At 58.1% G+C, this 57,671-nt stretch carries 45 protein-coding genes and 1 tRNA gene (2 of these 46 running past the window's edge); 11 read left to right on the forward strand and 35 right to left on the reverse strand.

Annotated features, from left to right (window positions below):
• A protein-coding gene (locus F4X57_08395; protein MYC07175.1) for a hypothetical protein crosses the window boundary here: on the forward strand, positions 1–160 show its 3' end. The gene continues 227 nt to the left of window position 1, outside the view; the window shows 160 of its 387 coding nt (coding positions 228–387); its start codon lies beyond the left edge, outside the window; the stop codon is at positions 158–160.
• 8 nt (positions 161–168) lie between these two features.
• Entirely contained in the window at positions 169–891 is a 723-nt protein-coding gene (locus tag F4X57_08400) for a ribonuclease PH (GenBank protein MYC07176.1), read from the forward strand.
• Positions 892–1,179: 288 nt separating this feature from the next.
• Here the strand turns inward: F4X57_08400 and F4X57_08405 are convergent, their stop codons facing one another.
• From F4X57_08405 to F4X57_08495, 19 genes are all read right to left on the reverse strand, one after another.
• Positions 1,180–2,046 (reverse strand): tetratricopeptide repeat protein, encoded by an 867-nt coding sequence (locus F4X57_08405; GenBank protein ID MYC07177.1) that lies wholly within the window; start codon positions 2,044–2,046, stop codon positions 1,180–1,182.
• Between the two features lie 132 nt (positions 2,047–2,178).
• The gene (locus tag F4X57_08410; protein MYC07178.1) at positions 2,179–3,786 is read right to left on the reverse strand and encodes a glycosyltransferase; all 1,608 of its coding nucleotides are present in this window, start codon (positions 3,784–3,786) and stop codon (positions 2,179–2,181) included.
• Positions 3,787–3,854: 68 nt separating this feature from the next.
• Positions 3,855–5,099, reverse strand: a complete 1,245-nt coding sequence (locus tag F4X57_08415) for an aspartate kinase (GenBank protein MYC07179.1) — start codon at positions 5,097–5,099, stop codon at positions 3,855–3,857.
• A 24-nt stretch (positions 5,100–5,123) separates the two neighbouring features.
• Positions 5,124–5,834, reverse strand: coding sequence for a hypothetical protein (locus F4X57_08420; GenBank protein MYC07180.1), 711 nt, complete (start codon positions 5,832–5,834; stop codon positions 5,124–5,126).
• 60 nt (positions 5,835–5,894) lie between these two features.
• On the reverse strand, positions 5,895–6,488 hold the full coding sequence (locus F4X57_08425) for a Uma2 family endonuclease (GenBank protein ID MYC07181.1): 594 nt from the start codon (positions 6,486–6,488) through the stop codon (positions 5,895–5,897).
• Positions 6,472–7,389 carry a homoserine kinase gene (locus F4X57_08430; protein MYC07182.1) on the reverse strand — a complete coding sequence of 306 codons (918 nt, stop codon included), beginning with the start codon at positions 7,387–7,389 and terminating at the stop codon, positions 6,472–6,474. The genes F4X57_08425 and F4X57_08430 overlap by 17 nt, the downstream gene beginning before the upstream one ends.
• 403 nt (positions 7,390–7,792) lie before the next feature.
• A complete protein-coding gene (locus F4X57_08435; protein ID MYC07183.1) occupies positions 7,793–7,984 on the reverse strand; it encodes a hypothetical protein in 192 nt (63 codons plus the stop codon).
• Positions 7,985–8,215: 231 nt separating this feature from the next.
• Entirely contained in the window at positions 8,216–10,807 is a 2,592-nt protein-coding gene (gene mutS / locus F4X57_08440; GenBank protein ID MYC07184.1) for a DNA mismatch repair protein MutS, read from the reverse strand.
• Positions 10,808–11,347: 540 nt separating this feature from the next.
• Positions 11,348–12,376: a 6-bladed beta-propeller gene (locus F4X57_08445; GenBank protein MYC07185.1), complete on the reverse strand. Its 1,029-nt coding sequence runs from the start codon at positions 12,374–12,376 to the stop codon at positions 11,348–11,350.
• 148 nt (positions 12,377–12,524) lie between these two features.
• Entirely contained in the window at positions 12,525–14,150 is a 1,626-nt protein-coding gene (locus F4X57_08450; GenBank protein MYC07186.1) for a sodium/proline symporter, read from the reverse strand.
• A gap of 106 nt (positions 14,151–14,256) precedes the next feature.
• On the reverse strand, positions 14,257–15,393 hold the full coding sequence (locus tag F4X57_08455; protein ID MYC07187.1) for a DUF1501 domain-containing protein: 1,137 nt from the start codon (positions 15,391–15,393) through the stop codon (positions 14,257–14,259).
• A gap of 166 nt (positions 15,394–15,559) precedes the next feature.
• A complete protein-coding gene (locus tag F4X57_08460; protein MYC07188.1) occupies positions 15,560–16,960 on the reverse strand; it encodes a DUF1800 domain-containing protein in 1,401 nt (466 codons plus the stop codon).
• Between the two features lie 156 nt (positions 16,961–17,116).
• Positions 17,117–18,286, reverse strand: a complete 1,170-nt coding sequence (locus F4X57_08465) for a mandelate racemase (protein MYC07189.1) — start codon at positions 18,284–18,286, stop codon at positions 17,117–17,119.
• Positions 18,287–18,321: 35 nt separating this feature from the next.
• Positions 18,322–19,074 (reverse strand): ferredoxin--NADP reductase, encoded by a 753-nt coding sequence (locus F4X57_08470; GenBank protein ID MYC07190.1) that lies wholly within the window; start codon positions 19,072–19,074, stop codon positions 18,322–18,324.
• A 124-nt stretch (positions 19,075–19,198) separates the two neighbouring features.
• Entirely contained in the window at positions 19,199–21,997 is a 2,799-nt protein-coding gene (locus F4X57_08475; GenBank protein MYC07191.1) for a molybdopterin-dependent oxidoreductase, read from the reverse strand.
• 130 nt (positions 21,998–22,127) lie between these two features.
• Positions 22,128–22,913 (reverse strand): MOSC domain-containing protein, encoded by a 786-nt coding sequence (locus F4X57_08480; GenBank protein MYC07192.1) that lies wholly within the window; start codon positions 22,911–22,913, stop codon positions 22,128–22,130.
• Positions 22,914–22,992: 79 nt separating this feature from the next.
• Entirely contained in the window at positions 22,993–24,747 is a 1,755-nt protein-coding gene (locus F4X57_08485) for an NADH-quinone oxidoreductase subunit F (protein ID MYC07193.1), read from the reverse strand.
• Between the two features lie 111 nt (positions 24,748–24,858).
• Positions 24,859–25,344: an NAD(P)H-dependent oxidoreductase subunit E gene (locus tag F4X57_08490; protein MYC07194.1), complete on the reverse strand. Its 486-nt coding sequence runs from the start codon at positions 25,342–25,344 to the stop codon at positions 24,859–24,861.
• A 182-nt stretch (positions 25,345–25,526) separates the two neighbouring features.
• Entirely contained in the window at positions 25,527–26,849 is a 1,323-nt protein-coding gene (locus F4X57_08495) for an NAD(P)/FAD-dependent oxidoreductase (protein MYC07195.1), read from the reverse strand.
• Between the two features lie 266 nt (positions 26,850–27,115).
• On the opposite strand from F4X57_08495, the gene F4X57_08500 reads away from it, so the two are divergent.
• Entirely contained in the window at positions 27,116–28,183 is a 1,068-nt protein-coding gene (locus F4X57_08500; GenBank protein ID MYC07196.1) for a flippase-like domain-containing protein, read from the forward strand.
• 170 nt (positions 28,184–28,353) lie between these two features.
• Here the strand turns inward: F4X57_08500 and topA are convergent, their stop codons facing one another.
• The 11 genes from topA to F4X57_08555 all read right to left on the reverse strand — a co-directional run bounded on the left by topA (position 28,354) and on the right by F4X57_08555 (position 42,063).
• Positions 28,354–30,684, reverse strand: coding sequence for a type I DNA topoisomerase (gene topA / locus F4X57_08505; protein MYC07197.1), 2,331 nt, complete (start codon positions 30,682–30,684; stop codon positions 28,354–28,356).
• 17 nt (positions 30,685–30,701) lie between these two features.
• Positions 30,702–31,826, reverse strand: a complete 1,125-nt coding sequence (gene dprA / locus F4X57_08510; protein MYC07198.1) for a DNA-protecting protein DprA — start codon at positions 31,824–31,826, stop codon at positions 30,702–30,704.
• 119 nt (positions 31,827–31,945) lie between these two features.
• The gene (locus tag F4X57_08515; GenBank protein ID MYC07199.1) at positions 31,946–33,343 is read right to left on the reverse strand and encodes an amidohydrolase; all 1,398 of its coding nucleotides are present in this window, start codon (positions 33,341–33,343) and stop codon (positions 31,946–31,948) included.
• A 311-nt stretch (positions 33,344–33,654) separates the two neighbouring features.
• The gene (recO, locus tag F4X57_08520) at positions 33,655–34,413 is read right to left on the reverse strand and encodes a DNA repair protein RecO (GenBank protein MYC07200.1); all 759 of its coding nucleotides are present in this window, start codon (positions 34,411–34,413) and stop codon (positions 33,655–33,657) included.
• An 81-nt stretch (positions 34,414–34,494) separates the two neighbouring features.
• A complete protein-coding gene (gene recR, locus F4X57_08525) occupies positions 34,495–35,106 on the reverse strand; it encodes a recombination protein RecR (GenBank protein ID MYC07201.1) in 612 nt (203 codons plus the stop codon).
• Positions 35,107–35,162: 56 nt separating this feature from the next.
• On the reverse strand, positions 35,163–35,471 hold the full coding sequence (locus F4X57_08530; protein MYC07202.1) for a YbaB/EbfC family nucleoid-associated protein: 309 nt from the start codon (positions 35,469–35,471) through the stop codon (positions 35,163–35,165).
• Positions 35,468–37,207, reverse strand: a complete 1,740-nt coding sequence (dnaX, locus tag F4X57_08535) for a DNA polymerase III subunit gamma/tau (GenBank protein ID MYC07203.1) — start codon at positions 37,205–37,207, stop codon at positions 35,468–35,470. The genes F4X57_08530 and dnaX overlap by 4 nt, the downstream gene beginning before the upstream one ends.
• Entirely contained in the window at positions 37,200–37,709 is a 510-nt protein-coding gene (gene ybeY / locus F4X57_08540; protein ID MYC07204.1) for an rRNA maturation RNase YbeY, read from the reverse strand. Before ybeY ends, dnaX begins: the two co-directional genes overlap by 8 nt.
• A gap of 483 nt (positions 37,710–38,192) precedes the next feature.
• Positions 38,193–39,389, reverse strand: a complete 1,197-nt coding sequence (gene hflC / locus F4X57_08545) for a protease modulator HflC (protein MYC07205.1) — start codon at positions 39,387–39,389, stop codon at positions 38,193–38,195.
• Positions 39,390–39,540: 151 nt separating this feature from the next.
• Positions 39,541–40,578: an FtsH protease activity modulator HflK gene (hflK, locus tag F4X57_08550; protein ID MYC07206.1), complete on the reverse strand. Its 1,038-nt coding sequence runs from the start codon at positions 40,576–40,578 to the stop codon at positions 39,541–39,543.
• Positions 40,579–40,584: 6 nt separating this feature from the next.
• Positions 40,585–42,063 carry a hypothetical protein gene (locus tag F4X57_08555; protein MYC07207.1) on the reverse strand — a complete coding sequence of 493 codons (1,479 nt, stop codon included), beginning with the start codon at positions 42,061–42,063 and terminating at the stop codon, positions 40,585–40,587.
• Positions 42,064–42,396: 333 nt separating this feature from the next.
• On the opposite strand from F4X57_08555, the gene F4X57_08560 reads away from it, so the two are divergent.
• Positions 42,397–43,401 (forward strand): Gfo/Idh/MocA family oxidoreductase, encoded by a 1,005-nt coding sequence (locus F4X57_08560; protein ID MYC07208.1) that lies wholly within the window; start codon positions 42,397–42,399, stop codon positions 43,399–43,401.
• 173 nt (positions 43,402–43,574) lie between these two features.
• Here F4X57_08560 and F4X57_08565 read toward each other — a convergent pair whose 3' ends face one another.
• The 3 genes from F4X57_08565 to F4X57_08575 all read right to left on the reverse strand — a co-directional run bounded on the left by F4X57_08565 (position 43,575) and on the right by F4X57_08575 (position 46,648).
• Complete coding sequence (locus F4X57_08565; protein ID MYC07209.1) at positions 43,575–44,294, reverse strand: hypothetical protein; 720 nt, start codon at positions 44,292–44,294, stop codon at positions 43,575–43,577.
• 182 nt (positions 44,295–44,476) lie between these two features.
• Positions 44,477–46,060, reverse strand: a complete 1,584-nt coding sequence (locus F4X57_08570; GenBank protein ID MYC07210.1) for a hypothetical protein — start codon at positions 46,058–46,060, stop codon at positions 44,477–44,479.
• 513 nt (positions 46,061–46,573) lie between these two features.
• A tRNA-Met gene (locus F4X57_08575) sits at positions 46,574–46,648 on the reverse strand.
• 173 nt (positions 46,649–46,821) lie between these two features.
• Here F4X57_08575 and F4X57_08580 point away from each other — a divergent pair.
• A complete protein-coding gene (locus F4X57_08580; GenBank protein MYC07211.1) occupies positions 46,822–47,211 on the forward strand; it encodes a hypothetical protein in 390 nt (129 codons plus the stop codon).
• Here F4X57_08580 and F4X57_08585 read toward each other — a convergent pair.
• Positions 47,208–48,086 (reverse strand): MBL fold metallo-hydrolase, encoded by an 879-nt coding sequence (locus F4X57_08585; GenBank protein MYC07212.1) that lies wholly within the window; start codon positions 48,084–48,086, stop codon positions 47,208–47,210. The genes F4X57_08580 and F4X57_08585 overlap by 4 nt on opposite strands.
• Positions 48,087–48,111: 25 nt before the next feature.
• Here F4X57_08585 and F4X57_08590 point away from each other — a divergent pair, with 25 nt between their 5' ends.
• The gene (locus F4X57_08590) at positions 48,112–48,954 is read left to right on the forward strand and encodes an LLM class F420-dependent oxidoreductase (GenBank protein MYC07213.1); all 843 of its coding nucleotides are present in this window, start codon (positions 48,112–48,114) and stop codon (positions 48,952–48,954) included.
• A 131-nt stretch (positions 48,955–49,085) separates the two neighbouring features.
• On the opposite strand, the gene F4X57_08595 is transcribed toward F4X57_08590, so the two are convergent.
• A complete protein-coding gene (locus F4X57_08595; GenBank protein MYC07214.1) occupies positions 49,086–50,210 on the reverse strand; it encodes an LLM class flavin-dependent oxidoreductase in 1,125 nt (374 codons plus the stop codon).
• A gap of 103 nt (positions 50,211–50,313) precedes the next feature.
• Here F4X57_08595 and F4X57_08600 point away from each other — a divergent pair, with 103 nt between their 5' ends.
• From F4X57_08600 to F4X57_08620, 5 genes are all read left to right on the forward strand, one after another.
• Positions 50,314–51,426: a DUF262 domain-containing protein gene (locus F4X57_08600; GenBank protein MYC07215.1), complete on the forward strand. Its 1,113-nt coding sequence runs from the start codon at positions 50,314–50,316 to the stop codon at positions 51,424–51,426.
• Between the two features lie 850 nt (positions 51,427–52,276).
• Positions 52,277–53,662: an aspartate aminotransferase family protein gene (locus F4X57_08605; protein MYC07216.1), complete on the forward strand. Its 1,386-nt coding sequence runs from the start codon at positions 52,277–52,279 to the stop codon at positions 53,660–53,662.
• A gap of 57 nt (positions 53,663–53,719) precedes the next feature.
• Positions 53,720–55,078, forward strand: coding sequence for an aspartate aminotransferase family protein (locus F4X57_08610; protein ID MYC07217.1), 1,359 nt, complete (start codon positions 53,720–53,722; stop codon positions 55,076–55,078).
• Between the two features lie 488 nt (positions 55,079–55,566).
• Positions 55,567–57,075: an Asp-tRNA(Asn)/Glu-tRNA(Gln) amidotransferase subunit GatB gene (gene gatB / locus F4X57_08615; GenBank protein ID MYC07218.1), complete on the forward strand. Its 1,509-nt coding sequence runs from the start codon at positions 55,567–55,569 to the stop codon at positions 57,073–57,075.
• A protein-coding gene (locus F4X57_08620; protein ID MYC07219.1) for a YvcK family protein crosses the window boundary here: on the forward strand, positions 57,072–57,671 show its 5' end (the start). Its footprint extends 729 nt past the window's final position; 600 of the gene's 1,329 nt are visible here — the first part of the coding sequence; it begins with the start codon at positions 57,072–57,074; its stop codon lies off the right edge, out of view. The genes gatB and F4X57_08620 overlap by 4 nt, the downstream gene beginning before the upstream one ends.

Consider the following 57,671-nt stretch of genomic DNA (forward strand, 5'->3'; position numbering starts at 1 on the left):
TACGGCTCCCGTCATATTCGGCGAAGAAGGCGTTCAGCCGCTCCTGGGAGCAGTCACACTGGAGATATTTCGCTTGGCAATTGACCCAGTGGATATGCGGCTCATTCCAGTAGACGGCTTGATGATGTCCGCCCAACCTAACACTTTGACCGATAAGTGAATAACGCTATGACAAGACTCGACGGCCGCGCCAACGACGAACTGCGGTGCACTACGATTACATGCGGCGCGCAGGCGTTCGCAGAGGGCAGCGTGCTGATTGAGACGGGGCTGACGCGCGTCCTGTGCGCGGTGAGCGTGGAGGAGAAAGTTCCGCGATTTTTGCGTGGCTCCGGGCAGGGCTGGGTTACGGCGGAGTATGCGATGCTGCCACGCGCTACACTGACTCGCACTCCACGAGAGCGCACTCCGCGCGGACGCACGCAGGAGATTCAGCGGCTGATTGGGCGCTCGCTTCGAGCCGCCGTTGACTTAGAACGGCTGGGAGAGCGCACCTTTACGGTGGACTGCGATGTGCTGCAGGCAGACGCCGGCACGCGCACGGCAGCTATCACCGGCGGCTATGTCGCGCTGTATCTGGCGTTAGACGCGCTTGTTCAGGAAAACCAGCTGCCTGATTTGCCGATACTATCTCCGGTCGCAGCAACGAGCGTGGGCATCATCGACGGTGCGGCTTGTCTCGACTTGTGCTACGAAGAAGATTCGTCGGCGGATGCGGATTTCAACATCGTGATGACCGGCGCAGGCGAGTTCGTTGAGGTGCAGGGGACGGCGGAGGGCATGCCGTATTCTAGGGACGCTCTTGACGAAGTGCTATCCGTTGCCGAACAGGGGATTGGTGAGTTGATGGCGATACAGAGGACGGCGATTGCGGCGGCAGTTGGGGCGTAGGCGGTGAACCCATACGAAGGTAAAGTTTTTTCTTGCCCGCACCCTAATGCTAACATTCCCCCCAGAGCGGAAAGGGGAGGGATTCTACGCAGTCCTTTGGCATAGTCCTTTGGCATCTCTGTCCGACACTATGGCAAATAATTGGACAATTGGACAAACGCATCCGTCTAGTCTCATCATCTTCGTTGTGAAGAGAAACGAGAAAATCCGCGCATGCCACAGTCCGGCATCAAGGGATGCTTGGACTATGGTCGGCGCGGATACCTAGGCATGCGCTGCCCTGCGCGGCTAATAATCCTCGTCTTCTAAGATTTCGTCGTCGTCATCGTCGCTGGAGTTGATGATGCGGTGGATGACTGGCGCGAACGCTTCGTCATCGCCCGGCTCAGTGTCGTCGTCGGACCAGTCTTTGATCATACGGCGCCCCAGTGAACCGACTTCCGAGGCGTCTTCGTCGTATGCCAGCATGCTGCCAGGCATATAGACGCGGTAGTTCGAGCCGGCGCGCGACGGGAACGACACGATGCCCGCCTGCGACGGGTGCTTGAAAGTCTCTCGAATCATGATGGTCAGTTCGCTTGTGCCTGCGCTTGTGACTGCTGCCTCGTACTGGTTGCCGCCGCGCACTAGACGCAGCAAGCGCGCGGCGAGCCTCGGCTCCACGCTGCCGACATATTCGCCGGCGGCGTTCAGCACTCTTGCCCGCCCGTTTTCTATCTCCAAGCTGACGCGGTGTCCCGGGGCGAGTTTCAGCAGATTGTTGGACGGCGCGAGCCTGACAAGTGACGTCGTAGTCGCCTTGCCGCTCTCTTCGATGAACACCTTTGGTGCTGCTTCTACGCTGTCCCGAGATTGAGGCAATACATCCTGGTCGCCTAGCCTCATCAACCGGTCGAGGTTCTTGCGGGCGATGCTGTTGTGCGGCGATATTTCCAGCGCGCGCTGAAATGCCTCGCGTGCCTCGCGGTTGCGCCCGAGTTCGCTGAGCGCCTTGCCCAGCCGGTTTTGCGCCTCAAGGTCTTTGGGAAAGTCCCTGAGGATGGCGCTGTTCATCTTGGCGGCATCGTCCCAGTTGCTGTGCATCGCCAGCGCGACAGCCTTCTTCGCGCGGTCGCGCCGCACTTTTTCCTTGTTCTTTTCAGCCAGTGTTTGCATTTTCGCTTAGTCCTCTGTTCAGTCAAAGTCTTTTGCGTTTAAGGTAATTAGATGCACTATTGTAAATGAGTTAAAGGCTTTTTCCACCTATTTTTTTCGTAATAATGCGGCGGGCTTCGCGACGGTGATTCGTCACGTTTTCCTTCGCCATCTCAGAAGGAAAAGCCGCCACAGCGCCTCAATGATTATTCCCATCGATAGCTTGGACTTGCCGTGAGCGCGGTCGTAGAATGTTATGGGATGCTCGACGACGCGGTAGTTTCCGTGCTGACAGGCATACGCCACTTCCGCCTGAAATCCAAACCCTTTGCAGCGGAACTCATCGAAGTCTAGCGCGTTCAAGGCGTCCGCTCTGAACGCCTTGAAGCCCGTCGTGGCGTCCTTGACCTTCAGGCCGACGACGGCTCGGATGCCGTAATTCGCGAGCGAACTGAGTAAGTGCCTGCGAAAGCGCCAATCCTTGTCAACGCCGCCACCTTGCGTGTAGCGCGAGCCGACCACCACATCCGATTGCCGCAGCGTCTTGAGGAAGTCCGGTATGTACTCCGGCGCGTGCGACAGGTCGGCGTCCATCTGCAACACGTAGCCCGCGCCTTGCTCTATCGCGTGCCGAAAACCGACTTTGTATGCCGTACCCAGCCCGTCTTTCGACTGCCGCTCGATAAGGTCGATGCGATTGTCGTACTGTTCGTTCAGCCTTCGCGCTACTTCGGCTGTGCCATCGGGCGAATTGTCGTCCACGACGACCAGCCGCAAGTCTGGCACGCGAAGTGCGAATAGGCGTTCCGCAAGTAGCGGCAGATTTTCCGCTTCGTTGAATGTCGGCACGACGATAGCCGGGTAGCCGCGCGGTGCGTCATCGTCCGGCGCAATGCGAATTGTTGACGCCGCCGTTGCTAATTCCGCCAGGCCACCATCGTGCGAATCTGCGCCATCATCGCCGCTAATGTTCGTTGTTGTCGATGCTGATGCTGACAGGGCAGCTTCAGCATCAGCATCAGACGAATAAGCATATTCCTGCGAGTACTTACCGCGTAGGCTGTTCCAGCGCACGGCAAGCACATCTCGCAGCATGTTGAGTCCGGCGGACGCGGGGTTGAGCCTGCTGTCGGCGTCGTGCCGCCACTCTATCGGGATTTCCAGCACGCGCATGCCTAGACGCCGCGCGAGGAATAGCAACTCGACATCGAAGCCCCAGCCTTTGACGTGCTGCAACGGGAACAGTGTTTCTGCCGCCGCCGCGCTGAAGCATTTGAACCCGCACTGCGTATCGTCGATGCCGCGCACCGCGATGACCTGCACCATCTTGTTGTACGTGCGCCCCAGCATGTGCCGAAACAGCGATTCCCCGTAGCGGTTCGCGCCCGCAATCTGCCGAGAGCCGATGACGATGTCGTATCCGGATTCCATGTGTTGCAAAAAGTCGGCAAGGTGGCTTATCGGCATGGCGAGGTCTGCGTCGCACATGAAGCGGTATTCGCCGCTCGCCGTGAGCATGCCCTGCCGCACAGCCGCGCCTTTGCCGCCGTGTTCGATGCGTTTCAGCCTGAAGTCTTCTTGCTCAGCAGACCAATGTTCCACGACTTCGGCGGTCGAGTCGTCACTACCGTCGTCAACGGTGATGACCTCCGCTGTGTACGCCTGCTGTTGGAGATACTGCGAAACGGCGTCCAGCGTGGCGACTATCCGCCCCGCCTCGTTGTAGGCAGGAATGATTACCGAAAGGTGGGGGTGAGGCATGAAGTCGTTCAACTGTCGGCAGTCAACTATCGAAAACGGCGGTGTTGCGGTGGTAATCTGTGCGGCATCTATTCTCGCGGCAGGTCCAAATGGAAGGCGTCGTGCAGCGCGCAGGCGGCTTCGGCAACCTGCGATTCGGATATTAGGCAGGTGATGCGAATCTCGGATGTCGTAATCGCGTCTATGTTGATGCCCTTGCCCGCGAGAGCGCGGAACATCTGTGATGCATAGCCCGGCGCGTCCTGCATACCGGAGCCGACGATGCTCAGCTTGGCGAGTGTGTCGTCGCTGATGGTGCCTCTGCTGCCGAGTTCACGGATGACAGGTTCGACAACATCGAGTGCGCGGTCGAGGTCGGTGCGCGTAACGGTGAATGTCATATCGGTTGTGCCATCAACGCTCGCGTTCTGCACGATGACATCCACGCTGATGTCGGCTTCGGCGAGCGGCTCGAACAGGCTCGCCGCGATGCCGGGCCTGTCGATGACGCCGAGCACCGTTATCTTCGCCACATTCGTGTCCGTCGCGATTCCCCTCACGCGATTCCGTATTTCGCCCACATTGCTGTTCATCTCGCTGTCTCCGTGGATGTCCCCGTGAATAAGCGTGCCCGCCGCGTCCGTGAAACTGGATGCCACGAGTATCGGCACATTGTAGTGCATTCCCATTTCGATAGAGCGCGGATTCATCTTCGCGCCGTAGCTTGCAAGCTCGAGCATTTCCTCGAAGCCCACTTCGTCCAACTTTCTCGCGGTCGGCACTAGACGCGGGTCCGCCGTGTAGATGCCGTCCACATCGGTATAGACCTCGCAGCGATCCGCTTCGACGCCCGCAGCGATTGCCACTGCTGTCGTGTCAGAGCCGCCGCGACCGAGCGTGGTGATGTCCAAGTCTTCGGTGATGCCCTGAAAGCCCGCGACAATGACGATGTTGCCTGCATCCACTTCTCCGATAATGCGCTCCGGCGACACGCCCGCGATGCGCGCCCTGCCGTAGCTGGAATCGGTGCGAATACCCGCTTGTGCACCGCTAAGGCTGACGGACGCGTAGCCCATCGAGCGCAGCGCCATCGCCATCAGTGTGCAGGACACTAGTTCGCCGGTGGAGAGCAGCACGTCCATTTCGCGCGCGTCCGGTCGGTTCGAGATTTCGTTCGCCAAGTCGATGAGATCGTCAGTGGTGTCGCCCATAGCGGACACGACGGCGATGACGCTGTTGCCCGCGTCCCTGCTGCGCGCGATGCGCCCGGCGACATTGCGAATCTTGTCGGCGTCCGCAAGCGAGCTTCCGCCGTATTTTTGTACGATTAGCATGGTGGTGTGTCAGTCTTTCAGTCATCAGTTCTTCGACATTTCGGTCGAGTTCAGAAGAGCGTATTCCTTCTGCCACACTGCGTCATTATTTTTGGTGAATTTCACGTAGTTGTACTCGTCCAATACTTTCGCAAGAGAGTTGCCGCAAGATACCAATGAACTTATAGCATCTTCACGACTATGACCTTCATTCTCCACTACCTGTCTAATGGCGAATTCAGCGAGTCTTTGCATTCGTGGCAGGAAACGGTAAGCGTAGCCCTTCCCTTTTGTATCACTCCCGAGTCCATATCCACCTCTGATAGCATCATCCCACATAATAAAAAGTGAAGGATTGATTGCGTGCAGGATTTTTGATGCTGCGGTCGAAGAAAATGTTGTCTTCTTCTGATTCCGTTTCATAGGAGTGTATTGGCATTCCGCGATGGTATCAAAGGACTCGGCTATCAATTGGCGGTGATCCATGAAATTGTCCAATACGGTCAAATCTTCCAACTCCAACAGATTCGGTAGTACTTGACTTATAGTACGCTGGAGGACTTCCGCATTTATCTGGTCCCACCTAAAGTTGCTGAACGCTTTGAATTGAGCAAGGAAATTTCTAAGGCTATCAATCATTGGCTGATCAATTGCTTGCACATTCCACTTTGCAAAGAAACCAGCATAACTTTCGTCATAGGCTGTTTCAACTCTATGATATTCTTCGTACCCTAGGCGTATAGCTTCATACAACATATACACCAACCATCCTTCGCCAAACTATAATCCCAATTATACCCATCCCGTCCATCGATGTTAGCCCCTCGCCAACTTCCCCTGAAATACATCGTCCAAGTCGATGGTCAGATTCCCCAGCGTCTCAGATACGAGGGCCTGGCCAGTGCCGTACTCGCCTGCGTCTTCGAGTTTGCCATCGCGCAGCAGTAGAACTGCGAGTTTGCGCTCCCGCGGATCGACAAGCCACATCTCTTTGACGCCGTGCCGTTCGTATAGTTCGCGCTTTCGCGTTCTGTCAAGCCTTGATGTGGACGGCGACAGAATTTCCACCACCAAGTCCGGGGCGCCCCGAACATTCGCCGCCGTGATTATGTCAGCGCGATCTGCTGCGATAAATAGCAGGTTAGGCTGCGCTACATCATGGTCCGTAAAGATAACATCAAACGGCGCGCAGTAGAGTCGTTCCAAGCCAGATTGGCGCACAGATTGCAACAGATGTATCAAGTTCATCAGGATGGCCTGGTGAAACTCGCTTGGTGACGGAACCAAAATCAGCTCCCCGTCAATCAGCTCGTAGCGATCGTCTCCCGGCAAGTTCGCGTAGTCTTCGTATGTGAGTTTCGCCTTTGTCTCCAGCTTGACGTGCAGTGTAATGTCAGTCCTCCACCACATGCGCCCCCAGTAGGGTCGGCTTGGTTACCTTTATTGCGCCGTCGACGCCGGACTTCATCGCGGCGTCTGCCATTTCGTATCCGATGGTGTACTCTCGATCTCGCGCCAACGCCAGCACGCTCGACCCCGCGCCTGACAGGAAGACTCCAAGCGCACCTGCCGACATCGCGGCGCGGAATATGTTCTTCATCGGGAAGAACAATTTCTGACGCGCGGGCTGGTGCAGCATGTCTTCGGTCGCGGTTTCGAGATGATTGAGATTGCCGCTCGCCAAGGCGTTAACCAGCAGCGCGGTTCTGCCTATGTTGAACACGGCGTCTTGCCTGCTAATCGTGGGCGGCAGCACGCCTCGCGCTTCGTCGGTCGCCATCGGCACATCGGGCACGAACAGGATCGTCTTCAGTTCGTCCGGAACATTCACGGGTTCGGTCAAGTAGCCGTCGCCATCGCTCACGACTATGCGGCAGCCGCCAAGTATCGCCGCCGCGGAGTTGTCCGGATGTCCTTCTATTTCGGCGGCGAGTTCCAGTATGCGCTTGGACGACAGCTTGGCGCCGCTCAGCTCGCTGCCCGCAAGCAAGCCACCGGCGACCGCCGCCGCGCTGCTGCCAAGCCCGCGCCCGAGCGGTATCTCGTTCTCGCAGGTAAGGCGCACCGCCAGCGCGGGAATGCCTAGCCCGTCGTAGATGCGCTTGAAACTCTGGTACACGAGATTTCCGGCGTCGGTGGGTAGGCTGTCCCTCCCCTCGCCGCTGATGGAGACAACCTCGCCGCCGGACACCGAACTGTCCCGTTCCACGACGATGGTGTTCCAGATGTCCAGCGACATCCCCAAACAGTCGAAGCCGGGGCCCATGTTCGCGGTCGTAGCCGGCACTCTTACTTTAACTGTCGTTGTCATGACTTCTGTCCGTTATCGAAAAACGGTTTTGCGTGTTAAGGTCTGCACTCGGACTGAGACTTCAGCCCTATCCTAATCTTGCCCTACCACATTCCTGCATCAAGTAGGTAAGGACTGTTGCACCTGCCTAACCATTTGCCCTAGACATCTACGCCCAAGTGACAACGGAAGGCTGCGGCTCGTCCGCATAGATGGTATGGAATCGGTGTCAGATGCAAGCCTACCAGATGCAAGCGCGCGGATAAAGGCGCACGGGGATGCGGTGCGAAATTGCCGGCTGGCATTTGAGAAGAGCATATCCCTCTCGATGTTCGAATGTGCTATCCGGTCATCAAAAGGGATCGTCGTTTGGAGGCATACCGCAAATTGTCAGCCGATTGACACTGCGGCAGCGGATGCAGCGCTATGCGGCGACCTTGGTCTTCCGCCTGCGACCGGGCTTGCCACGCGTCTTCGCCCAGTCAAAGTTGGTCTTCGGCTCGGGGATGATGTCCTTCGTGTAACCGCACTGGAGACACTCTCTGTAATCGCCGTACATGTCCCTCGTCAGCTTCAGGTCTCCAGCGCACCTGGGACATGCCTTGAACTCTACCATTTCGCTTGTTCCTTCCTTTCTCCGCTGGTGTCGCGGGTCTGCGATACGCAGCTTTATGTATTCATAACTCCCAATTAAAGCTGCATTGCGACATTGCATCAATGAATACTCTAGCCTTACGACACATTAATACAAGCGCGGGTCAATATCTATATGATATTCACAATAGGTAGTATTATTTTCCGCAATACTATGGCGACCCGTCGCCTAGTCATGCTTGATGTGCGAATTCTATTGATCTTCCCTTGCGCGTTCCTGTAATTCATACAGACGGTTGATGGCATCGAGCGGCGTCAGGGATGCGACATCGATGGCAAGCAGCTCATCGACGACGGGCGACGCGAATGTGAGCAGAGGCATCTGCTGTGCTTGGACGCCGCCCTTGCGTCGCGATGCCGCGCCTTTTGCCTTGCTGCTGTTCTCTAATTCCGCGAGCACTTTCCACGCACGGCTCACCACACCCGACGGCATTCCGGCGAGACGCGCCACATGCACGCCGTAGCTGCGGTCTGCGCCGCCCGGCGCGATGTTGCGCAGGAACACGACCTGCCCCTTGTCCTCGCTCACAACCACGTTGTAATTGAACGCGCGTGGCAGCGTATCGGCGAGCTGCGTCAGTTCGTGGTAGTGTGTAGCGAATAGGGTTTTGCATCCCAGCCTAGGGTTGTTGTGGATATGCTCCGCGACGGCGCGCGCGATTGCGAGTCCGTCGTATGTGCTTGTGCCGCGCCCGATTTCGTCCAGCACGATTAGCGAACGGGGCGTAGCGTGGTTAAGAATCGCCGCTGTTTCGACCATCTCGACCATGAATGTGGACTGCCCCATCGCGAGGTCGTCCTGTAATCCCACGCGAGTGAATATCCGGTCACACACGCCGATGCGCGCTGATTCCGCAGGCACGAAGCTGCCAATCTGTGCCATAAGTGTGATGACGGCGACTTGCCGGATGTAGGTCGATTTGCCCGCCATGTTGGGGCCCGTCAGTATGATGAGCTGCTCGCCGTCGCTTGCCAGAGCGGTGTCGTTGGCGACGAAATCGCCGGGCGGCAGCATGCGTTCAACGACGGGATGCCGCCCTTGCTTGACGACAATCGCAGCACCGTCGTCGAGGACCGGGCGCACATAGCCATGCAGCGACGCCACTTCCGCGAGCGATGCGAACGCGTCAATGTTGGCGATGGCTCGGGCAGTGCGCAGTATCGGTTCGGCGTAGCCCGCGACCTGCTGGCAGACCTGCCGGAAGAGCGCGGATTCCATCTCGCCGATGCGGTCTTGCGCGTTTAGGATGAGCGACTCGTACTCCTTCATTTCGGGTGTGATGAAGCGCTCGCCGCCCACGAGCGTCTGCCGGCGCACATAGTCGTCGGGCGCCTGCTCGAGGTTGGCATTGCTAATTTCGATGTAGTAGCCGAACACGCGGTTGTATCCGACCTTCAGCGACTTGATGCCGGTGCGCTCGCGTTCTTTGTGCTCCAGCCGCGCGATGTAGTCTTGCGCGTTGCGAGATGTGCCGCGCACTTCATCGAGTTCGGGTGAGAAGCCTTGCCGAATCACATTCCCGTCGCCGACGCTTATCGGCGGGTCGTCGCCGATCGCCTGCCTGACTAGCTCAACGACCTCGCCGTTATCCGCGATGCGCTCTGCGAGCCATTCCACCTTGTCCGCATCGTCGTCTTCGCGCAGCAAGTCTTTGATTTTCGGCGCGGCGTCCAGGCTGTTGGCAAGGCTGACGAGGTCGCGCGGCGTGGCGTTGTGTCCACGGACCCTGTTCACGAGTCGTTCCATGTCGGACACGGATTCGAGCAGCATCACGATGCGCTCTCGCCGCAGTGCGCTGCGATGGAACCATTCCACGGCGTCCTGCCGCCGCAAGAGTCGTTCGACATCGAGCAAAGGCTGCCCAAGCCAGCGGCGCAATAGCCGTCCGCCCATCGATGTCTTGGTGGCGTCCAGCACGGACAGCAGTGAGGCGTTCACCGCGCCCCAACGTCCGCCTTCGTACAGTTCTAAGTTGTGGCGAGTCTGCGCGTCCAGAATCATATAGTCGGCGGTGGAGTGCGTGTACAGCGTGGTAATCTGCCCGATGGCGCCGCGCTGAGTCTGCTGCAGATAGTCGATGACCGCGCCTGCCGCCCTTGCCGCGAGTGGCTTGTTCTCGCAGCCGAAGCTCTCCAGCGAAGCGACGCCGAAGTGGCGCAGCAGCGTCTCGCGCCCCCAGTCTGCGTGGAATGCGTCCTGCAGGAGCGGCGTAAGCATTACATCGCCGTAGTCAGGCATATCTTCGCCGTCTTCCGGGAGACTGTCTTCCGGCACAAGCAACTCGGATGGGGTAAGCCGCGATAATTCGACCGGGAGCTGCGCCAGATCGAACTGCGCGGTGGCGAATTCGCTGGTGGTGATGTCAACCCACGATAGCCCTACGCTGTCGCCTTCGACCAGCAGCGCGGCGAGATAATTGTTCGCATTGCGCTCCAGAAGTGCGTCCTCGATGATGGTACCGGGCGTCACCACGCGCACGACCTCGCGGTCAACGATGCCCTTTGAAGTCGCCGGATCGCTGACCTGCTCACATATCGCGACCTTATGCCCCTTCTTGATGAGCCGCGCCAGACTTGCTTCTAGGGAGTGATACGGGATGCCGGCGAGCGGCACGCGCTGCCCTTTGCCGAACTCGCGCGAAGTCAGCGCAATCTCCAGCTCGCGCGAGAGCAGCCGCGCGTCGTCATCGAATGTTTCGTAGAAGTCGCCCATGCGGAACAGCAGGATTTCGTCCTGATGCTCCCGCTTGACTCCCAAGTACTGCCGCCGTACGGGTGTGGTCATTCGCCTTGCTCATACGCAGTCGTCAAATCCAGCCAATACACAATGCACATATATTAGCGAGTTTGAGCGGTACAATTAAAGGAACTTACGATACATTTACATTTGACTATTTCGTATAGCCATATCGTAACAGCATATCTTGAAGTGAGCATCGGCAATGAAGCGCAGCAGTATTCCGAAGGATGAAACGATGACGACAGAAGAGAAACTCACCAATACTCAAAGGTCCATCGGGCAGTGCAAGAACCAGATGATTCCAAGCTTAATGACTTCAGTGCGCTAATCGAACGGGACTGACGATCTGCGCTTCAGCGTTTATGAAATAGACTTGCACATCGCCCATTCCGAAAGCGGAAACCTGCCGTCCTTGTTGGGCAGCAATACAATCGACCGATGACGAATAGACTCGACCCGAGCAACGACACATTGGAATGTATCGTCCGCTCAACCGACACTGTAACCTAGCCAGCGCATAACGACCCCGCGATTCATTGAATCTGGCGGGGTCGTTTCTTACCATGCTTTCGGCTGAATATGTGCCTATGTCACTTCAAGCGTTACGTTGCGCAAGGGGGCGGCGTATTGCGTACGGTCTAGTTCGACGGCTTCCTTTTGGTAGATTTGCACGCGGTAGGACTCGTAATCGGGGATGAATAGACGGAATTCGCTGTCTATTCTGACGGAGCGCGGGCGGCGCAGGCGCTTTTCTTGCTCTAGATCGCCCATTTCGCGCAGCCGGTTCGGTACGGCATTCGTGAGCATGTAGGTGCGCGCGATTCTCGAAAGCGTGGCGTCGCCGCCGAAACTCCAGATGTACTGCCCCTCCGCGTTGAACATCAGCACACGGTCGTTGCCCCAATCCGCTACATAGATGTCGCCGTGCGCGTCAACGGCGATGCCGGTCGGACGGTTGAACTGCCCAGGTCCGCTGCCCGCCTCGCCGCCGACATTCTTCACTTCGCCGTCTGCGGAGAATATCTGGAAGCGGTTGTTGCCCCAGTCCGCGACATACACATCGCCCAGCTCGTCTACATGCACGCCGCATGGCAGCTCGAACTGCCCGGGTCCCGCGCCGTATTCGCCGAAGCCGCCTAGGTACTCGCCGTCCGGCGTATAGCGCTGGACGCGGTGGTTTTTGGAATCTACGACGACCATGTTGCCGTCAAGATCGAAGGCGATGCCGTTGGGCGCGTCGAACTCGCCGTCGCCGTCGCCGTAGGCGCCCCAGCGCGAGACGAACTCGCCGTCCGGATTGAAGCGAGAAATCTTGTGCGTCGCCTCGTCGCTGACGAATATGTCGCCTGCATCATCGACAATTATTTGTACGGGCCAGACGAACTGCCCCTCATTTGTGCCATATCCGCCAAAGCCCTTGAGGTCGGCGGACAGCGCCTCGGAGTCGTCAACCGACCATATCCGCACGCTCGATCCGCCTTCGGAGCGCATCAGGATTAGCGCATCCCCATTCTTGGCGAATGCGATGTCCGCAGGAAAGTTCGTTACGCGGCGCATTCCAAGCGTCCGCAGATAAGGGTAGCCAGCTCGCAGCAATCCGTGTGGTCTGGTCATTTATTGTCTCCTCGTGCAAGTGGGTGGCTTGCGCCAGCCGGGTGGTTTTAGCTGTTTCTTGCCTATACCGCTTACGATGATGTTTGGCGGTATTGTCTTCCAAGACTATGCCATAGGGGCCGTAATTGGAGTATGGGACGATGCGTTGCTAGTCAGCGGCAGCGGGTATGAGTGCGCTCTCGCCAGGGGTTATGTCTTGCCAGTCGGGAGAGTTTACTTCGTCGAACTTGTCGGTGATTTCGTCGGTCGGTGGGGCGGTAAGTAGGGTCACGCCTATGGCTAACAGCATCGCCAGGACGAAGCCGGGCGTTGCCGGGTTTAAGTTCCACACGCCGACTTCTTGCAGGCGGTTGACCGTCGCGCCGAAGCCTAGCGATTCAGTGAAGCCGACTAGCCCGTCGTGGCGCAAGCCCATTAGCCACCAGAGAGTCGAAACACCCGCGCCTGAGAGTATCGCGGTCAGCGCGCCCCACAGATTGAAACGCCGCCAGTACAGCGCCAATATCACCACTGGCCCGAATGCGGCGCCCATGCCTCCCCACGCCAGCGAGACCAGCGCGAATATGGAGTCCGGCGAAATCATGGAAATCATCGCGGCGAATACGCCGACCGTAATCAGCAGCAGACGACCAATCCACACGCGCATATCCGCGCTTAGCGAGTATGTTATGCGTCGGAGAATGGGCAGGTCGTCTGACGCGATCGCGGACGCCAACAGCAGCTGCGAGTCCGCTGTGCTCATCACTGCCGCTATGACTGCCGTCAGCAGCAGACCGGCGACTATCGGATGGAAGAACACGGACGATACGACTATGTACAGGCGCTCCGCATCCGGCAGCGCGACACCCTGGGCGGCGAGCGCGGGCGCGGACACCAAGCCCATCAGCAGCGCAAGCCCGAATATGAGGATGAGCCATATGAGTGCGATAAGACGGCTTCTTGAAATAAGGCTCTCGCGTTCCAGCGCCATGAAGCGCGCCGATATTCGCTGCGAACCTAGCGCGCCAAGTCCCCAGCCGGCCGCGGACAGGAAGAACATCACGCCAAGCACTTCGCCGCCTGCGTTGGTGAAGGGATTCCAGAATCCGGGCGCGGTGGATTCCAGCGCCTGAAACGGGTTGGTGGTGGTTAGTATCAGCGTAACCGGGATGATGAGAAAGCCGGTCAGCATTATCAACGCCTGAAAGACATCGGTGCGCGACACGGCTAGGAAGCCGCCGATGAAGGTGTACGACACGATGGCTATCAGCGTTATCAGCACCCCAACATCGTGGAGCGCGGCGATCGCAATCGGGCTTTGCAGGTCGAATACCTGGTCAAGCAGCTTGGCGCCGGCAATCAGCCCGGAGCAGACATACAGCGTCATGAAGTACAGGGTGATGATGCCCGAAAGCGCTCGCAGCGTGCCGCTCGTGTCGTTAAAGCGCTTTTCCAAGAACTCTGGAATGGTCAGGGAGTCGCCGGTGGCTATGGTGTAGCGACGCAGGCGTTTGGCGAGTATCGTCCATGCCAACCACGCGCCGAGTATGATACCGACAATCGTCCAAAGGTGCATCATTCCAGCCGCGAATGCCAACGCGGGGAGGACGAGCATCGTCCAGCCGCTTGTGGCAGAAGATGCAGAACTGAGCGCGGATGTTACAGAGCCGAGCTTGCGGCCAGCAAGCACATAGTCGGTCATGCCGTCCATGTGCCGTGCACGCAGGATGGCGATGCCTATCAGAATCGCGAAGTAGATTAAGAAAACGAAGAATATCCAGAGGGAGGCTTCCACGAATTCCTCCTATGCAACGCCCACCCGCCGGCAGATATACTTACCGACGGGTGGCGAGAGTACGATCTGCGCTGGGCTGCCATTTGCCTCACCTGTCTTGTCTGCCCTAGTTGGCAAACGGATTAATCTGCTCGTACTCGCCTTTGACGATAGGCTTCGCGTCGATGTCCAGTACCTGTTCAAGCAGTGTGGCGTAGATACCACGGAAGTCGATGGTGTGCTTCAGGTCTTCGCCGTGCTCCCATTCGGCAGGGTCTAGCGACGGGTATTCGCTGTACAAGCCGCCGCTGACATTCTTGCCGAAGATGTACGCGCCGCCGCCTGAGCCGTGGTCCGTGCCGCTGCCGTTGTCGCGCATACGCCGCCCGAACTCGGTGAACACGAAGACGGTAACATCGTCCGATGCGTCGTGCTCTTCGATGTCGTCGAGGAAGTCGGAGATTGCGCCGGATAGTTCATTCATCAACTTGGGATGCGAGGGCATCTCGTTGGCGTGCGTGTCGTAGCCGCCGTGCGATGTGTAGAAGATGCGAGTGCCCAAATCGGCGAGGTGCACGCGGGCGACATCGCGCAGCTGCTTCGCAATCTGGTTGTCGGCGTACTCAACGCTTGAGCTATAGTTGTCGGCGACATCGGCGAGCATGTCCGCGCCTTTCAGCACATCCAAGCCGGTCTGCCCAATGTACTCGGCGACCGCGCCGCTGCCGATTGCCTGCCCGTACAAGCCCTTGAACGCGTCGAGCGCCCTGTCGCGTAGGCGTTCTTGCTCAATGCGCGTCATTACGCCGTAGCCTTCTAGGTCGCCGATGGACGTTACAGGTACGCCGGTAACGGACATTGCGCGCGGCAAGCCCATGCCGATGTTCACGCCGGTGAGTACATTCTCGCCGCTAGGGTCAAGTTCCCGTACCGCCTGGCCTAGCCAGCCGTCGTTGCCCACGCGATCCGGCTCTGCAGTGTGCCAGATGTCCATGCCGCGGAAGTGCGAGCGATTGGAGTTCGGGTAGCCGATCCCTTGGATAATCGCCATCTTGCCCTCGTCGTAGAGGCGCTTGAACGGCGCAGCGTTCGGGTTGATAGCGAGCTCGCCGTTGATGGGCAGCACTTCGTCCTGCTTCATCACGACCGTCTTGCGCGCGTCGTAGTAGTGCGGGTTGTTGTACGGCACAATCGTGTTCATAAAGTCGTTGCCGCCCGTGAGCTGCACTACGACCAGCGTCTTTTCCCTGCTCTTGGTGGTCATATTGTCCCCCATCTATTATCGCTTCACAGCGTATTTATCCTGACAGGCACATTCTCGTTTCCGTTCATGGTGAGCACTTCGGCAAGCTCAGCGCAGGCTCTGTCGAACCACGCTCACAGTATTACTGTCCTTCGACATGCTCAGGGCTAACGGCTTATTTGGGATACTATGCGAACTGGTAATCAACGGTCGATGCCGTCATCTGCAAGAGATTGTGCACGCCGACCGATGCGCTATCGTCCTTGATGTTGCGGAGTTCCTGCGCGTAGTCCACCAGCGATGCGTATGTCTGCTCGCTGACGCTGATGCCGCCTAGGATGTCCAAGCAGCGGTCAACAAGCTCAGACGGTTCTGCGTCCAAGTCTCCGATGCGCTGCACCATATCGGACACGCCGGGTTTGTTCATGTCGTCGAACTGGCTTTCCACGAAGCCGATGCGCTCGCTGAGCGTACCGGAGTCTATCCATTCGTGCCCGGTGTGCCAGCCTTCGACCGTTGGCGGGTTCATCAGACGCTGCCCCATAATAGCCATCGGTCCTTCGATCAGAGAGCCGTTCAGCGTGGTGATGGCGAGCTGGAACATACCGGGCTTGGGGCTGCTGAACTCACCTGTCTGCTTCAGCACGCCTGCGACGAGCTCGGTCGGGCTTTTCACCTTCTTGAACTGGCGCGCGTTTTTGAAGAAGTCGGAGTTGAACAGCTCGGACAGCACAGCGCGCATCTGTCCGCCGGTGTCGAGGAACACGCGGCTGAGTTGCTGAATGGCGGCTTCGTCCTTGGGCGGTTCCGTCGCCCACGACGGCACTTGTACCTCGTCTTCCACGAAGAAGTTGTACAGGTGGCGCGAGATAAAGCGCGCGGTAGCAGGCTGACGCACGATGATGTCGATTATGTCCTCGCCATCGAAGTTGCCGGTCTCGCCGAGGAATGTCTTTTTGCTGTAATCATGGTCGTCCGCGACGAACATGAACTCGGCGGGATAGTGCCCGTTAGGATACAGCGAAAGCGGCTGCCGGAATGTCCATCCGGTGAACGCGCGAGACGCCGCTTTGATGTCGTCTTCGGTGTAGTTACCCACACCCATCGAGAACAGTTCGAGCAGTTCCCTGCCGTAGTTCTCGTTGATTTCGTCCTTGTGGTTCTCGTTGTTGTCCAGCCAGAAAAGCATCGCAGGGTCGCGCGACAGTTCGAGCAGTATCGTCTTCATATCGGTCAGCCCGACATTGCGGAACATTTCGATTTCGCTGTACAGCGATGGCCCATGTTCGCTCTTGCCCCACGCCACGGGGAATATGTGATGCAGGAACAGCGACATTTTCTCTTCGAGCGGGCGCTGCGTGTTGACCATACGATACAGCCATTTGCCCACATGCACGGCGACCGGCTCGCCGCCGTAGTAGCGGTCGATGAGTGTAACATCCAGCTCTGGGAATCGCTCCGGATTAACGAGGCCGTCCACAATTTCTTCGTAGGTATGCTCGCTCGACAGCGCGTCAAGCTCGGCGGGTGTTGCGCCGAAACCCGCGCGCCGCATCAGGTGCGCCACAAGCGCTCTATCCGATTTCATGCTGCGTTCCTCCTGTGCGTTCCCTCATCATCCGCGAGGGGTATTTCCAACTTTCTCGCGTATTCTATCCGATTGCCCGTTCTATGACTATACAATCAATAGTATTCAGTCAGTCTAACCGGCGATAAACTGAATTCAACAATCAATCCGGCCGGTCTATTCGATGACCATTTCTCCTTTTTTGTACCTGGCGATGCCGTCCCAGTCGTATTCAACGCCAAGCCCCGGGTCCGACGGCACCGTAACGCACCCATTCGAGTCGATCCCTTCCAACCCGTCGTAGTAGCCGCACTTGTACACCGGCATCCGCGCTCCCAACTTGGGATGCACTAGCCCAATCTCGTAGAAATTGGAGTTTCGCATCGCCGCCATGCAGTGCCGCTGCGCCGGGCCCGCGATATGAAGTTCAACATCCATGCCGAAGCCTTCGGCGGCGTGCGCTATCTTCATCACGCCCGTAATCCCTCCGTCGTACTCCGGGTCTGCCCGCCAATAGTCCGTGGCTTCCGCCACCGCCATGTCGGTGTGCCCTTCAACCATGTGCACATGCTCGCCCTGAAGCAGAGGTGTCTTCAGCGACTGCCTTAGTCGCTTGTGAGCCTGCAATGAGACTCCGCCGTCGTTCATCGGGTCTTCGTACCAGAAGAAGTTGTTGTCATCACAGGCAAGCCCAACGCGCAGCGCATCGCCGTATGTGTCATAGACGCAGCACGGATCGGTCATTAGTGCCATCTTACCACCGACTCGTTTGCCCACCGCGTTCACGGTGGCAATCTCTTGCTCGATCGGTGCCGCTGCCCAAGAGTGAATCTTAAAACCCTTATATCCCATCTCCAGGCACTGCTCCGCAAAGTCTGCATATGCATCCGGAGAACTCAGCCCGTCCGGGGAGCGATCGGCGTGGTAGGTGCTCGCGTAGCACGGCAACTTCTCACGGTATCCGCCCAGCAGTTGGTGGACTGGCGCGTCGAACAGCTTGCCCGCCAAGTCCCACAGCGCGATGTCGATAGGCCCAATGCCCATGCGGTCGTGCTTCCGCAGGATCATCTTCGACTGGCGATAGAACAGCTCGCGGTCTAGGGCATTCCTTCCAATAAGGAACGGCGCGATCATCTCTATCTGCTCGCGGTTCGCGGGCGTGCCGCTGATGTACTGTCCGGTCACCCCGATGTCCGTCTCGATGCGGATAGCCAAAAGCCTGCGGGTGCCTCGACTGCCCGGCTCGTAGAACGGCCCCGCCGCGAACGCCAGGTCCGTAGTAACATTCTCGGTAGGAAAGCGATACGAAGTCAGATTGATCCTGCGTACTATCGGTGTTTTCGTCATAAGTTGCCACTCCGTCCCGCCTGTGAATACAGGGTTTAGTCTTCCTTCCAGAAGCGCTCTTCGTCAACGGTGAAGCCTTTGGGTACTAGGCGCGCCTTAACATCCTCGATCATCCCCGGGTGTCCGCAGGCGTAGATTAAAGTGTCGTCAGCGTTTAAGCCCAGCCGCTCTACCTGCTCTTCAACAATGGCGTTGACGCGACCTTTTTCGCCTTGCCAGTTGCTGTTGCGCTCTTCATTGGGGCGACTCACGGTTGGGATGAAGGTTACTATGTCAGGGTATTCGGCTGCGTAGCGCGACAGTTCGTCGTCGTAGCCGAACTCGTCGTCGTAGCTTGCGCCTTCGAGCACGAAGAAACGGTGTCCGGTCTCGCCCTTGTGCAGGTAGTCGCGGATGAAGCTGATGTACGGCACCACGCCGGTTACAGTCGCGACGAGTAGGTGGTTCTTGAAATTCGGGTTGAATATGAAGATGCCTTTGGCGCGCGGCCGTATCGTCAGCTTGTCGCCGGCTTGCAGCGCGTACAACAGGGGCGTCAGATGCCCGCCCTCTTCGTACGGCACAAGCTCGATGAACAGTTCGATGCGGTCTTCGTGCGGCGCAGAGGCGATAGAATACGCCCGCTCGATGCCCTCGGCGCCGATGGTGCAGTACTGGCCAGGCTTGAATGTGAAGCCGTCCGGCTTTCCGATCCACATCAACCAGTGGTCAGGTGTCAATTCACGCCGCTCGAGGATATGGGTTTCAGCCAGTTTTGGCCTTATGCGGGTCCGCCTTGCTGTGGTCAATGGTTAATTTCCTCCGTGCTGATTAGTTTGCTTGATATTGATTCCGATTGGGTTGCTCTTGATTGGGTTGAGGTTGTATTTGCTTCTTTGCTAACCTTCTCCCAGAAGGGTAGGGGACTTTGCCTTAGTCTGCGGCGGCGCCTACGGCTACTTTGACGATGCTGGCGGAAACTAGGGGCAAGCCGTCGATTTTGAGCATTGGGTCAGGTGAGCGGTCCCGCTCTATGTCGCTTATCATTTCGCCAAACAGCGCGGTTACGGATAGCATGCCGCGCTGCGGTCCGCCTATGGTCGCCGTGCCGTAGAACCCGCCGCCATCGTACATCACATGCACTTCGTCGCCTTCGACGATGCCGAGCGATTCGGCGTCATCGACGTTAATCTCAACTAGGTCGTCTCGTTCTATGGTGTGGCGACCGCGCACGGTCCGAATGTCTATCGCGCGCTCCGGCTGGTTCAGCACGCGACCGCGCGCGAGCACGAACGGGTGCAATTCGTCGTCGTGCGCCGGTGGTTCGATGAACGACATCGGCGACATCGCGATTTTGTTGGCTTGCAAATGCGTCGCGTACAGCACGGTGGTGCCGGGCATGTCGGCGGCGGCGCAGGGCCATTGCAGCGTCTCGCGGCGCAGCCTGTTGTACGATATGCCGCCGTATGGCTGCCACAGCGTGGCGAACTCGTCGAACACGGCTTCCGCATTGGCGTAGTCGAAGCCCTGCGCGCCCAGGCGCTTGGCAATTTGGCAGATGATGCGCCAATCCGCGTCCTCGTCGCCCTTCGGTCCGAGCGCGGGATTGAGCAACTGTACGCGCCGTTCGATGTTTGTGTATGTGCCGTCTCTATCCGCAAATGTCATTGATGGCAGCACCACATCGGCGATTTCGGTCAGTTCGTTGGGGAAGATGTCCTGCACCAGCAAGAAGTCCAGCTTGTCCGCCGCCTCTACGAATTCGCCGAGTTCGCCGTTAGTGAAGTTCGCGCTGTCGCCAATCAGGTGCAACGCCTTGATTCTGCCGCTTTCGATTGCGTCCGTTAGCTCGCGTATGCCCACGCCTTCTTGCGATGGTAGTTCATTGCCGCCCCAAGCGGACTCGATGCGCGCGCGCGCATCGTCGTCCGACACTGCGCGGTATCCGGGCAGGTACTGAGGTGTCGCGCCGACATCCTTGGAGCCTTGTTCGTTCGCGCCGAGGAAAAGCGGGTACAAACCGGTCGATGGCTTGCCCATACTACCGGTGGCAAGCGCGAGATTCGCCAGCGCGCGTACGCAGTCTTCGCGCAGTTCGGGAGCGAGCGTTTCGAGCGCGTAGAGGATCGCGCCGGGCTTGCTGTTCGCGAACAGTCGCGCGGCGGAGCGGATTTCGTCCGGCGACAGCCCGGTGACGCGCTCGACCTTGATCATATCGAACGCCCAAAGGCTGTTCTTCAGTGCATCTAGATTGTCGCAGGAATCGCGCTGGAAGTCGTGGTCGCCCAGCGCCTCGTCCATGATGACGCGCAGCATGCCGCCGATAAGCGCCGTTTCGCTGCCGGGCAAGGGTCGAAGCCACTGCTTGGCGTGCCGTGCCAGTTCCGTCTCGCGCTGGTCGATTACGATGAGATTTGCGCCGGCCTTCACCGCCTTCTTTATTGGAACGGCGATGACGTTCTGTTCTTCGGTCATATTGGAACTGACGACCATTATCGTGCTCGCCTGTTCCAAGTCCCAAATCGGGTTGGTCGCGGCGGCGCGTCCAAGCATCTCTCCTAGCGGCGCAGTCAGCTCCGGGCGCAAGTTGGACGATATGTCCACATTGTTGCTGCCCATCGCCACGCGCGCGAACTTCTGCGCTACGTAGTTGTCTTCGTTCGTGCCGCGCGGCGATACGACGATGGCGTATTGATTGCCCTTGTACTTGCGGAGCCGGTCTGCGGCGGTGTCAAGCGCGTCGGGCCAGGACACCTCTTCAAGTTCGCCACGCCGCTTGATTAGCGGCTTGCTAATGCGGCGGCGCGTGTTGTTCACGAAGTCAAGCCCGAATTTGCCCTTGAAACAGACTTGCCCTTGGTTCGCGGGAGCGTGGATGTCCGTCGTCGGGCGAATAAGGCGATTGCGCTTATCGATTTCGAGGTTCATCTGGCAGCCGACCGGGCAGTGCGGGCAGATGCTCTGCACGGTATCGACGGCTTTGTCCCACTTGTACTTGCGCTCGACCAGCGCGCCGGTGGGGCATACATCGATGCACGCGCCGCAGAACTCGCAGCCCGATTCCAGCAGCGATGTGCCCTGCGATGTGCCGATCAGCACGCGGTCTGAGCGTTCGAGCAGCGTCAGCGCGCTGTCCCCGCGCACTTCGTCGCACACGCGAACGCAGCGCGCACAGACGATGCACAGGTTCATGTCCATCTCCCAGTATGGGTCGCTGACTGCGAGTGGCAGGTTGCGGTTGTTGTACGACAGCGGCGATTCCATGTCCATTTCCAAGAAGCGCACGGTGTCTTTGAGTTCGCAGCGTTCGTTCTTGGGGCAGGTAACGCACCTGTCGTTGACCGACACATGGCGCAGGCATATGTCGGACGGACCGCAGAGGTCGATGCGGTGGCAGGTCAGGCAGCCGTGCGGGTGCTCTGATATGAGCAGGTCCATAATGCCGCGACGCAAGCCTACGAGGTCTTCGGAGTTCGTGGTAACGCGCATGCCGGGCATGACAGGCGTCGTGCAGGACGCGGGGCTGCCGGGCAGCGGGCGATAGTTGCCTTCGCGGTCGGGCGCTTCCGCAGTTACCACGCACATACGGCATGCGCCGAACGGCTTCATACCGGGGTAGTAGCACAGGTATGGGATGTATATCCCAGCGTCTGCCGCCGCCTGAATGACCATCTTGTCCGGCGTCGTCTGCACTTCGACGCCATCGATAGTTATGGTGATTTGGTCTGCCATACCTGTCTCCGTTCCCGTTATTGGATTTTCTCAGTTTCAGATTTCAGTTTCGGACTTCTGGCGCTGTTGTCGATATTATTGCAGCAAATGAAAGCGCATGTCCGCGCCAAATTGCAAGTCAGTCCGTAAGTCAGTCTGCGATACGCAGTTCGTCGCCGACGGACACGCTGCCGGGTGTAACGACAGAGCCGTACACGCCGAAGCACGCCGCCTTGTAGGTTGCATAGGGTCGGTAGCCGAGTATCAGACGTGGCGTGTCCATATCGTGCTCGCCGGTGTCCGGGTTCAAGGTGGTTATCGCGCAGCGCGGGTCGAGCGCTTCCACGCGAAGGCGCACTTCATCGCCCACGCTGACTTCCTTGCCCAGCCACGAGTCTTCTTCGTGCGCATCGCAGCCTCCCAGCAGGAAGTTCGGCCTGAAGCGGCGATATTCCAGATCGACGCCGTGCTGCGGGATTCTGTCTTGCGCGACATCGCCAAGCCGTTCGATGGACGCCTGCGAGAGCAGCGTAACCGGGTATGCATCGAAGCATTCGCCGGGGTTGTCCGTCATCACAAGCGACAGTTTCGCGTCGCAGAAGGCTGAGAGTGCCTGTGATAACTCACCAGTATCTATCTTGCCGCTGACCATGCGCCGGAAAACCTTTGTCTTTACGCAATCGCCCAACTTTGGGCTTGCGCTGACTGATTCGCCGCTTGGGAAGTCCAACCGCAGCGTATCGGTGGTGATGCAGTAATCAGCGCCGACTTGCGCAAGCTTGCCGATTTGCCGCTGTGTTATCATCGCGCCGTCATCATCAATCAGCAGAAATCGCCTGTCCTCTTCGACACCGCTCGTGCCGAGTTGAACCTTCGACGGGCTGATGAGTGCGAGGGATTTCACGGGTGCGATGTGTATGGACTTGATAGCAGGCACGGGCTTCGTCCTATCTGATATGCGCGGCTGTTGTCCCCGCGCCAAGATTCGTGCGGCAAGCGTCCATCGAAAGCCCCCACTAGCCGCTGCGCGCGACAGGCTGAGCCATAACGCGAAGCGAATCCATCGCGTACGGGCGAGTGTTCTTCGGCGAGATGGCTGGCCGCGGGCTGCTCCCGGTCGGGCGCTTACCCTCTATGTACGCTACGAATTCGGACTCGAAGTGCTGCAGTGCGGAGCGTATCGGCCCGAAACCGAGCTGACCATGCCCGCAGAGCGAACTGGCTTCCATTGTATTACCGATGTTGCGCATCAGGTCCAGGTCTCCGGGGCGGCTCTCATAGCGTACAATGCGGTCCATCACTTCGAGCAGTTGCTCCATGCCCAGCCTGCAGGGGAAGCACTTGCCGCACGATTCGTACTGTGTGAAAGCCACTAGGTTGCGCGTAACTTCCACCGCGCTGGTGTCTTCGTCCATCACGATGATTCCGCCGGAGCCGAATATCGCACCAGCCTCGCGCATCTCGTCGAAGTCGATGTGCACGTCTAGGCTGTCCGCGCCCAGCACGCCGCCTAGGGGACCGCCGGTCTGCAACATCTTCAGCTTCTTGCCGTTCTTCACGCCGCCGCCCAGATCGTTGACGACCTGCCCGAGTGTTAAGCCCATCGGCACTTCGTACAAGCCTGGGTAGTTCACCTGTCCGCTCAGGCAGACTATCGCGGTGCCGGTGCTGCGGTTGACGCCGATACTGGAAAACCACTCCGCGCCCTTGGATATTATCTCTGGCGCGTATGACAGGCTTTTGACATTGTTGATGGTGCTAGGCTTGCCCCAGACGCCGAACGCTGCGGGGAATGGCGGGCGATAGCGTGGCTGCGAGCGATGCCCTTCAATCGCTTCCATCAGCGCGGTCTCTTCGCCGGCGACATACGACTCGCCGGTGAGCGATACTTCGATGTCGAATGAGAAGTCCGAGCCGAGTATGTTTTCGCCGAGCAGACCGTATTCGTATGCCTGCTCAATTGCCTTCTCCGTGCGGCTGATTGGTCCTTCGTGCCCGTGTCGAATGAATACGAAGCCGTTGGTTGCGCCGGTGGCGTATCCGGCGATGCACATACCTTCGAGCAGTGTGTACGGGTCGCTTTCGAGTATGCCCTTGTCGTTGTATGCGCCGGGGTCGCCCTCTTCGCAGTTGCAGAGGATGTACTTGGGCCCGTCGCCGCGCGTCATGAAGTTCCACTTGACCCCGGTGGGGAACGCCGCGCCACCTCTGCCGCGAAGTCCGGAATCGATGACTTCCTTGATGACCTCGTCCGACTGCATGTCGAACAGCGCCTTGCGCAAGCCTTCGTAGCCGCCGTTGGCGATGTACTGCAAGACATCGTTGGGAGCGATGTTACCCGCGTTGCGCATTGCGATGCGCTGCTGCATTCCGATGCCCGGCAGCCTGTTAAGGTCTTCTACGCCGTCAACTGGTGTATCGCCAAGGTAGCCCAGCACACCTTCGTCGGGCAGGCTGTCATCGACCAGCACGGACTTGACGATGCTCGGCACGTCGTCGGGCGTAACATTGTTGAAGAAGACGCGCGAACCGCCCGGCTTCATGATGTCCACCAGCGGCTCGGCGAAGCAGATGCCCAAGGAGCCCACATCGTCCACATTGGCGTCGATGCCCTGCGCGTCGAGCTCGCGTATAATCGCATCACGCACATCAAAGGCGCCGACAGCATGCCCGAACATCGTCGTGCTGATGCGAATCCACGCCTTGTCGCCGTTCGTCAGGCGCTGCCAGTGTTCGTCAGCCTGGGCTTTCAGCTCATTGTAAGTGGGCATTTTTCGTCCTGCTGATTAGATATTCCCGTTGAAATGGCTAATCTTGATAGCCGCTCGCCTTTGATGGTAATAAATTGAGAGTAGGTTGGCGCGGGATGATTGCTATTAACTTCAGTGTCCGCCGCTTGCTTCTAGTTCCGAAACAATCCGCACCGCCGATTGCGCGTCAATGCGTCCGACGAGACGGTGGTTGACCATCATCACGGGCGCTTGCGGGCACGCGCCGAGGCAGGTGTTGTACTTGAGGCTGACGCGGTTGTCGTCCGTCTCGCCTTCGTCCTCAAGGTCAAGCTCTTTCAGCACTGCGTCAAGTATGTCCGGTGCGCCAAGCAGGTGGCAGGAGAGTCCCCAGCATATCTCTACGGTGTTGTCGCCCGGCGGAGTGAAGCGGAAGTTCGTGTAGAAGGACGCCACGCCCCACACTTCGTTGATGGTCGTGTCCATATGGTCCGCGACCTCTTCGATGGCTTCTTGCGGGATGTAACCCAAGTCGTCCAGTACCGCGTGCAGCGAAGACAGCACATTGATGTTCGTCTGAGTTTGCGAACCGATTGCCGCCCTAATACGCTCTCTGATGTCCACGCTATCTGTGCTCAACTGGCAAGCCTCCCATGCGCTATCGCACTCGCCGACTCATGCACCCGAAAATTAACGCTTATAGGATACTTGCCAAGCCCCCCAAGCGCAACTATCCATAGCACTGCTAATAATCAGTGTAAGTCCGTTCACTCTTCTCATTTTATCCACCTTACCCATCCTGCCCATCCTGTCTATCCACATCAGTCCGCGTCCCCCATTATCAACTGCGCCACTTCGCGACCCATCCGGACGCTGTAGTTGGTGCCGCGATCTTCGGGGTATATCTGCGTGGTGTTGGCTAAGTACAAGCCGTCGAACGGCGTTCTATGGCTGGGTATGCGCTGGGAATAGTTGGTGCCGATTATTGGCTGCGCAGCGCCTACTCGGTGATGGTAGCTTGTTTCTATCCACGACGGGTCGAATTGCGGGTTTATCTTGCGCAGGTGCGGCAGGTACTTGTCCAGCAGTTCTTCGTGCGACATGCGGTAATATGGGCTGTCCGTCGTCAGGTAGTTCGACAGATAGACGATGTGCTTGCCGGCGTAGTGCTCCGGCTCTATCAGGTTCGTGTGCTCTATGACGGCGACGAATGGGATCGAGCGGTCGGATACATTCAGCCAATAGACATCGGTGAGCGGGCGGTCTAGCACCAGCACGATGAGCACCGCAGCCATGTAGCTGACGCCGTTCAGCCGCGCCAGATATTCGTCGGGCAGCGGCGGCACAAGCGCAGGAAAGATATACGATGGCGTCGTTGCAAGCACCGTGTCGAACTCGACTAAGCGGCTTTCCGCGCCGTCCAATGCGACATGCAGCCCGTTCGCCCTGCCGTCCACGACATCTACCTTGTCCACAGCCGCCGAAGTATGTACTTCGCCGCCCATCTCGCGCACGCGCTCGGCAAGCACATCGAACAACTCGCCGAAGCTGCCCATCGGGTAGCCTAGCTTTTCCTTTATCATACTCTTGCCGCGCGATTTAACGCGTGTCTGAATCTTGCCCCAGACCCATGCCATGCTGACTTCACGGAAGTGTTCTTCGCCGAACTTGCCGCGCATCATCGGTCCCCAGAACACATCGTAGCCGCTCTTGCCCACATGCCGCCGCAGCCACTCGTCCGCGGTGATAGATTCGTACTTGCGGTAGTCGCGTTGTCGCTGCAAGTACAAGGTCGCGAGCCCCAGCCGTATGCGGTCGGGCAAGCTCATCGCCGAAAATTTTAGAAGGTCCATCGGCGTTACGAAGTCGTAAATCTTGCCGTCAACCAGCGTGCCGACAGTCGAATCTATCCAACGAATGCGGTCGCCAAGCCCGATTTCTTCGGTCAATTCCACGATGTCGGTGTCGCTGGTGAACCAGTGGTGATAGCCCTTTTCCAGCTGCGCGCCGCCCACATCGAAGGTCGAAGCCTGCCCGCCGAGAAACGGCGCCCGCTCGTACGCGGCGGCGTAATGCCCCTGCTTCACCAGTTCATATGCGGCGGCAAGCCCGGCTGCGCCCGCGCCGATTATCCCTACTCGCATCGGTTAACTCGCAATTCGTGTGGCGGTGTCTCGCCGTTTCGCCCGCGTGAGTGCGGGTGCTGTAATCAATTGTAGCATTTGTGGGCATATCGGTTTGTCGGCCGTCTGATTCTTGGGGCTATTGGGATAGTTGTGTGGCACGGGGATTTTGCCCTTCGCCCTATGGTGCATCAAGAGTGAATCTTCGCCATAATGTTGATAGTTATGAAATTCCTTGCAGATAATAATTGACGCCCTATTGCGGATTTCGTATAGAATGCTTGTGTATGAATTCGCAAAACGACACTGATAACACAGACGAAAATGTAGGCGGCGGACTGAGGCGGCGCGGCATGGCGCAGTATTTGCTGATTGGCTATGTGGTGCTGGCGACGGCGCTGGGCGTTCTGCTTGGCTGGCTGGTCATTAAGAACGCGCACTGGGCGGAGCTACAAGACGTTCTGTTGTCCACGAATATGACGCTGGTTGCGGCGGCGTGGGCGCTCATTACAATTGCGGCATATTTGCGCGGCGTACGCTGGAAATTGCTGCTGAACAATGAGAGCACAGGCGCGACGCGGCTGTTCCTGATAGAGCAGACCGGCGCGGCTCTGGACACGCTCAGCCCTGTGCGCGTGCTGGACGAAGTGGTGCAGGTCGGCATACTCGCGCTTAGGGACAAGCTGCGGCTGGGCACGATACTGGCGACAATCGCACTACAGCGCGCGTTTGAGTTCACGACGACGGTGCTTGTGCTGGGCGCGGGCGCTCTGCTGCTGCCGCAATTGCGGGAGTTCCTGCCGTGGATAGGCGTCGGACTGTTCTTCGGGCTGGTGGCGCTTGTCGCGCTGTTCGCGGCGGGACCTCTGCTCGGCCGCCTCAAGATTCTGTCGAACATTCAGATTGTCGCGCAGTTCGCTTCCGCGATAATGCTGCTGCGCCGGGGAAAGCGCCGCGCACTCGCAGCATTCCTGCTGTCATTGGCGCAAGCCGGGCTGCTGGGCGCCGCGGGCTGGCTGGTTATACTCGCGACCGATTTACAGGTCAGCCTGCCGGCGATGATTGTCATCACGATGGCGATTACATTCTTCAGCAGCACGGTGCCGGGGCTGCCGATGTCCATCGGCACATTCGAGTTCGCGGCGGTGTCGATACTGTCGCTGTGGGGCGTAGGCCGTGAAGATGCGATCGGATTCTCGATTATGCTGCACGCGGTGTTGTTCCTATCGCCGATACTCTTCGCGATAGTCTTCCTGCCGCGCGAAGGCTTGCTGTCCATCAGGGAATTCCGCGCGCTCAACCGCAGGACGCGCGCGCGGATGTCGGCAGCGTCAGGGTCAACGGAGGCCCTGTAGGCAGGACTGTGCGACGGCGGGTTTACCTGCGTAATGCTCGGGGCGTTCTTCGTAGGAGCGACCGGCCGGTCGCCCCTACTTACGATGTTCGTTCCACATCTACCCCGCTGCATTTTGGACGGCTTAGGGGCGGTGATGAGCGTAATGGGTTTGCTAGTATAGCAGCGACGCTACGCGACCGCCTCTTCCATTTCTTCTTGTGGGATTGGTCCCTGGAAGCCGCAGGATGCGTCTAGGCAACGGGCACTCTTGCGTCCGCGTCCGCGCGTTACTAGCAGCTTGCCGCAGTCGGGGCACGGTTGTGGTAATGGGTTGGCGGCGAACTTGCACTCCGGGTAGTTGGAGCAGCTGTAGAATATCCTGCCGTTCTTGCCCTTTTGCTTGCGCTCTACTAGAACATTACCGCAGTCGGGGCAGTCCACGCCTACGGGCAGCGGCTTGGCGTTCTTGCACTCTGGGTAGCCGGTGCAGGCGAGAAAGCGTCCGTTACGGCCGGTCTTGACCACCATCGGGCGTTCGCATTTCTCGCAGTATTCGTCCACGTCTTCGCTGACAAGCTCACGGATGGCGCGCTCTTCGGGGCTTTCCAGTGGCTTGGTGTTCTTGCACTCCGGGTAGCCGCGGCAGGCGATGAAGCGACCGTAGCGCCCGGACTTGATGACCATCTGATTGCCGCAAAGCTCGCACGCCTCACCGGTCTCTTCTTCGAGCCACTCGCGCGGTATCCGCTCGACTTCGCTCATCGTCTTTGCGATGGACTCGTCGAATGGTCCGTAGAACTCCTTGAGCATCGGCTCCCACTTAAGCTCGCCGTCAGCAATGTCATCAAGGCGCTCTTCCATCTGCGCGGTGAAGCCGATGTTCATCACATCGGGGAAGTTCGGCTTCAGGAAGTCGGTAACGACCAGCCCGAGTTTCGTCGGCAAGAACCTGCCGCGCTCTTTGCGCACATAGTCTCTGTCCATAATCGTGGCGATGATGGGCGCGTATGTGCTTGGCCTCCCGATGCCTTGCTCTTCCATCGCGCGGATGAGCGTGGCGTCGGTGAAGCGCGGGGGCGGCTGTGTGAAGTGCTGGTCCGGCGTGATTTTCAGGCAGTCCAACGCGTCGCCGTCCGCGAGTTCGGGCAGCGGCGGCGTCTCGTCGTCTTCACTAGCGTTGTCGTCCAAGCCTTCCATGTACAGAGTTCGGAAGCCGGGGAACCTCATCACCGAGCCGCTCGCGCGGAACAGGTACTCGTTATCCGACTTGGCGCTCTTCACGCCGATGTCCACGCGCGTGGAATCGAACAGCGCGTCCGCCATCTGACTCGCGAGCATGCGCTTCCAAATCAGGTCGTAGAGTCGGAACTGCTCGCCATTGAGGTACTGCCGTATGCTCTCCGGAGCGCGCATAATCGAAGTTGGGCGTATGGCTTCGTGCGCTTCCTGCGCGCCCTTGACCTTGCGCGTGTATGTGCGCGGCGACTTGGGCGCGTATTCTGCGCCAAACTTTTCCTTGATGTAGGCGTTCGCTTCCTGCAACGCGGCAGATGCGACATTCGTTGAGTCCGTGCGCATATAAGTGATAAGCCCGACTTCACCTTCGGAGCCGATGGATATGCCTTCGTAGAGTTGCTGCGCGACCTGCATGGTGCGCCGCGCGGTGAAGCGCAGCTTGCGCGACGCCTCCTGCTGCATCGTCGATGTGATAAATGGGGCGGCGGGTCTGCGGCGGGTCTCACGCCTGCGTACTGTGTCCACCTTGAACTCCGCGCCTTCGATATCTGCGACGATTTCATGCGCTTGGTCGCCGTTGGAGATTTCGATGCGCTTTTTGCCTTTAATCGAGTGTAGCGCCGCCTTGAAGTCAATGCGCTTTTGGACATCGTCCTGCGCGCTCTTGGCGAGTATGGATTCGATGCTCCAGTATTCGACCGGCACGAACGCCTCTATCTCGCGCTCGCGGTCAACGACGAGGCGCAGCGCGACCGACTGCACGCGGCCAGCGGAAAGCCCACGCTTGACCTTGCCCCACAACACGGGGCTGAGCCGGTAACCGACCAGCCTGTCGAGAATGCGGCGTGCCTGCTGCGCGTCAATCAGGTTGTAATCAAGCTCGCGCGGGTGCTCGAACGCCTCACTTATGGCTTCCTTCGTGATTTCGTGGAATACCACGCGCTTGACCTTTGACCGCGCGATATTCGCCGCTTCGAGCAGGTGCCACGAGATAGCCTCGCCTTCGCGGTCCGGGTCGGTGGCGAGATAGACTACATCGGCGTCTCGCGATGCCTTGCGGAGCTGCGTCACGATTTTCTTCTTATCCGGCATCACCATGTATTCCGGGTGAAATCCGTCGTCGTCAATCAAGACGCCGTGCACGCCCGGCTTGCCGCGCTTCTTCTTGTCGGACAGGTCACGCACGTGTCCCATCGACGCAAGCGTCTGGTACTTGCTGCCAAGAAACCGCCCGACGGTGCGGGCTTTCGCGGGGGATTCTACTACTACCAGATCTTTACTCATTCTTGTGATTCTTCCTCTCACACTGCGCTTGCCGAGTATTCGTCTGAGACCTCGCGCATTCTTACATAGTTCATGCCGCCGACCTGCTTTACAAGCCCTTTGAGTTCCATCATCGCCAGCGTGCTGCTTACATCGGGCGCCGTGCGTCCGGTGCTGCGGCACACTTCGTCCACATGCACCGGGTCGAATGTGATATAGCGGAGCAAGTCTGCTTCATCGTCGTCCTCAGGGAACAACGCCGCCATTTCAATCTGCCGCTCAACGGCGGTGAGGTTCAGTTCTTCTAGCACATCTTCGTATGAAGTTACTAGCTTCGCCTCGCCTTTTTTAATCAGTTTGTTCGTGCCCTCACTGTTCTCGGAGAGAATTCTGCCCGGCACGGCGAAGACTTCCCTGTTTTCTTCCAATGCCTGCCGCGCCGTTATCAGCGCGCCGCTCTTTTTGCCCGCTTCGATGACGAGCGTGCCGAGCGTCATGCCGCTCATAATCCGATTGCGGCGCGGGAAATTGCGCGGATCCGGCTTTGTGCCGAGTGGGTATTCCGACAGCAGCGCGCCGTTATTCGCGATCTGCTCCGACAAATTAGTATGTTCCGGCGGGTAGATATTGTCTAGCCCGCTGCCTAGCACGGCGATAGTGCGCTGACCGGCGTCCAGCGTAACACGATGCGCCGCTCCGTCAATGCCGCGCGCAAGGCCACTTACGATTGTAACGCCCGCACGCGCAATATCATAGACGATTTGCTCGATAACTTGCCTCCCGTAGTGCGACGGATTGCGCGTGCCCACGACCGCGACCGAGCGCGCGTCTTCCGGATGCAGCGTGCCGCGGACGTACAAAAGCGGCGGCAGATCGTAGATTTCTTTCAGCCGCGCGGGGTATTCGTCGTCGTGCCAAGTGAGCGCGCGGACGCCGCTTCGCAGCAATCTATCGGCTTCGGCATCGGGATCGATAGTACGCCTACCGTCCACGACCGCGCGGACGGTGCGCCTGTCCAAGCCTGCCGCTCTAAGTTCGGCTGCGCCCGCCGACCATGCCGCTTCCATTGAGTCGAAGTAGCTTTCAAGCCGCTGAAATCGCGCTCTACCGATGCCGCTGGTGCGGTTGAGCGCCAGCCAGTATTTAATCTGCTCAATTTCCATCTGAAAAATATAAGTGCCTAATGTTACAGCAGAATTACGGGGAGGAACATGGTGAGGGTAATGTAGTGTGGGGATTCTTCGTGTCTAACTATAATTCGCGCTGGGCTACACCATTGCCCCTACACCACAGGCCAAGCGGACGGGAACGATATGCCGGTCTTCGCCAGCAATTCTTCGCCTATGGCTTGCAGACGCTGAATTAGCTGCCATTCATCCACGTAGGTCGGCTTGTAGTCTTCGATGACAACCCTGCCGTCCACGATGACGGTGTGCACGCTGCGGCCGTCGGCGTTGTACACGAGGTTATTGACGGGGTTGAACAGCGTTCGCCATTCTGCGCGGCGCGTGTCGAATAGCACCATGTCCGCCTTCTTGCCAACTTCGATAGAGCCGATTTCGTCCGCCAAGCAGAATGCTTCCGCGCCGCCTATGGTGGCGAGTTCCAACGCGGTCTCCGGCGAGATCATGCCGATGTCCTGCCGCCCGTCTTTGTACAGCACGGCGGCGAGATACATCGCGCGCATCGTTTCCATCAGGTTGGAGTTGTTCGGCGCGTCCGTGCCCAAGCCAACGCTGATGCCGCGATCAAGTAGTTCGGGCAATTTTCCGATGCGCGTGATGCCTGTGCCCTGCTTCAGTGTTTGCGACGGACACATCACGGTCGTGGAGCCGCCGCGCGCCATCGCGTCCATCTCGGCGTCATTCACGCCTATCAGATGCGACAGCAGCACATTCTCGCCCATCACGCCAATCTTTTCGAGATATTCTACCGGGCGCATGCCGTGCTCTTGCAGGCTTTCTTCGACTTCAGACGGCGAGTTGCTAGTGTGCAGCGTTAAGCCCGTGCCGTATTCGTCCGCGAGGCGTTTCGCGCCACGCAGAAGTTCTTCCGTGGAAAAGTTCGGAGCGAACGGCATTGCCCACGCGCGAACGCGGTCGTTCAGCCGGTGGTCGTACTCGCGGATGGCGTGTTCCATGATGGCGATGGCTTCGCCGGTCTCGTACTGCGGCAGGTTGACCGGATTCGGCTTGTCGGTGACATGCATGCCGACGATGATTCGGCAGCCGGACTCGTCGTATGCGTCCATGCACGCGTCGATAAACTTGGTGCTGCCAGGGTCCATAAAGCAGGTCGTGCCGCCCTTCAGCATCTCGGTGATGGCGAGCAGGGATGCGCAGTATTCCGCTTCTTCGTCGAGTTCGCCCTGCAGCTTGAACACATTCGGCAGGTAGTCGGATCCCAGCGTGTCGGGGAAGATGCCGCGCGTGGCGTGGGCGTAGCTGATATGCGCGTGTCCGTTTATCATGCCCGGCGTGATGACCATCTCGCTGGCGTCTATCACGCGATCCGCCGGGACGGATTCCAGCTCGCGCGCCTTGCCAACCTGCGTGATGCGCCCGTCTTCGACCAAAATCGAACCGTCCGTGATGATACGCCTGCCCGCGTCCACCGTCAGGATGAAGCGCGCGTTGTGTATCTTCAGAGTGCTGCCGTTGCTTGTCGTGCCATTTGCCATGATGATTGCCTTGTCGCTTGTCTATCCGGTCATCAGTGTGAATATACGCGAATACAACTGAACCATTCTACCTGAGGTGATAACACAAATGTTAGTTCTGTCCTGGCTGAGGTGATTTCACAAAACCCTTAATGTTGTCATTTCGCGCTGTTTTTGTCACTCCGAACGCAGTGAGGAATCTGAAATCGTCGCCTGCAGACCTGTTTCAGACTTTAGATTTCTCGCTTTCGCTCGAAATGACAGGACAAAATGCATCTGTGAAATTGTCTCGTCCTACTATCCTGCCCATACCGCTCATTCTGTCCAGCCTGTTAGATTGTGAGCGAGACGAAGTCGGCGCTTCGGACTTCGCGCTCGGCGATGTGGCGGATGTATGTGCGCAACAGGCGTTCTATGTCCTTGCGGATACTCTCCGGTACGGTCAGCGCTTCCACCTTGTCGAATGCCAACTCGCGCTGTATGAAGCGCAGCGTCTTCATCGTGTTCAGCGGCAGGGGCAGAAGCGCACCGCTCGATTCCGTGCGGCAGTTTGGGCAGATTGCGCCACCGCTTTCGCACATGAATAGGTGGTTGCCGGGCTCGAGCCACGCGCGGCACTCTACGCAATGCACCAACTCGGGTGTGTATCCTGTTACATCTAGCAGGCGCATCTCGAACCAGCGCAGCAGCAAGTCAAGGTTGCTGGCGTTCTCAAGCCATGTCAGCGCGCGGAGCAGAAGCGCGTACATCTCTCGATTGCCGTTGCCTTCCATCGAAAAGCCGTCCACGAGTTCGGCGATGTACATCGCGCGGGAGACGCGGCGCAGGTCAGCGCGTATGCCGCCGTAGGTGCTTATCGCAGAAGCTTCGTTGATAGTGTCGAGATTCCTGCCCACGGAGACGGCAACGGACGCGCGGTTCAGCAGTTCCAGATGCCCGCCGAACCTGCTCTTCATGCGGCGCACACCCTTCGCCACGGCCCGAACCTTGCCCTTGTCTGGCGAACACAGCGTCAGAATGCGGTCCGCCTCGCCAAGCGGCATCTGTCGGACGACCACGCCCTCGGTGCGGTATGTCCTGAATCTGCTCAAACGGTCAGCCTGCCCATTCCGAATCGTTGATGCCAGCCTTGCGCATAATAGCGCGGTAAACAACCCATAACTCTTGCCCGCTTATAACTCTTGCCTGCCTTCTATGGCGCGACCGAGCGTGATGTCGTCCGCGTACTCCAAGTCGCCGCCAACGGGCAAGCCTCGCGCTAGGCTGGTGATGCGCACGCCAAACGGCGATATGAGCTGCTGAATGTACATCGAGGTCGCATCGCCTTCGAGGTTGGGATTGATTGCGAGAATAATCTCTTCAATGTCGTCTGCCTGCAACCTGTCAAGCAGCGGGCGAATGTGCAGGTCTTCGGGTCCGATGCCGTTCTGCGGCGATATGACGCCGTGAAGCACATGGTACAGCCCTCTGTATATATTCGTGCGTTCCAGAGCAATCACATCGAGCGCGTCTTCCACGACGCAGATGCGCGTTCTGTCGCGGCGCGGATTGGCGCAGACGATGCAGAGGTCGGTCTCGGCGATGTTGTAGCAGACGCTGCATAACACGACGCGCTCCTTAACGGCAACAATCGCCTCCGCAAGCGCGAGTGCATCTTCTTCAGGCATCCGGACGAGATAGAATGCGAGGCGCGGCGCCGTTTTGGGGCCTATGCCCGGCAGCTTGCTAAACTCGTCCGCAAGCCGCGCGACGGGCGCAGCCGCCCGCACGCTGTCAGTCGTCATCTAACGCTCCCAAATCGGCTTACAACGGTATCCTTCCCATCCTGCAAATGGATAAGTTAGAGCATGCCTGGCGGCAACATGCCGCCGGTGAGCGCGCCCATCTTGTCTTGCGCCATCTGTTGCGCCTTGTCCATGCCTTCGTTGACCGCCGCCATAACGAGGTCTTCCAGCATGTCCACATCTTCCGGCGACACGACATCAGGGTCGATGGTGATGGATTCAACCTTCATCTTGCCGCTGACGACCGCCTTCACCACGCCACCGCCTACGCTCGCCTCGACGGTTGCACTTTCGAGTTCTTCCTGCAGCTTCATCATCTGCTTCTGAATCTGCTGCGCCTGCCGCATCATCTTTCGATTCATCATGGTTGTCTGACCTCTCTTTCGCCGATTACTCGTGCGCCCATAGATTGCGCCGCCTGAACAAGGTGGCTCGTCTGCGAAGGGCGCTTGGATCCTGCGCCGTTGCTCCCGTCCGAGAGCGCCACCCTTACCTCGAACTTCGATCCCATCGCGCTTTCGATTGCGTCGTACAACGCCTTCTTGGTCTGCGGAGTTTCCAGCTCCTCATTCAGGCGGTCCACGTTGGAAAGCGATGGATACCTGATTATTATAGTATCCCCGACGATTTCTCGCTCTCTTGAACTTCGCAGCATCGCGCCAACCTTGAATCTGGCACCAGTGAATCGCAGTTCGTTGGCGATCCTGTTCCACTGGTGCGCCAACTTCGCGTCGAGTTCTCTGGGCATTTCGCCGCCCGGCGCTGGCATGCCGTTGGGCATGCCGGCAGGTGTGGCACTCGCCGCAGACGGTTGATATGCGGGGCGCGACGGTTGGCGATACGGTTGCTGCTGCGGTGCGTCTGTTGGCGATGGCGCGCCCGTTGGCGCAGTTCGGTTCGGCGGTTGCTGATACGGCTGTGCTTTCGGCATCGACGGCTGCTGACGCGGCGCGGGCGCTTGCGTTGCCGGCGCCGGCTGCCGCGCGGCGGCATAAGGCTGCTGTGGTACGGGCGCGGCGACCATAGGCTCCGGATCGGTAGCCATATCGACCAGCGCGAGTTCCAAGGGCAGCGTGGATGACGCATCTCGACGCATGTTGACGGCTGCGAACACCTTCAGCGACTTGACCAGATGCTCCATTGATACGCCAACGACCAGTGCGTTCAGGCGGCTCATCACTTCGTCCGAGTAGCCGAATGTCGCGCCTGCACCGGTCTTTAGCAGCAGCAGCGCCCTCAGGTATTCGAGTGTGCCGCGCAATAGTTGGCGTAAGTCTGTACCTTGCTCAGACGCGCCGTTGACGGTGGTGATGCCGTCTTTGACCGACTTGGCGATGATATGTCGTACAAGTTCGAGCGCCATCTCGTCGCCGCCAAGCCCTAGCAGCTGGCGCACATCGTCTTCGCTTATCGGTGAACCGTATGACACGACGACCTGTTCGAGCAGGTTCTCGGCGTCTCGCAGGCCGCCGTTTGCCATGCGCGCCACGAGCTGTAGCGCATCGTTGGACGCCTCTATGCCTTCATGTCCACAGATGTCTGCGAGTTTCGCCACCATGCGCTCGATGGGAACGCGCCGGAAGTCGAAACGCTGGCAGCGCGATATGATAGTCGGCGGAAGTTTGTACGCCTCCGTGGTGGCGAGAATGAATTTTGCGTGTTCGGGCGGCTCTTCCAGCGTCTTCAGCAGCGCGTTGAAGGCGGCGTCGGTCAGCATGTGCACTTCGTCGATGATGTATATCTTGTAACGCGATTCAGTCGGCGAGAAGCGCACCTTGTCGCTGAGTTCGCGAATGTCGTCGATGCCGCGATTGCTCGCCGCGTCAATCTCGATGAGGTCGAGCGAGCGCCCTTCGTTGATGCTCACGCAGATGTGGCATTCGTTGTCGGGTTCACCATCTCGCGGCGACAGGCAGTTGATCGCCTTCGCGAGAATGCGCGCCGTGCTGGTCTTGCCCGTGCCGCGTGTACCGCAGAACAGGTAGGCGTGCGCCGTTCGTTGCTGCGCGACCGCCTGCCGCAATGTCTTCATGATTGCGTCTTGCCCGACGACTTCGCTCATGCTTTTCGGTCGCCACTTCCTGTAAAAGACTTCAGCCATTGCAACCTCTCGTCCCCTGGACTGCCACACGCTCCATCGCCCTGCGTTCCTTGTCCTGCATCACGCGGGCATCGTCGTCATCAATGTGATCGTGCCCTATCAGATGCAAAATGCCGTGCACGACGAGAAACGCCAGCTCGCGCTCAGCCGGATGCCCGGCTTGCTGCGCCTGTCGCACCGCCTGCGGATACGACACGATGACCTCGCCCAATCCGGCGGATTCGCCCGGCGGTAGTACAAATGCGTCGTCCGCAGACCAGCGGGACGGCGCATCGCCTTCGCCGTAATACTCGCCTGCGTTGTCGAACGCGAATGACAGTACATCGGTCGTCTTGTCCAGCCCTCGATACTCGGCATTTAGCGTGCGCACCGTGTCGTCATCCGCAATCACAACGCTGGCATGCTGCGCGATGCCTTCTTGTTGCAGCACGGCTAGGCACACCGTTTCCAGCCATGATGCGCTAACGGCGCTTTCGAATTCGTCGAAGATTTGGACGGCGATGGCGGCGTTTTCGTTGGTGGAACGCTCGCCGATTCCATGCTGACACAAGTGTTCTGTAGTCGGCAGATTCAAGTATACACCTCATTGGCGCATGTGTGTAGCGGGCGATTGAGACCACTGTTAAGCGACAGGCACCTGCCGGTCCTAAATGTCCTTTCTATCCTTCGTAAGAAGGTTAGGATGAGGGCATGAGCCGAGCTCAGATTATAGGTTACGCCAATTCCTGAAGTGTAGATTATAGCGTCTGCGGCAGGAAATGCATTGCGCCTTTATACCCATCTTTGGGACATAGCCTGATTTTCCAACTGACACTCATCTCCATTTGATCCGCGATCGAGGATAAGGTGCGGGAAGATGAAAGCGGCGAGATGTGCGTAGGCGAGGATTGTCCGTGGGTGCTCTTGCAACCCCGTCCCAACTTCCCCCACAGGGGGAAGGGACAATAGGGACACAACACCTACGACAATGGCAAACAGGCTGAGGCTATTCGCAAGAAGTTATCGATGAGCCATCGTCTGTGGCGTGGACAGTGTGAGTGGTGGCGCCGTGCTCAAAGGTGATGGCGTAGCCCGGCGTGACTACTTGGGCGTACATCATGCCCGACGCGGGGCAGCCTAGGCTGGTGTCCGAAAATTCGACGGCGTTGCTGCGGACTAGAGTCAGGTTGCCGGATGGCACACCGAGCTTGTCGGCGAGGAATCCACGCGCACGGGTTTCTATCGGGGTCTCGGTAACCGGGCGAGTCAGCGCGGCATTGGTTGCCGGCGGAGCGGTGGATGCGTGTGCGCCGTTCGTCTCGACGCCGTTGGTCAAGTTGTTGCCGCTGGGTGTCTGCAGGAATTGGAACAGCGAGCTGTCCGCGGGCAGCACAACCGTCGTGCCGCTTTCCGGCAGGAAGTTCTTGTACGCCTGAAGACTGCGCTGGAACGCATAGAACTCCGGGTCTTGGCCAAGCGATTCGGCGAAGATGCGCACGGCTTCGGCTTCACCGTCACCGCGAATAATCTGCGCGTCCCGCTCCGCCTCTGCGCGGATGATAGCCGCTTGCCTGTCAACATTTGCCCGCACTTCGGCGTCTCGCTCGGCGCCCTGGGCGCGCTCACGGTCCGCAATGCGCTTACGCTCAGCCTGCATCCTCGCATAGACGCTCTCCGCTACGGTCTCAGGGAAGTCCGCCCGCTTGATACGCACATCGATCGTCTCAATGCCGAACTCCAGCAGCTTTGGCGTCACCGAGTCGCGCACGCGGTTCATGATTTCCTCGCGCGTCTCCTGGATGACCTCGATCTGCGTGTCGAGAGCTATCTCCCGGCGCAGTTCCGAACTGATTATGTCCACAGCCCGTGATGTCGCCTGCGCTTCCGTCTGCACCGTCCTGAAGAACAGCAGGGGGTCTACTATGCGCGCCCTGGCATACACGTCTATCACAAGACGCCTCTTGTCCTCAGTCAGGAGAGAGTCCGGTGGCGCGTCAAAAATCAGAATTCGCTTCTCGAAGTAGCGCACTCTATCGACAAAGGGCGTCTTGATGTACAGACCGGGCGTGGAGATGGAGTTGCGTGGCTCACCGAAGCGGGTCAAAATGGCGAGCTGCGTCTCGTCCACGATGTAGAGCGTCTGTGGCACGAGAACCGCCGCCACTATCGCTATGAGAACTACCAGGCCGGCAAGGAATTTCATCTCACTCGTCCAATTTCTGTGTGCGCCGCTCACGCATATCTACGGGTGGCTGTGCGTATCCGCGATTACGGATGTATTGCGATTGCCGATGTATTGCCAATCGGGATTTGCCAAATAGGATTACGAAATGGTGGTCGCTAGGTGTTGATCGCTAGTTGGATGTGGGCGTCGGGACGCTGAACGGCGAAGTGCCGCTGGTGGTCTCGTTCAGTGGCAGCAGTTGCAACAGGTTACCGCCGTTTTCCGCGTCCACGATGAACTTCGTCACGCCCGGCAGAATTTCTTCCATCGCCTCTAGGTACAGTCGCTGCCGCGTTACATCCGGCGCTTTTTCATATTCTTGCAGCACGGCGATGAAGCGTTCGGCTTGACCTGTCGCCTGCGCCACGCGGGTTTCCTTGAACGCCTCTGCGGACTCCATCAGCCGTGCGGCGTCACCCCTTGCCAGAGGGAGCTGTGCCTCTCTGTATGCGTCGGCTAGGTTGATGATGCGGTCCTTGTCCTCGCGGGCGCGCACCACATCGTCGAACGCGTCCTGTACCTGATCGGGCGGGCGCACGTTTAGCAATTTCACTTCCGTTACGCGGATGCCAGTCTGGTACAAGTCCAACAGTTCTTGCAGTTTTAGGCGCGTGTCTTCTTGCACGGCTTCCTTCTCGGTGGTGAGCACGTCATCGATGGCGCGCTGTCCGACGACTTGCCGTAGAGAAGTTTCCGCTGCGTCCTTGATGGTCAGCCCTGCCGGGTCAACCGCCTTGAACAGGAAATCTTGCGAACTCTTGATGTTGTACTGCACGAGCAACTGCACATCCACGATGTTCTGGTCGCCGGTAATCATCTGCGATTCGTCGGGTATGGGCGCGCTGCCACGCACACCGATTTCTAGGCGGCGAACTTCGTCAACCCTCAGAACATTGCGCTCTCCGACTGGAGATGGCCAGAACCAGTGCAAGCCGGGGTCGGTAGTGTCGTAGTATCTACCAACCAGCCGCAGCACCGCCTCTTCGCCGGGCTGCACGGTGTATATGCCGGTGCCCATCCAGAAGACTATCCCCACCGCGAACAGCCCCAGAACGAAGTATGCAATGCCATTGCCGCCGCCATCGCCGCCGCTCTTGAACGGGTTGAACGAGCGAATTTTTTCCAGAATCTGGCTTAGGTTTACTTCAGGCTCGTCTTGTCTATACATTTCACTTCACAGACTACTAATGACTGACCTACTCATGATGTTAACACATTTCGTGAATGCGCGGGTAATCTGATTGCGCCGGTGAAACATGTCAATATGGATTGGATGTACAGGATGATGATCTACTATGCCATCCCGCTTATCCTGTATTTCGATGTTCGTCTTTATAAGTCTGTTACCCGGATTCGCCGCTTCCAGTTCTTCCAACGCGCTCATAAACTCGTCGTAGCTGGAAAACTCGGATACGGCGCGGATGAAGTCTCCTAGGTCCGGCACGAGTTCGCGGAAGCGCATTACTTGATCGCCGATGGGGCTGACGGCGGCGGGCAGGTCGGCGTAGGTGCCATAAAACGCGAAGTATGCCTGGTTGAGTTTGCGGATGGGGTAGCCGTTTGCCACAAACAGGTGCCGGCGCTCTTCCATATATGCCTCCGCGTCTTCGATTCGGCCGTCCGCGAGCATGGCGTCCACTTCGTTGCGCGTTTGCCGCATCTCGGCGGCGAAGTCGAACGGCGGTCGTTCCGCGCCGTTCGATGCCGCGATGGGCTGCGCCTGCTGCGGCACCAGCAAATCGCGTTCCATCGCCGCGTACACGCGCTCGCCGATTTCCTTGCCCAAGACATTCGCAATAGTCTCGTTGAGCTGTATCATATCGCCGTTGTCGAACATGTGCCGTCCGAGCGGTTGGAAGAAGAAATAGTGATGCAGCCATTCGTGGGCGGCTGCCTGCATCGTCCAGCGCATAGCGTTCCCATTCGCCACGGACGCGGGGTATGTCGCAAGCCCGCCGATGTCTTCCACGAGCGCGGACATGTCGTCGGCGAGCAGTATCCGCTCTTCTATGTCTTCGCGCTCAGCCAGCGTTACTTCTTGCTGGACGAGAATCTCATGCTTGCGGTCTATCTTGTCGCGCGGCGAAACAATCAGGAGCTTTGGCGGCTGCGTAAGGCGCACATCGACCGGCGGCAGCAGTACATCGCCAAATACGCCTATCCCTTCGTCCACGAGCACCCTGCTGATGTAAGATTCTACCGTCTCTTCCGCGCCGCGAGAAAGCGCATCGGCGCGCGCCTCAGACTCGTCTAGCAGTGTCTGAAACCTTGCCGTCTCGTCGCGCAAGTCCTGCGCCGCGGCGAACCTCAAGCCGCCGCGTATCTGCGACATCTCGACATTCATGGCGAAGTAGTCGCGCGTGTCCTGCTCTCGTTCCGCCGTGCTTTGTCCGCGCAGTATGCTTCCCGCTTTGTACAGCCACTTGTCCGGCGCGTTGCTCAGCTCCCACTGCGTGATGTTGAACCGATACGGCGCACCTTCGCGCTGCGCAGGGTTGAAGTGGCGCGCGTCCGCCACCGTCAACAGCGTGAACGATATTAGCGCGATCGTAAGGATACGCGATAACAGCCGTCTCAATGCGCGAATTGAAAGCGGGCGGCGCGAGATGGCGGCGACTGACCGCACGAGACGCTGCAACCAACCTTCTTGCACTGATTCTTCCAAAGTAATCCGTACCAATCCGTTCAGTTTTCTGATAAAAGACTTATGGAATCTATATTGCTGTATATTGTAACGCAGTGTTGCCTTGCGGACGATTTTCCTTACCCTATCCAGGGCTGATTGGGGTATGCTAACTTTGAGATTAAATGGTCGGGGCGCAACGACAGTGGCGGCGACAGACCGATCTGACCTACGGATAGCGCCATATTAATAAAAGGCAAATCCATACCCCTGTCAGCCCGTCAAGAGGAAGGGGAAGGGACAGTTTGAACGATTGTTGTGCCCAGCCTTGGCTTGGCGGGTGTGGGACATAAGGAGACGAACATGAAACTTGCACTCTGCGTTGTCGGGTGCGGTAAGTATGCAGACACTGTGCTCGACGAAATCCACGATATGACGGACGAGTTCGATTTCTTTTTTGCCAGCCGGGATCTGGCGAAGGCGAAGGATTACTGCGATCGGTTCGGTGGAGTGGACTACTTCGGCGGCTACGAAGAGGCTCTAGCGGATTCGCGCGTGCAGGCGGCATACTTCTTCACACCGCACCATGTCCATCTCGACAACGCGCGGCTCGCGGCGCGGCATGGTAAGCACATACTCATGGAGAAGCCGATCGCGCGCACTGTCGAAGAGGCGCAGACGCTCGTTCGCACAGCTCAAGACGCGGGCGTAAATCTCATGGTCGCGGAGAACTATCGATTCCTGCACACAGCGAGGCGAGCGAAGTCCATGGTCGAGACCGGCACGCTCGGCAGCATCGGAACACTGCGTCTGATAGACATCAAGGTCGAGGCGTTTCGTCCGCCAGCGACGGACTGGCGCTTCGATGCGGACTTGACGGGCGGCGGGTCGTTCATTGACGCGGGCATCCACTCCATCGACATCATCCTCAATCTGGGCGGCATGCCCACGCAGGTTTATGCCGCCGAGCCGCCGAAGGTGCATCGTGGGTCGGGCGGCGAGGACGGCTTGGTGATGATTGCCAATCTGCCCAACGACGCGGTGGCGGTGTTCAACTTCTCGCGCGCCACTTCCAAGATGAGCGAACGCAATCTGGTGAGCATTACGGGCAGCAAGGGCTACATCGAATTCGAGCCGTACGGTAGCGAAATCACTTTCGAGAACACACTGGTCAAGCGCAACGTGCGCCTGCCGGCAGCGCACCAGGGCGTCCGCGATATGGTGCGCGAGTTCCGCTGCAGCATCCAACAAAGCCGCCCACCGATAATGGACGGTGACGAGGCGATTAAGGATCTCGCAGTCGTGCTGGCTGCCTATCGATCTGCGGAGGATCGTAGGCATGTCGAATTGGCGGAGTTTGGGTTCTAGGTGATTTGGCGATTGCGGGCGTGGTGGATTGGTGGTCGGATGGATTTTCGTGGAATGGGCACTGTACCCAGCCCTAGCCTCTCCCATGACCTCCACCATCAAGGGAAAGAGATTTTTGCTGCACGGTGATAGCTGCTGCATTTCTTCAACATGCAGGTGAAATAACTGGGCGCTTACAGCCCCATCCGCCTGAATATCGCAAGGAAGCGGTCTTCGTAGAAGTCGAACAAGCCCCATCTGTCTAATTCGCGCTTTAGGATGTCCGGGTTGCCGACGGGCGATCCGGATTCTATTTCGACGAACATGCGCTCAATCTCACGTGTGGCTGCACGGGGAATGCCGTTCATTCCCGGTTGTGGGTCGAGCAGACCACTCGACTTGAACTCTTCCACATTGCGGCTTGCCGATGACGATGTGAACTCGTATATGAACTTCAGCAGCGCCACATCCCAGTATTCGTCCACGCTCACCATCACGACGGCGAGCTCCTGCCTGCGCTCGTCTAAGTCGTCGCTGATGCGGTGCGCAATCTCCTCGGGCGCGCCCTTCAGGATGTCCATCCCTTCGGACTGGTTCCTATACTGGTACAGGATGCCCGGGCTGTTCGGTCCGTGCTTCTGCATAACGTGCTGCAGGTATTCGTACGCGTCATCGCTGAATCCGTCTAGGTTCGAAGCGTAGAACGGCGTAACGACCGCAGGCTTTTCCGCGACGACCTGCCCGGTGCGAACTACGCCCTCGCGCTGGTCCGGCATCATCGCCTGATAGACCGGCTCGGTCACGACGAAGTATCGAATGTTCGTAACGCCGAATGTCGCCAGACTCTGACGCGGAAAGCGTACAACCCAAGTCTTCTCGATAGCGCGCAGCCAATCACCTTCGTTTTCTAGCATCCGTGCACCTTCATTCCCATTCCAACCACCTCTATTCTGTCCACTTTCGTCTATTGCGCCGTAGAAACCATAGATCTGCAAAGACTGTGTCAGGTGCAACCGACGACATTTCCACTGCGCCGTTGAGCATTGGCTCCCACGCAAGCCGACGTTTTGTTCACCGTCTTCGCGCGCGAAGCTGTCTATTTTCTTCTACGCCGGAACCATAGCCACGCCATGCCCGCAAGAAGGGCGACCGACGACATTTCCACTGCGCCGTTGTTCGTCGGCACACCGCATGAGCCGCCGCCTTGTTCGTCTGATTCGCGTTCGATTTCGTTAAGGGCGGTTACGGCCGTGCCCGCTACCTGTTCTGCGCGTGTTGCCGGCGTCGTCGTTGGCACTGCGGTGGGCGGCGCGGTGGGTTCTGGTGCCGCTGTCGGTAGCGGGGTCGCCGTTGGTTCGGGCGCTGGTGCTGCGGTTGCTGCGGCTGGCACCGGTGTCGCGCCGCCGCTGCCCTGCTGTCGTAACTGGTCAATGGACAGCAGTGTCAGGCTCGGCGTGGGCAATGGCGTCGGCCGCGCGTTCGCCTCGTCCGGCGATGGGCGAAGTTCCACGCCGAGCAGCGCGCGCCACTCGTTTTCCAGTTCGACGAGCGTTAAGCCATAGACCTCCTGCACAGCGGTGCGCACGTTTTTGCCGCTCTTGATGGTCGCCATAAGCTCGCGCATCTTTTCGGGACCGTACTCGAAAATCATATACTGCACGATGCTGCGTGCCTGCCCGTAGAAAATAATCACGTCCTGCGGATTGCCGGGCCGAGCTTCCATAGCGGTGATGGGCAGCAGCCTGTCGTGCTCGATGGCGAATGCCAGGGCGTTGTCATACGACGTGCCTGGCTGTATGTTGCCGAACTCGGCGAGACCTTCGTTCAGCCAGCTGGGAACCCTGCCGAGCGAACCTTCGCCCGCGCGGTGAACGAGAATGTGCGTCACTTCGTGAGATGTGACACCGCTCGCGCTTGTCGCGCCGCCGAGAACGAGCAGCACGCCCTCCGGCGAATGCGCCTGCCCTTCGGTGATAAGCTCGCGGCGGGTGGCTTCGCTCGCCGGCGGCAATGCCGGGCGCATCTCTGGCCAATTGTTGTACATTGTGATGCGAATGGGGTCGTCCACGCCGGCGCCGAGTAGGGGCCCCATTATCTCCAGGGTCTGCACCGATGCGTCCAGAATGTCCTGCGCGCGGAAGCTCACCGGTCCGTGATATGACACGGTAACGATGCCGTTGGTTATTTCGTTCCACTCGAAGCGGTCATCGTGGTAGATGTACTCGGTCTCAGGCGTCTCCAAGCGCGTGCCGGCGATGTCAGTAACCTCGAAGTGATGGGTTATGATCGTGCCGGGCGCGATGTAGCGCGCTGCCGTATTCGTGCGGTAGAAAGCGGACGCGCTTACGCTGTCGTCGTCCTGTGCTTCGACTTCGAGGTATTCGTACGCGGCAATGTCGCGCTGCCCGATGCGAAATCTCACCGCAATCTCGTCGATTTCAACCGCCGACCGCACCTCGACTGCGAAGCGAATGCCTTCTTGAAACTCGCTGGTAACCTCGGTCGAAATCAGCTCGATGTCGCCAGGCGTCTGCGCCGACGCAGTATTGCTGGTCAGCATGGGCAGTGCGGACAGGGCAAGCGCGGCGACCATCAGTAGCCCAACGGACAACAATCTCGCGGGCAACAGACCCTTAGGAAGCAGCCCCACAGGACGAAAATATCTCAACATCCACTCCATCTCCACCTAAATGACCGGCCATCACACTCGCCTATTAGAACGATTGCAAAACGCATCGGTTAGGAGTCGCAACGACCAAGCGGCGTATCATGAGTACTATGCATATTTTAGCGCACACGCGGCTCCACATTCTACTAGCGGGGGGTGGGATAGCGTTTCCCTATTAGGTGGTTTGAATAAAATACTCCGTTCGTGCTTAGCCTGTCGAAGGGAAAAAACTCAGGGGCGCGTAATTCTACATAGCCTGCGCTGAGCTTGCCGAAGCGCTCACCACGAACGGTAGCAAAACACTCTTGACCACCTAGAAGGAAACGCTATCTGTGTGTGACTTTGGCATCAGAACAGCGTATCGTGAACTCAGACAGTGGGGGCTGTTATTGCGAGCCGCCGCGCTTGTCATTCAATTGTGCGCTTATGAAGCCATTGCGAGAAGGCGTGGGAACTCGGCATGCTTGCTTGCGAACTAGCGAGTAGGCGAAAATGTAGGAAGAAATGGCAGGAAAAAGGGGGTGGTGGTGGCAACGGGTGGGTTCGAACCACCGACCTAACGCTTATGAAGCGTCCGCTCTACCCCTGAGCTACGTTGCCGTCCTGTTTCGTTGCATTGCCTCAAGGGAACAAGCCCTTGAGATGCAACGCCCATTATACGGCAAATCCGACAGCAGATAAAGAGATATATTCGCGGTTAAGCCGTATTATGTTCGGGGAAGGCACAAGGTGAATTGCAGAACGATAATATTGCGTTACGCAGGTGCGAGAAAATGAACGACACGCAAATTGACCCACTAATAAAGCGCGCAGTCGCGGATGCGGTGATGCAACGCGCCATGCTTGAACTGAACAAGCTGCTCGTCGAATTGGCAGCGTTGCTTGACCCGTTCCCGAACTTCATGGGAGTCAGCACGATACAGGCTATCGAAGTCGAGCCGGGCGGCGCATCCAATCCTGACAACGGCTGCGTGGTTGTGTGTCCGGACGGCGAGCTGCGCGAACTGGTGCTGCGGATGATACCCGGTCCGTTCGAGATGGGCGGCGTGGAGCAGACAGAAGAGATGGCGGAACTCGAACTGCCACCCGGCGAATATGTCGCATACGCATACGCCGCAGTGGAAGAACTGCTGAAGGCGCTGGAAACGCAGCAGGCACGCTAGTCGATCTCGTAGTCTTCGTCGCTCATGCCGCGGTGCAGAAGCAGGCGTCTTGGCAAGCGTCTGAAGAAGAATTCGCGCCATGTCGGCGGATTAGGCTTGCGTTGCAATAGAATGCGCAGCGCCCTGGACGCGCCGACGACAAGCGGTTCGCCGTGTCCGCCGCAAAGTATGTCAAAGTCCATCGCGGCAAGGCGCTCGACCGACCGCCTATATTGTGCTGTGTCCGTGCCGGGGAAGGGCAACGAACGGCTCACCCTGCCGTGTCCCGCGAAAATCGTGTCCCCGCTGAACAGCAGCCCTTCGCGCTCTAGCAGGTAGCAGACGCTGCCGGGCGTGTGCCCCGGCGTGTACAGCGCGCGAATGCCGCCGGCGATGGGTATCAGGTCGCCTTCTGTCACAAGGCAGTCCAAGCGTGTGCGATGGAAGAACGGCAGCGCCGCCTCCATCGGTCCGAATATGCCAATGTAGTCGAGCGTGCGGTAATTGCCGTGGCGCTGGCGTGAGTCTGCTTGGTGCGCGAACACGCTCGCGCCGCTGTGTTTAAGGATGCCCGGCGCGCCGCCGATATGGTCGGGATGGCTGTGCGTCAGCAGTATGCGGCTAATCTCCTCCGGTCGTCTGCCGATGCTGCGAATGTACCTTATGATACGCTCCGCGCTCCAAGGCATGCCGGTGTCAACCAAGCTCAGCTCGTCGTCTTCAATTAGGTACACGCGCGAGATGTGCGTTCCCGGAATGGCGTGAATGCCCGGAATAATCTCCAACGAAATCGCTCCCCTGAATAATGTCGGAAATAGTCCTTGCGTATATTTTATCGCATTCTCGTTAATCTCTCGTCGATATACGGGATATTCAGGAAGTAAGGTATAATGCACGAAACTTAGAGGAGGTTACAGTTTCGTGAACATAGGAATATCCACATTTCCAACTGACTACTCTGCCGATGTCGTAGTCATCGCCAAGCGCGCCGAAGAACTTGGGTTCGAGTCGTTCTGGGTGCCTGAACACCCCATTCTGCCGGTAAACGCCAGTTCGCCTTGGCCCGGCTCGGCTGACGGCGTAATTCCGAAGGTGTATGCAGACATAGTCGATCCGTTCGTGGCGCTCGGCAGGGCATCTGCGGTTACGACCACGCTGAAGCTCGGCACGGGCATCTGTCTTGTGCCGGAGCGCAACCCGCTGCTGCTCGCCAAAGAAGTCGCGACGCTTGACATGTACTCCAAAGGGCGCTTCCTATTCGGCATAGGCACGGGCTGGCACCGCGAAGAAGCCGAGATTATGGGCGCGGACTTTGACCATCGCTGGACTCAGACGCGCGAGTCCGTCCTGGCGATGAAGGAGCTATGGACGAAAGTGGAGAGCGAATACCACGGCAAGTATTACGACTTCCCGCCGGTATATTCCTTCCCGCGACCGGTGCAGCGGCCGCATCCGCCGGTGCTGATTGGCGGCATGGCGCGCAATGTATTCAAGCGCGTCGTGGACTGCGGCGACGGCTGGATGCCGAACCGCGTGACGCCGGAGCAGGTGGCGCAAGGACGCGCGACCATCAGCGAACTCGCAGAAGCCGCAGGAAGAGACCCGTCGTCCATCAGCGTATCCGTTTACGGCCAGCCCGCCGACCGCGACCTGATAGCGCAACTGCAAGAAGCCGGCGCCGACCGCGTGATGGTGCGCCTACCAACCGAACCTGAAGATGAGTGTATTGCCAGCTTAGAAGGAATTGCGGAAGCGGTGCTGTAAATATCTTCCGATGTCATTCTGAACATAGCGCAGCGGAGTGAAGAATCTGAAATCTTGGCGCATGTGGCGCTCGCAGATTTCAGATTCCTCGCTGCGCTAGGAATGACAGCCAAAGCGGGTGGAGACTGCAATCAACGACGATGGATGATTGGCATCACCTTCTCGCCAAAGAGCCGCATCGACGCCTGCACCTTCTGTGGCTCCATCTGCCCAGTGTTGAACTTTAGCATCAGGTTGGGCACACCGGCGGATTTGAACGCCATTAGCTCTTCTGCCACTTGGCTTGGCGTTCCCATTATGAACGACATTTCCAGGCTTTCCCTTGCTGAAGATGTTCCGCTGCCTTGTTGCGTCGGACCGCCTCCGGGATTGAAAAGCCGCCTTGCCTCGCCGAAGTGCCTGCGCTCTCGCGCGAAACCGTACTCCGCCAGCTCTCGCGCTTCTTCGTGAGTGTCCGCCACGAACACATTCCGCGACGCCCAGCACTGGTCGAATGTCGCTGCCGTCGTCTGCTCGTCGAAGCCAGATTGGAGCATCGTGTCGCGGAAGGCGTTCAGCCTGTCAGTGAGCGATTCGAGCGGCAGTATGCCCAGCATTATCGGCCTTCCAATCCGCGCCATCGCGATGCTAGACGCCTCGCTGATGCACGCGCGAATCAGCGGCGGGTGCGGCTTCTGATACGGTCGCGGGCGCAGCATCGGGAACTTCATCTGCCAATGCTCGCCCTCGTGCTTCAGCGGCGTCTCCGTCCACGCTTTCATCAGCAATTCCTCGTTCTCGTCAAGACGGTCGATGCCGTCCTGCATGTCGATGCCGTAGCCGATGTACTCATAATGATTGAACGCCGACCCGCGTCCCGTGCCGACAATCAGCCTGCCGTGGCTGAGGTTGTCCAGTGTGGAAGTCTGCACCGCCAGCCGTACCGGATGATGCAGCGCGAGTTCCACCACCGCAAAGCCTATCTTGACATGCTTGGTGCGCGCCGCCACCGCCGCGCCGAACACCAGAGGGTCCGCATAAGCCACCGCGCCATCGAAGTGATGCTCCGTAAGCCAAACCGCATCCAAGCCAATGCGCTCCGCAAACTCAATCTCTTCGAGCGTGCTGTCTATCACCGAACTGTCGCTGTATGGATAGTGGCTTACGGGAAATATAAACGAACCTAATCTCATTGATGCCTCCGATATTTTCAAGTCAACCTGACCAGTATATCGCATCGGCGGGGATTGTATCTTGCCGTCTGAGGGGAGATACATGAGTATTGTCAGCTCAACGAGTGTTTGACCTAATGCCAGTTTGATCCTAGAATGGCGTATAGACTATCCATTGCTCAAAATTCGTGTATAAAAGGATGGAAGAATGGGGCTTGACCAAGAAATCAAAGATAGGAGTGCTGAGGTTCGCAGCGACGGTTATCCCATGTCCATCGGAGAATTGCTGAACCTATACAATGACGATGAATTGGATATACATCCGGAGTTTCAAAGATTCTATCGCTGGTCTCCAGAGCAGAAATCTCGCCTCATAGAGTCCATACTGCTCGGAATACCACTTCCCTCAATCTTTGTCTCGCAAAGAGAAGATGGTGTATGGGATGTAGTCGACGGATTGCAAAGGCTATCTACAATCTTTGAGTTGGTTGGCGTACTCAAGGATGAAGACGATAACACGCTACCTCCGTTGACGCTCACGAAAACTAAATACCTTCCTTCACTAGAAGGTATGAAATGGAAGTCTGATGATAAAGAAGAGTCTATTGGTAGAACGAACCAACTCATAATCAGGCGTTCTAAAATAGATGTGAAAATCATTCTTCGAGAGAGTAGCGAAGATACTAAGTATGAACTCTTTCAACGTCTGAACACTGGAGGGTCCCAGCTATCTGGCCAAGAACTCCGCAATGTCGTCTTAATGATGGTCAATCCAGATGCCTATAGATGGATTGCTGACTTGGCTAGGTATAAGAACTTCCAAGCGTGCATACCCTTGTCGGACAGGCTAAAATCGCAGCAGTACGACTTGGAGCTTGTCACTCGTTTCGTGGTGTTCCGACGCTTAGAGCAAACGTCATTAAGCTCAGTAGGCGACTTGGGGGAGTTTCTAACTGATAGGATTACTGCTCTTGCCAAGTCTAAAGCCCTCAAGAAGACCTTTTCGATTGAGAAGGAGGCATTTGAGTTCACCTTTGATAGGCTGGCATCATCCCTAGGCGAGGATAGTTTCCGCAGGTACGATGTAGAAAGAAAGGCATATCGGGGTCCTTTCATAATTTCCGCTTTTGAACCCATAGCGATGGGTTTGGGCTATAACTTTGAAGCGTATACTAAGAACGGAAAAACCAAGATACCGAACATCAAAAAAATCTCCAAAGCTCTTTGGGATAATAGCGAATTCAATAGCGGTTCTGGTAGAAATGCGTCGTCGCGAATACAGACGAACATTCCTCTTGGAAGGCGAATTTTCGCACCATGAGAATTCGGTCGCTTACCGAACTGAGCGAATTCTTAGATAACGAACTCGCTTGGCGAAAGAGAGAACTGACGACTCTGCGTTTCACGATACAAAAGGCGAGGGCACATGAGGAGGCAACGCTACTCAGGGCTGCGATATGCCTCCTGTACGCCCATTGGGAAGGTTTTATTAAGAACGCAGCGACGGCTTACATCTGCTTCGTAGTGTCTCAACGCTTGAGACTTCATGATGTTGCGCCAAATTTCTTAGCACTCGGATTGCTGTCGGATATCCAACAGCCGGAGCAGTCCAGGGTAGCCACACTGCACACTCATCTTACCAACTATTTTGCGTCTCAACTGCCTGAACGATTCAGTATAGATTGTGAGAAGGCGATCAACACCCGCTCTAATCTAAATTCGGAGGTTCTCAAAGAGATACTGCAATATGTGGGAGTTGACGCTACCAGCTACGAAATCCAAAACGTAATGCTCGATGAACGCTTACTGCGAAACAGAAATTCGGTAGCTCACGGAGAACGTTTGGAGATCCAGTCCGATGACTACATGCCGTTGCATGAGACTATGCTCGAGTTGATCGAGCGATTTCGAACAGATGTGGAAAACGCTGCTGTGTTAAGTAGATATCGCAGAAATTCTCCTCTATCCGTCAACTCTGAGTCTGGATAGAATCCTTCTTTGCGTTTTCATAGTGAGCGCACTGTCTGTCCCTTCGTGTCTTCTACTCTTTCCGTCTCTCTTACTAACTATCTGGCGGATTTCAACACACCTTGCCTTGCCCCATTGCGCGGAGTACACTTGTGGCATTCTGACAGACCCCGGTAAGGAGCGCCCAAGCAAGGAGCAATCATATGACTACCGCGATTTCCGACAGCGAGGCCCTGCGCAGGGCATCTTTGCGATATTTGTGGATGCACAACCGAGATTGGACGCAGATGGCGGAGGAGGGCGAGCCGCAGATTATCGAGAGCGGCGACGGCGTGCGCGTCATCGATTCCGACGGCAATTCGTGGATTGATGTCAACGGCGGCTACAACTCGGTCAATGTGGGCTACGGCCGCGAGGAAATCGGCGAAGCGGCGTATGAGCAGATGGCAAGTTTGCACTACTTCCCGCAAGGCACGACCACCGTCCCGATGGCAAAACTCGCGGCGAAACTCGCGGAGATTGCGCCGGGCAGCCTGTCCCGCGTGTTCCCGGTAAGCGGCGGTTCGGAGGCGAACGAGACCGCGCTGAAGATCGCCCGCGCCTACCACAAGCGCACCGGCGAACCGGGTCGTTACAAGGTCATCAGCCGCATCGGGTCGTATCATGGCATGACGGCGGGCGTGCTGTGGCTCGGCGGCAGCCCGTATCAGCCGCGCCACGACTACGAGCCGATTTACCCGGGCATGGTGCACGCACCGCAGCCCAACCCGTACAGATCGGAACGCGCCGACGAGACGCCGTCCGAGAGTGCCGCGCGCTCCGCTGAGGCGGTCGAAAGGCTCATAGAATTTCACGGACCGCAGACTGTCGCAGCCGTCATCGCAGAGCCGGTGGCGATACCGCAAGGCGCGGTCGTGCCGGGCGACGAATACTGGCCTATGCTGCGCCAAATATGCGACAAGCACGGCGTGCTGCTCATCGCGGACGAGGTGATTTGCGGTTTCGGGCGCACCGGCAAGATGTTCGCGCTGGAACACTGGGGCGTCGCGCCGGACATTATGACCGTGGCGAAGGGCATTGTGAGCAGTTACCTGCCGATGGCGGCGGCAATCGTCAGCAAGGAAATTGCGGACGCCTTTGCCGGCGAGCGCAATATCCTGCGGCATGTGTTCACTGCGGCGGGGCATCCTGTCGCGGCGGCAGCGTCGCTGAAGAACATCGAAATCATCGAGAACGAAGACCTTGTGGCGAATTCTGCACAGGTCGGCGCGTACTTCAAGGAGCAACTGGAAGGACTGGCCGTTGATCACCCGCTAGTCGGCGATGTGCGCGGCATCGGCTTGCTGCTCGCCGTTGAGCTTGTGAGCGACCGCGCGACGAAGGCGGGCTTTGCGCCGGAACTGCGTGTGCCGGAGCGCCTCAACGAGAAGTTCAAGCGGCACGGACTGATTTTCCGCATCAACAGCAACATCCTGAACATCGGACCGCCGCTGTGTATCACCCGCGAAGAGGTGGACGAAATCGTGCACGCCATCGACCTGTCCCTCTGGGAACTCGAAGGCGAAATGGGCATATCGCGGATGACATAGCGAGCTGTTTCGAAATCGGTGGCAAAGCAGGTAGGGGTATCTCATAGGGAGCACCAAATGACAACGACAAGCGACATTGATTCCGTCAGACAGGCGGCTCTCGACCACCTTTGGATGCACAACGCCGATTGGACGACTATGGCGGAAGAGGGCGGTCCCCCTATCATGGTCAGCGGTGATGGCGTGCGTGTAACCGACGCCGAGGGCAATGTCTGGATCGACGCGCACGGTGGATACGCATCCGTCAACGCGGGTTACGGACACACCACCATCGCCGACACGATGCTCGAGCAGATGCGCAAGCTGACCTACTTCCCGCAAGGCACGACCACCGCGCCGCTAATCCGCCTAGTCGAAAAGTTGGCGGAACTTGCGCCCGACAATCTGGAACGCGTCTGGCCTGTCAGCGGCGGCTCCGAGGCGAACGAGACTGCGGTCAAAATCGCCAGAGCGTACCACAAGCGGCGGGGCGACAACGGACGCTACAAGGTTATCAGCAGGCGCGGGTCGTACCACGGCGCGACGGGCGGCGTGATGTGGATGGGCGCAAGCTCGGGCATCAGCGACTTCGAGCCGGCGATGCCCGGCATGCTGTATGCGCCGCAGCCGTATTTCTACCGATGCGAGTTCGGCAGCAGCACGCCGGAGGAGTGCGCCGAGCGTTCCGCGCGCGCCGTTGAAGACCTGATACTGCTGCACAACCCGGACACCGTTGCCGCGTTCATAGGCGAACCTGTCGCGTCCGGCTTGGCTCCGCCATCGCCTGACTACTGGCAGATGGTGCGCGAGACATGCGACCGCTACGGAGTCGTGCTCATCGCCGACGAAGTGGTAACCGGCTTCGGGCGCACCGGCAAGATGTTCGCGATGGAGCACTACGGCGTCGTGCCGGACATCATGACTATTGCCAAGGGCATTACCAGCAGCTACCTGCCGCTCGCCGCGACAATCGCCGGCACGCATATCGCAGACGCATTCGCCGGCGAAGACAATGTATTCCGGCAGGCTCTCACTTTTGGCGGTCATCCGGTAACTGCAGCCGTCGCACTCAAGAACATCGAGATTATCGAGCGCGAAGAGCTGGTCAGCAACTCGGCAAGCATGGGCATATACTTCTTGGAACGGCTGCAAGAGCTGCAAGAGATCCACCCGTCAATTGGCGATGTGCGCGGCATCGGCTTACTGCTGGGCGTGGAACTCGTCAGCGACAGTGATAGCAAGGCAAAGTTTGACGAAAGCCAGCAAGTGGGCAAGCGCTTGACCGAGAAGATGCGCGATCGCGGCATAATCCTGCGCTTCGGAGGCGACCGGGTCGCGATCGGCCCGCCGCTCTGCATCACTACCGACGACATCGACGAAATCATCGCCACATTGGACAGCGCGATAAGTGAGCTGGAAGGCGAGTTGTCCATGTAGTACCCATATCCTAGCCTTCACTCGTTATGGGGGAAGGTTGGGAAGGGGGCAAGTTCGCCAATCATCGGACAGCGACGTAACTGCAATGCGCCTATTGTACAAGTATGCGTCCTTTGGCGAAGATATGCTCATAATGAGCGACTGCCTACGCTATCAGGCTCGTTCTCACCCATTCTAATCATTCTCTGTCAGCCCGTCGCGAGTGGAAGGGTGTTGTGGAATCGTGTTCACAACGAGACGATTCCACAAATCCCTAGTGTTGTCATTCCGCGCTGTTTTTGTCATTCCGAACGCAGTGAGGCATCTGAAATCGTTGCAGGCAACCTGTTTCCGACTTTAGATTTCTCGCTTCGCTCGAAATGACAGGGATAAATTGCATTTGTGAAATCGTCTTACAACACACTCGGTTGTGTTTCGGATTGTGATTTTCTATACTAATAGGCGGTTGTATTCTCAATAATGTCAATGCTGAAGGTTTTGGGATCACAATGACGGCGCAACAGTCCACTGAGTACGAAATCGTCATCGGCTTGGAAGTGCATTCGCAATTGCTGACGGAGAGCAAGATGTTCTGCGCGTGCAGCGCGGCGTATCAGGACGCGCCGCCCAATACTACCGTCTGCGCCGTTTGTCTCGGCATGCCAGGCGCGATGCCCGTGATGAACCAAAAGGCGGTCGATTTTGTAATCCGCACCGGACTTGCGCTCGGCTGTGAAATATCCGCCATCACCAAGTTCGACCGCAAAAACTACCCGTATCCCGACCTAATGAAGGGCTACCAGATTTCACAGTACGACCAGCCGGTCGCGCACGGCGGCTGCCTGAACATCGAGACTGATGACGGCGAGAAGCTCATCGGCGTTACGCGCGTTCACCTCGAGGAGGATGTGGCGAAGCTGTTCCACCGCGCGGACGATTTCGGCGAAAACTACAGCCTGCTGGACATCAATCGCGCCGGCGTGCCATTGATGGAAATCGTCAGCGAGCCGGATATGCGTAGCCCCGACGAAGCCCGCAGCTACCTGACGCAATTGCAGTCCATATTGCGCTACATCGGCGTGAGCAGCGCCAACATGGAAGAAGGCAACTTCCGCTGCGACGCCAACATTAGCGTGCGCCCGCTCGGCAGCGCGGAGTTCGGCGCGAAGGTCGAAATTAAGAATATGAACAGCTTCCGCGCGGTGCATCGTGCGCTGTCATACGAAGCCGAGCGGCAGGTACTCGCTGTCAAGGAAGGCGAGCTCATCGTGCAAGAAACGCGCGGCTGGGACGATGCCACCGCGACCACCTTCACGCAGCGCACGAAGGAATACGCGCACGACTATCGCTACTTCCCGGAACCGGACTTGCCGCCGCTCGCCATCGAAGACGGCTGGGTGCAGGCAGTGCGCGATGTGCTGCCCGAACTGCCCGCCGCACGACGGCAGCGATTCATGACACAATACGGCTTGTCCGAGTATGACGCCAACCTGCTCACGATAAACAAAGCAACGGCGGATTACTACGAATCGGTCGTGTCGGCCAAAGGCGAATCCGGCAAGTCCGGCGACGCTACAGAGCAGTTCGCGAAGCAAGTCAGCAATTGGACACTCACCGAGCTTGGTAGGCTGCTTAACGAGACGAACGGCGACATCGAAGGCATACGAATCACGCCTCAGCACTTCGCTGATTTGCTGCATATGGTAGAAGGCGGCGCACTCAGCAATAGCATGGCGAAGACCGTCTTCGAGCAGATGTACAACACCGGCAAGGCACCGGAGAGCATCGCCGAAGAGCAGGGCTTGGTGCAAATCAGCGACACGGACGCGCTTGGCGACGCTGTGGACGAGGCTATCGCCTCCAACCCCAAGCCGGTCGCCGAATATCTGGAAGGCAAAGATCAGGCGATTCGCTTCCTCGTCGGGCAGGTGATGAAGATAACCAGAGGCAAAGCCAATCCCCAGCTCGTGATGCAGCTGCTGCAGGAGCGGCTCGACGCCATCAGGCAGTCCGCATGAACGGGGCTTTCCTGCGCAACGGGCGGGTGTATTCCGCCAACGGGCATCGACGCCGAACTGCGTGGCTGGACATCCTGCGGCTCGCCACACCGGGAATCGGACTGAAGCGCTGGATGCTGCTCGGCGCGCTCGGCATGCTGATGTGCTTGCTCGGGCTTGTCTATGTCTTCGTCGAACTGGTTACGCTGCGTCCGCCGGACATGCTGCCGTCATTTCTCGAAGGCATAATCCTCCTGTTCGGCGGCGGACTGATCATATACTTCGCGCTGTTCGGACTGTACCGCTCCGTAGGCCCACTAATCCTAGACTCGCCCGCAATCAACAGCATCGCTAGCACGATATATACGCGCCGCTCTCTCGCAAGGGGACCGCGCATCGTGGCGATAGGCGGAGGCACCGGTCAGTCCGTTCTACTGCGCGGTTTGAAGGCGCACACCGACAACCTGACCGCGATAGTAACCGTGGGCGATGATGGCGGCAGCTCCGGGCGTCTGCGCGAAGAGCTTGGCGTGCTGCCACCCGGCGATTTCCGCAACTGCTTGGTTGCGATGTCCGATGCCGAGCCGCTGGTCGAAGAACTATTCCAGTACAGGTTC

This window comes from Chloroflexota bacterium (genome assembly GCA_009840355.1).
Lineage (GTDB): Bacteria > Chloroflexota > Dehalococcoidia > Lucifugimonadales > JADFKI01 > Bin90.

Excerpts from the sequence above, each read along its gene's own strand:
- F4X57_08400 (MYC07176.1), top strand. The coding sequence starts at position 169 with ATGACAAGACTCGACGGCCGCGCCAACGACGAACTGCGGTGCACTACG.
- F4X57_08405 (MYC07177.1), bottom strand. The coding sequence starts at position 2,046 with ATGCAAACACTGGCTGAAAAGAACAAGGAAAAAGTGCGGCGCGACCGC.
- F4X57_08410 (MYC07178.1), bottom strand. The coding sequence starts at position 3,786 with ATGCCTCACCCCCACCTTTCGGTAATCATTCCTGCCTACAACGAGGCG.
- F4X57_08415 (MYC07179.1), bottom strand. The coding sequence starts at position 5,099 with ATGCTAATCGTACAAAAATACGGCGGAAGCTCGCTTGCGGACGCCGAC.
- F4X57_08420 (MYC07180.1), bottom strand. The coding sequence starts at position 5,834 with ATGTTGTATGAAGCTATACGCCTAGGGTACGAAGAATATCATAGAGTT.
- F4X57_08425 (MYC07181.1), bottom strand. The coding sequence starts at position 6,488 with ATGTGGTGGAGGACTGACATTACACTGCACGTCAAGCTGGAGACAAAG.
- F4X57_08430 (MYC07182.1), bottom strand. The coding sequence starts at position 7,389 with ATGACAACGACAGTTAAAGTAAGAGTGCCGGCTACGACCGCGAACATG.
- F4X57_08435 (MYC07183.1), bottom strand. The coding sequence starts at position 7,984 with ATGGTAGAGTTCAAGGCATGTCCCAGGTGCGCTGGAGACCTGAAGCTG.
- mutS (MYC07184.1), bottom strand. The coding sequence starts at position 10,807 with ATGACCACACCCGTACGGCGGCAGTACTTGGGAGTCAAGCGGGAGCAT.
- F4X57_08445 (MYC07185.1), bottom strand. The coding sequence starts at position 12,376 with ATGACCAGACCACACGGATTGCTGCGAGCTGGCTACCCTTATCTGCGG.
- F4X57_08455 (MYC07187.1), bottom strand. The coding sequence starts at position 15,393 with ATGACCACCAAGAGCAGGGAAAAGACGCTGGTCGTAGTGCAGCTCACG.
- F4X57_08460 (MYC07188.1), bottom strand. The coding sequence starts at position 16,960 with ATGAAATCGGATAGAGCGCTTGTGGCGCACCTGATGCGGCGCGCGGGT.
- F4X57_08465 (MYC07189.1), bottom strand. The coding sequence starts at position 18,286 with ATGACGAAAACACCGATAGTACGCAGGATCAATCTGACTTCGTATCGC.
- F4X57_08475 (MYC07191.1), bottom strand. The coding sequence starts at position 21,997 with ATGGCAGACCAAATCACCATAACTATCGATGGCGTCGAAGTGCAGACG.
- F4X57_08485 (MYC07193.1), bottom strand. The coding sequence starts at position 24,747 with ATGCCCACTTACAATGAGCTGAAAGCCCAGGCTGACGAACACTGGCAG.
- F4X57_08495 (MYC07195.1), bottom strand. The coding sequence starts at position 26,849 with ATGCGAGTAGGGATAATCGGCGCGGGCGCAGCCGGGCTTGCCGCCGCA.
- F4X57_08500 (MYC07196.1), top strand. The coding sequence starts at position 27,116 with ATGAATTCGCAAAACGACACTGATAACACAGACGAAAATGTAGGCGGC.
- topA (MYC07197.1), bottom strand. The coding sequence starts at position 30,684 with ATGAGTAAAGATCTGGTAGTAGTAGAATCCCCCGCGAAAGCCCGCACC.
- dprA (MYC07198.1), bottom strand. The coding sequence starts at position 31,826 with ATGGAAATTGAGCAGATTAAATACTGGCTGGCGCTCAACCGCACCAGC.
- F4X57_08515 (MYC07199.1), bottom strand. The coding sequence starts at position 33,343 with ATGGCAAATGGCACGACAAGCAACGGCAGCACTCTGAAGATACACAAC.
- recR (MYC07201.1), bottom strand. The coding sequence starts at position 35,106 with ATGACGACTGACAGCGTGCGGGCGGCTGCGCCCGTCGCGCGGCTTGCG.
- F4X57_08530 (MYC07202.1), bottom strand. The coding sequence starts at position 35,471 with ATGATGAATCGAAAGATGATGCGGCAGGCGCAGCAGATTCAGAAGCAG.
- dnaX (MYC07203.1), bottom strand. The coding sequence starts at position 37,207 with ATGGCTGAAGTCTTTTACAGGAAGTGGCGACCGAAAAGCATGAGCGAA.
- hflC (MYC07205.1), bottom strand. The coding sequence starts at position 39,389 with ATGAAATTCCTTGCCGGCCTGGTAGTTCTCATAGCGATAGTGGCGGCG.
- hflK (MYC07206.1), bottom strand. The coding sequence starts at position 40,578 with ATGTATAGACAAGACGAGCCTGAAGTAAACCTAAGCCAGATTCTGGAA.
- F4X57_08560 (MYC07208.1), top strand. The coding sequence starts at position 42,397 with ATGAAACTTGCACTCTGCGTTGTCGGGTGCGGTAAGTATGCAGACACT.
- F4X57_08565 (MYC07209.1), bottom strand. The coding sequence starts at position 44,294 with ATGCTAGAAAACGAAGGTGATTGGCTGCGCGCTATCGAGAAGACTTGG.
- F4X57_08570 (MYC07210.1), bottom strand. The coding sequence starts at position 46,060 with ATGGAGTGGATGTTGAGATATTTTCGTCCTGTGGGGCTGCTTCCTAAG.
- F4X57_08580 (MYC07211.1), top strand. The coding sequence starts at position 46,822 with ATGAACGACACGCAAATTGACCCACTAATAAAGCGCGCAGTCGCGGAT.
- F4X57_08595 (MYC07214.1), bottom strand. The coding sequence starts at position 50,210 with ATGTATCTCCCCTCAGACGGCAAGATACAATCCCCGCCGATGCGATAT.
- F4X57_08600 (MYC07215.1), top strand. The coding sequence starts at position 50,314 with ATGGGGCTTGACCAAGAAATCAAAGATAGGAGTGCTGAGGTTCGCAGC.
- F4X57_08605 (MYC07216.1), top strand. The coding sequence starts at position 52,277 with ATGACTACCGCGATTTCCGACAGCGAGGCCCTGCGCAGGGCATCTTTG.
- F4X57_08610 (MYC07217.1), top strand. The coding sequence starts at position 53,720 with ATGACAACGACAAGCGACATTGATTCCGTCAGACAGGCGGCTCTCGAC.
- gatB (MYC07218.1), top strand. The coding sequence starts at position 55,567 with ATGACGGCGCAACAGTCCACTGAGTACGAAATCGTCATCGGCTTGGAA.